The organism is Streptomyces sp. NPDC048516, assembly GCF_043199875.1.
Classification (GTDB): Bacteria; Actinomycetota; Actinomycetes; order Streptomycetales; family Streptomycetaceae; genus Streptomyces.
This window is the reverse complement of record NZ_JBICWS010000009.1, coordinates 321,269-372,882: the sequence shown is the minus strand read 5'-3', so window position 1 is coordinate 372,882 and position 51,614 is coordinate 321,269. Positions and strand designations below refer to the sequence as shown.

At 73.5% G+C, this 51,614-nt stretch carries 14 protein-coding genes and 3 pseudogenes (1 of these 17 cut by a window edge); 6 read left to right on the top strand and 11 right to left on the bottom strand.

Going from position 1 to position 51,614, the window contains the following annotated elements; genetic code table 11:
- The first annotated feature begins 311 nt into the window (after positions 1-311).
- Positions 312-1,763, top strand: coding sequence for an MFS transporter (locus ACGFR7_RS20605; protein WP_393321033.1), 1,452 nt, complete (start codon positions 312-314; stop codon positions 1,761-1,763).
- A 468-nt stretch (positions 1,764-2,231) separates the two neighbouring features.
- Positions 2,232-2,855, top strand: a complete 624-nt coding sequence (locus tag ACGFR7_RS20600; protein WP_393320990.1) for a DUF4142 domain-containing protein — start codon at positions 2,232-2,234, stop codon at positions 2,853-2,855.
- 423 nt (positions 2,856-3,278) lie between these two features.
- Here the strand turns inward: ACGFR7_RS20600 and ACGFR7_RS20595 are convergent.
- The 4 genes and pseudogenes from ACGFR7_RS20595 to ACGFR7_RS20580 form a co-directional block, all read right to left on the bottom strand.
- Positions 3,279-3,533, bottom strand: a pseudogene (locus ACGFR7_RS20595) (SDR family NAD(P)-dependent oxidoreductase); the annotation flags it as partial.
- Positions 3,530-4,408 (bottom strand): MFS transporter, encoded by an 879-nt coding sequence (locus tag ACGFR7_RS20590; protein ID WP_393320987.1) that lies wholly within the window; start codon positions 4,406-4,408, stop codon positions 3,530-3,532. The pseudogene ACGFR7_RS20595 and the gene ACGFR7_RS20590, both read right to left, overlap by 4 nt.
- Positions 4,409-4,567: 159 nt before the next feature.
- On the bottom strand, positions 4,568-5,266 hold the full coding sequence (locus ACGFR7_RS20585; protein ID WP_393320984.1) for a class I SAM-dependent methyltransferase: 699 nt from the start codon (positions 5,264-5,266) through the stop codon (positions 4,568-4,570).
- Between the two features lie 65 nt (positions 5,267-5,331).
- Positions 5,332-5,517, bottom strand: a pseudogene (locus tag ACGFR7_RS20580) (MarR family transcriptional regulator); the annotation flags it as partial.
- A 299-nt stretch (positions 5,518-5,816) separates the two neighbouring features.
- Here ACGFR7_RS20580 and ACGFR7_RS20575 point away from each other — a divergent pair.
- Entirely contained in the window at positions 5,817-6,608 is a 792-nt protein-coding gene (locus ACGFR7_RS20575) for an SDR family NAD(P)-dependent oxidoreductase (RefSeq protein WP_393321031.1), read from the top strand.
- 349 nt (positions 6,609-6,957) lie between these two features.
- Here ACGFR7_RS20575 and ACGFR7_RS20570 read toward each other — a convergent pair.
- Positions 6,958-7,290 (bottom strand): annotated as a pseudogene (locus tag ACGFR7_RS20570) (GNAT family N-acetyltransferase); the annotation flags it as partial.
- Positions 7,291-7,502: 212 nt separating this feature from the next.
- On the opposite strand from ACGFR7_RS20570, the gene ACGFR7_RS20565 reads away from it, so the two are divergent.
- Entirely contained in the window at positions 7,503-8,033 is a 531-nt protein-coding gene (locus tag ACGFR7_RS20565; protein ID WP_393320982.1) for a hypothetical protein, read from the top strand.
- An 88-nt stretch (positions 8,034-8,121) separates the two neighbouring features.
- Here the strand turns inward: ACGFR7_RS20565 and ACGFR7_RS20560 are convergent, their stop codons facing one another.
- The gene (locus ACGFR7_RS20560) at positions 8,122-9,087 is read right to left on the bottom strand and encodes a helix-turn-helix transcriptional regulator (RefSeq protein WP_393320980.1); all 966 of its coding nucleotides are present in this window, start codon (positions 9,085-9,087) and stop codon (positions 8,122-8,124) included.
- A gap of 63 nt (positions 9,088-9,150) precedes the next feature.
- On the opposite strand from ACGFR7_RS20560, the gene ACGFR7_RS20555 reads away from it, so the two are divergent.
- Complete coding sequence (locus tag ACGFR7_RS20555) at positions 9,151-9,537, top strand: VOC family protein (RefSeq protein ID WP_393320977.1); 387 nt, start codon at positions 9,151-9,153, stop codon at positions 9,535-9,537.
- Positions 9,538-9,623: 86 nt separating this feature from the next.
- Here ACGFR7_RS20555 and ACGFR7_RS20550 read toward each other — a convergent pair whose 3' ends face one another.
- Positions 9,624-10,058: a hypothetical protein gene (locus tag ACGFR7_RS20550; protein WP_393320973.1), complete on the bottom strand. Its 435-nt coding sequence runs from the start codon at positions 10,056-10,058 to the stop codon at positions 9,624-9,626.
- A 422-nt stretch (positions 10,059-10,480) separates the two neighbouring features.
- On the opposite strand from ACGFR7_RS20550, the gene ACGFR7_RS20545 reads away from it, so the two are divergent.
- On the top strand, positions 10,481-11,236 hold the full coding sequence (locus tag ACGFR7_RS20545; protein ID WP_393320970.1) for a dienelactone hydrolase family protein: 756 nt from the start codon (positions 10,481-10,483) through the stop codon (positions 11,234-11,236).
- 102 nt (positions 11,237-11,338) lie between these two features.
- On the opposite strand, the gene ACGFR7_RS20540 is transcribed toward ACGFR7_RS20545, so the two are convergent.
- The 4 genes from ACGFR7_RS20540 to ACGFR7_RS20525 form a co-directional block, all read right to left on the bottom strand.
- On the bottom strand, positions 11,339-11,893 hold the full coding sequence (locus ACGFR7_RS20540; RefSeq protein WP_393320967.1) for a GNAT family N-acetyltransferase: 555 nt from the start codon (positions 11,891-11,893) through the stop codon (positions 11,339-11,341).
- Between the two features lie 820 nt (positions 11,894-12,713).
- Positions 12,714-12,917, bottom strand: coding sequence for an MbtH family NRPS accessory protein (locus ACGFR7_RS20535; RefSeq protein WP_336051915.1), 204 nt, complete (start codon positions 12,915-12,917; stop codon positions 12,714-12,716).
- A 314-nt stretch (positions 12,918-13,231) separates the two neighbouring features.
- Positions 13,232-33,412 carry a non-ribosomal peptide synthase/polyketide synthase gene (locus ACGFR7_RS20530; RefSeq protein ID WP_393320963.1) on the bottom strand — a complete coding sequence of 6,727 codons (20,181 nt, stop codon included), beginning with the start codon at positions 33,410-33,412 and terminating at the stop codon, positions 13,232-13,234.
- Positions 33,413-33,423: 11 nt separating this feature from the next.
- Positions 33,424-51,614, bottom strand: the 3' portion of a protein-coding gene (locus tag ACGFR7_RS20525) for a non-ribosomal peptide synthase/polyketide synthase (protein WP_393320960.1). It continues 448 nt past the right edge of the window; the window shows 18,191 of its 18,639 coding nt (coding positions 449-18,639); its start codon lies beyond the right edge, outside the window — the gene reads right to left on this strand; its stop codon occupies positions 33,424-33,426.

The following is a 51,614-nucleotide window of genomic DNA, read 5'->3' as shown; positions in this document are numbered from 1 at the left end:
GCCGCCTCACCGGCGAGAACACCATCTCCTGGCGCGACCCCACAGCACAATAAAGACCGCATCACGGGATGAAACAACAGGATGAAACGACCTCTTAGAGGGCCGTCCATCCCCTCACCGCTCACGCGTCAGGCGGTCGCGGCCTCGTAGAGCGCCTTCGGCAGCGTGGCGAGCCGGCGACCGGACCCGCTCGGCCGCCCGTGTACCGGGCCGGAAACCGTCCGCGTCAGGTCGGATCCCGCAACAGGCGCCCCGCGCGCCTTACGGTTCATCTCGGGCAATTCCCCCTCAGGCGGGATGGAGTGGTCGACATGATGTGCGCGGCGGCAGCCGACGGCGGTGGGTCCGAGTCTGCCCCGGAGCGGCCCGCGGAGTCCGGGCGGCAGTCCTTGGCGCCGCTGCTGGCGGTGTGCGCCGGGTATTTCATGGTGATCCTGGACGTGACGATCATCAACGTCGCCGTGCCTGTGGTGGGCCGGGAGCTGTCGGCCTCACTCACCGGCATCCAGTGGATCACGGACGGATACACCCTGGTCTTCGCCGGGTTCCTGCTGACCGGCGGAGCGCTGGGCGACCGGCTGGGGAACCGACGGGTCTTCTGCACGGGCGTGGTCGTGTTCACCGCGTCCTCGGCCGCGTGCGCGCTCGCGCCGAGCGCCCCGTTCCTGATTGCCGCCCGGCTGGTGGAAGGACTCGGCGCGGCGCTGATCGTGCCCGGTTCCCTGGCTCTGCTCCAGCAGTCCTACCCGGCAGCCGCCACACGCTCACGGGCCTTCGGGCTGTGGGGGTCGATGGCGGGCATCGCGGCGTCCGCCGGGCCGTTGCTGGGTGGACTGCTGGTCTCCACCGCGGGCTGGCGATGGGTGTTCCTCATCAATCTGCCCGTCGGCCTGGCCTGCCTGGTGCTGACGCTGCGGCATGTGGCGGCCTCGCCCCGGCGCGCCGGGCGGGTTCTGGACTGGCCTGCGCAATGCCTGGTCGTGGCGACAGTGGCGCTGCTGACGGCCGCCCTCAACGAGGCCGGGCGTCGGGGCTGGTCCGATCCGGCCGTTCTCGCGGGGCTGGCCCTGTCCGCCACGGCGGTCGCGGCACTGGTGACGCGCGAGCGGCTGGCCCGGGCTCCCGCCCTGCCACCTCGCCTGCTGCGGTCACGTGCGATGAGCGGCGGAGCCCTGATCGGCCTGCTGTTCAACTTCGGCTTCTACGGCATGGTGTTCACCGCCAGCCTGGATTTCCAGCACCAGCGCGGCTACAGCGCCCTCGGCACCGGAGCGGCCCTCTTCCCCGCCGTGGCGATGACCATGTTCGCGTCCGTCCTGTCCGGGCGGCTGACCCGCACCACCGGCGACCGCCCGCTGGTGGTCTGCGGCATGCTCCTGGCTGCCCTGGGGCTGGCGGGCTGGGCCGCGGCCGGAGCCGCCCCGGCCTACCCCCTTCTGGTGCTCCCGATGATGGCCGCAGGCTTCGGCACCTCCTTCGCCCTCACCGGCTCGACCTCCACCGTGATGGGCGCCGCGCCCGAGGCGTACTCGGGGACCGCCTCCGCGTTGTTCAACACCACCCGCCAGATCGGCAGTGCCATCGGCGTAGCTCTCGGCGGCACCTTGCTCGCCACCGCCACCGACTACAACGCGGGAACACGCCTGAGCATGACCCTCGGCGCGCTCGCCTACCTGACCGCCGCGGGGTTCGCGTGGCGGTGCGTGCCTGCGAAGCCCGGAAGGGCCCAGAGGAGCAAGCGGCACGCCTGGATGCGTCGATAGTCGGTACTCGGTGGCCGGCACTTGGTGGTCGGCTCCCGGTGGCCGGCTCCCGGTGGTCGGCACTTGGTGGTCCGCACCCGGTGGTACGCACTTGATGGTCGGCACCCGGTGGTCCGCACTTGGTGGTACGCACTTGGTGGTCCGCACTTGGTGCTCGGTAGGACATGGCGCCCGGGGCCGGTCTGAAGACGTCGTAAGTGCCAGGCCCCACCGATTCGGCATCCTGCCGGCGGTACGCGGTTGACGAGCGGCGAGACGAAGGCGGGATCCTAGCCGATGGGTATCGGGCGTCAACCGCTTTTGCGCATCATCGCTGAATCGGTTCCTTTGCCTCGTGCAAAGATTAGCGTGGCTCATGCCCCAGCAGTCCGTTGCGCCACAGCGCTCGTAAGCGAATTGTCGCGCACTCCAGGAGGCATGATGAAGTCTCATGCGCGAAATCCCAGGCAGTCATCCAGCCGTGGCCGGGTGATCACCATCACCGTCGCCCTCATAGCGGTCATCGCCACCGTATCCGTGTGGCTCGCCCAGCGAAACAGCTCCGCCGACGAACCGGTCTCCGCCCACCTCCCGGCAGCAGAGGCGGGCCCGGCAGCCCCTCAGTCGGGAAATACTGGGGCGGTCACGGCGCTGGACAAGACGTTCCTCACCAAGGTCCGGCAGGCCGGGTTGTGGGAGATGCCGGCCGGACGGCTCGCGCAGACGCATGCCTCGAGCGAAGCCATCAAACGCGCCGGCATGCATCTGCTCGAAGGGCACAGCAAACTCGACCAGCTGGCCCGTGAGGACTCCGACGCCCTGAACGTGCCGATCCCCGACCAGGCCACCCCCGAACAGCAGGGCTGGCTCAATCAGCTCAAGGACGCCCAGGGCCGTGAATTCGACCAGCTTTTCGTAGACCTGTTGCGGGCCTCTCACGGCAAGATCTTCATCACCATCGGTGAGGTCCGGGCGGCCACCAAGAACACCCTGATACGGCGGCTGGCAACCCAGACCAACAACACCGTTCAGGACCACATGGACGTCTTGGAAGACACCGGTCTGGTCAAGGACTCCACCCTCGATGACGTCGCCTCGACCATTCCCAAGTGAGCAAGCCGCCAGGTGGCGCTCCATCGCGTCAGCGCTCCAGCGCTCCAGCCGTGATCCGTACGCTCCGCTGGAGCGGCCGTCAGTAGCGGCCTCGGTCGGATCAAGTTGGATCTCCGGGATCCGCACATGCGGTGGCCGGCTCAGAATCCACTCCACTGCCGCGGCCACATCGCGGGCCAGCAAAGGGTGATAGGGCCGATCGGCCACGTCGTGAACGCGGGGCGTGTCCGATCCAGACAGTACCGACGCGAACTCCGTGTTGGGCGAGCCGGGTGACAGCAGCGAGATCCGGCAGCCCCCGACGGCCCGCTGTTCTCGGGCCAGGGAACGGAGGAAGGCCGTCAGCTCTCCGTGCCCGCGGCCATGCCCAGCAGCCAGGATCGCCGCCCGGAGCGGCGGCTCGTCAGAACCTCCCGGCGCGCCGGAGAGGACCTCCTCGACCGCGGCACCCAGTTGGCAGGTGCGGGAAAGGTCCCACGGCAACGCCGTTGCATGGATGCCGTGACGGTCCGAGAGCTCACCGGCCAGCGACCGCAGGCGCTCGGCGCGGCGGGCGATGAGCACCAGATCATGTCCCCCTGCCGCGAGTTGGCGCGCGGTGGCCTGACCTATGCCGCTGCTGGCCCCGGTGATCAGGACCCTGCCCGGTCCTGAGGATGGGCTGTTGCGTTGGCTCACACCGACTCCTTCTCAGCGGCTGCCCGGTCGACGGAGGCGTGAAGATCTGGCGGGAACCACAGGCTCGGCGACGCCATGAGCGCCACCACCGCAACCCCGACCAGCACCGGCACGATCCCGAACCGTGCCGCCAGGCCTCCGCCCACCAATGCGCCGATCGGCATCGTGCCGGTGAGGACTGCCTGGAGGAAGGCGTTCACCCTGCCTCTCAGATGAGCTGGGGTGACCAGTTGCCGTCCGGTCGTCATGGCGATGCTCCATACGGTGGCCATCGAACCGAATGCGAGCTCATATGCGATGAGAACGGGAAAGGCGCAGCCCAGTGACGCGGCCGGGATCAGGAAGAGCGCAGCCGCCGCGCCCAGCGCACAGTACTGCGTGGCGCGGCCCAGCCCGATGGTCCTGGCCACCTGTGTGGCCAGGAGGACACCGGCACTGGTGGCCACCGTGAACGTGGCGTACACCGTTCCCAACTGCCAGGACGGCAGCCCGAGATCGCGGGTCGCACAGAGCACGAAGAGCGCGCCGCCTGCCCCACCCCCCAGGTTGAGCCCGGCGGCGGCCAACGCCTGACGGCGCAGCAGTCTCTCCCGGCGGATCACCGTCAGTCCCTCGCGGGTCGCGTCCAGACGGGAGCGTGAGGACGGGCCTGGTTGGTCAGCCGGGACATTGAGGGCCGTCGGAAGCGCGAACAGCAGCATCGCCTCCACCGCGTAGGCTGCACTGTCCACCAGGAGGGCGGGGGCGGCTCCGACGACGAGACCGACCAGCACGCCGCCGAGTGCGGGGCCGCTGATCTGACCGATGGTGCGGGCGCCGGTCAGTGCCGGCCATCGGCGTGATTGCCGCGCACCACGATGAACCGGATGTCTCAATCCTGTCGAGTTACGTGGGCAGTTCACGCTTCGTCGAGCGGCCGGCGCCCCTACAGGTTTCGGCGGGGCCGGGTCGGGGAGGTCGGGGCGGCGCTCATCGTGGCGTGGCCGGACGACGGGGCCCGCCCAGGGCATGCCCGTGCTCCGCCGGCCGGCACACTACGGTTGACCGGTGGATGGCAAGGCCCGCACCCAGGTGCGGTCGCCCGTCAGGTAGGCGTCGACGGCAAGCCCCGCCTCGGCCACCACACTTTCGAATGCGGCCGTGGTCAAAGGGCATGACAGGAACGTCTGGGTCCACTGGGCGTCCGGGAAGAGATAGTGGATGTGGACGGACCGCATGCCAGGGCTGACCGGCTGGGATCGCACAACCCGGACGCGGCCGCCGGCGAATTCCCTCTCCCGTGGCAGGTTCTCGTGTATGTGCTCGGCCTCTCGCTGGATCAGCACACAGCCGTCATCGGTGACATGGCGTCGACAGGTGCGCAACAGCCCCCGGCGCACATCTGGATCACCGGCGTGAACAAGGAATGACCCCAGCAACACCACATCGAAGCGCTCGTTGAGTTCCAGCTCCTCGATGGGACTGCAGACCGTCAGGGCGCCGTTGACCCGTTCCAGCATCTCGCGGGATTCGTCGACGGCCGTCACGGTGAAGCCTCGCTCCACCAGAGGATGCGTTACCCGGCCCACGCCGGAACCCAGTTCAAGAATGCGAGTCTTGGCGGGTACCGCTCGTTCGATGATGTCCGGCTCGTCACCTACGGGGAGCCGTGCGTACATCTCGACTGCGCACCCGTCCGGCGTGATTGCTCCCGGCCCGGTTCCCTGGTATCCCTCGCGCACCCGCCCACTCATGCCCTCATCGGAACACAGCGAGGGGAGCTGTGGAAGCCTCACTCGTCCTGGCCCCTTCGCGTGATCGCCATCGCCACGATGCGCGTGGAGAGAACCACCAGCATCCGGAACTGCGGCAGCGTCACCCGCTCCTCGACCTCCGCGAGTGAACGCGCAGACACTGCGACCAGCAGTCTCGACGCCGTGAGCACCGCACGGGTCACCGCGTCCACATCATCCACGTCCCTCGCAGGGGCCTCACGCTCGGTCATCCCCCCTTTCTATCGCCCTTCGAACGCCGCCCACTCAATCGGCCACCCTTGATGCCCCGCTTTGGCGGCACTTGCCGCCTTCTGTGGAGGAGCTGGTGACAGGCTCGGCTGGACGATCACGTTCGGTGTCGGCGCCGACTCGACGCAGGTTCGGGGTCGGCGCGAGTCGGCGCAGGTCGGTGCGGGTCGGCGCGGTCGGCGCGGGTCGGCGCGGGTCGGTTCGCCTGCCACACGGCCTCGCGGATTGCCCTACCCTCCAGTACTGTTCGTTCGAACGAACGATGACGGAGGACGACTTGCTGAACATCAAGGGCTCAACCGTTCTGCTGACCGGCGCCAGCGGAGGCATCGGCAACGCGCTGGCCCGGGCGTTCGCGGCCAGAGGTGCCCACCTTGTGGTCACCGGCCGGCGCGCCGATGCGCTCAAGCAACTCGAAACGTCCTTGGGTGCCCGGCCCCTGGTCGCGGATCTGAGCAACCGCGAGGCTGTCGAAGATCTCGCCGAACGGGCAGGCCCCGTCGACATCTTGGTCGCCAACGCCGCCCTGCCCTCCAGCGGCCCTCTGCTCGACTACACCCCCCGGCAGATCGACCGGTCGCTGGATGTGAACCTGCGCGCACCGCTTCTGCTGTCCCGGCTCCTGGCACCGCACATGGTGGCCGCCGGCCGCGGCCACCTGGTCATGATCGGCTCGATCTCGGGCCGGACGTCCTCCCCGTCCACCTCGCTCTACAGTGCCGCGAAGTTCGGTCTGCGCGGCTTCGCCCATGCCTTGCGCCAGGACCTGCACGGCACGGGGGTGGGCGTGTCCCTCGTACAACCCGGCTTCGTCCGTGATGCGGGGATGTTCGCCGACACCGGCGCCACGCCACCCGCCGGCATACGTACCGTCAGCCCCGAACAGGTCGCGGCCGGCGCCCTCAGGGCGATCGAACGCAACCGTGCCGAGGTCAATGTGGCACCCCTCGAACTCCGCCTGGGCAGCGCCATCGGCGGGCTCTTCCCCACCCTGGCCGCTGCCGCCCAGCGCGGGGCTTCGCCCGCCTCCCTCGTCCAGCAGATCGCCCAGGCCCAGCGCCACCAACGCTGAGCGGCACGGCGCACCGCCACGGCGCACCGCCAGGATCAGCCGCCGCGCCCGGGTGCTCCCGGGCGCGGCATGCCCTGCCCTCGTTGTGTTGATCGGACGGTGCCGGGAAGAACCGATGCCAGTGTCGTGCCCCCGAGGAAGGCCGCACCCAGTTCGGTTGAAAATGCGGGCCCACAAGAGGGCGAGCCTGAACGACGTCCATCAGCCGCACCATCCCGTGGCCGAAGTCCGTTCCAGGACGGAAGAACATGCCGCGCTTGTCGCACCGCAGCTGGTTGCCCTGCGTGGCGGGCCCGTAGCCGAAGCGGCCGTAGACCGCGGCCTCGGCGGGACGCAGCGCGGCGATCGGCTCCGCGCCGTGCTCGTGCAGATCGGTCAGTTGTCGCCGCATCATCGAGTTGAGGATCCCGCGGCGCCGATGAGTGGGAGTCACACCGACCGTGGCGACTCCTGCCACCGGCATGGTGGCCCCAGGAACCGTCAACAGCCGACTGTAGAGAGAGGCGCCACCCACCGCGGTGTCCCCGTCGAATGCGGCGATGGTGCGCTGCAATGCGGTCGCGGCGCGCTGGTTGGCGACCTCCTCATCGGACCGGTCGACGCCATAGGTATCGGCGATCGCTCTGGCCCAGTCGGAGAACTCGTCCTCGGTGACGGCACGGAGCGGATACGGATCGGACATCGGATCAGTCATCGCGCCTGTCTAACGGACATCGAGCTGCGGCGCGATCGGTTCGGGGCCTTCCCTGCCGGAAACTGACCTTGGAACCGGTGCTCCTGGGGCCGGTGCTCTGGGGGCCCGTGCTCTGGGACCCGTGATCTGGGACCCGTGACGGCGGTCGGGCGCCAGGACCGCCGGTGAGTGGCGGCGGGAGCGTCACATAGGGTCGTGGCATGGACTTGACCGGGAAGGTCTGGGGCGCCGCCTCTACGGAGCAGGAAGCGCGCTATCCCTGTGATCCTCTGGTGGCGGTGCCTGCCGAGGGGTGGGTCCGGGCCGTGGACGTGGCGGCGCCGCCCGGCCTCGTCTTCCGTTGGCTGCGGCAGCTGACCCTCGCGCCGTACAGCTACGACTGGATCGACTTCCGCGGACGGAAAAGTCCGCGCACACTGGTCCAGGACCTGCCGGAACTGGCCCTGGGACAGCCCTTCCTCGTGTTCGAGATCGCGGGCTTCGAGACCGGGAACCACATCACCGGCGTGCTGCCGGCCCCGCTCGCCGAACGGCACGGCCAGATGGCGGTGAGCTACACCCTGACCCCGCTCGGAGAGGGCTGCCGCCTGGTGGTGAAGGTCGCTGCCGAGGCCGGGGGGTCACTCGCCCGCAGACTGCGCCGCAGGCTTCTGGCCTGGGGCGATCTCATCATGATGCGCAAGCAGCTGCTGACCCTCAAGAAGCTGGCCGAACGGGATGCCGGTGTCTGAGGGATAGGCGGCGCCTCTTCGAGCAGGGCGCGTCCAGTAGCGCGTTGTTCCGGTCGCCGGGCTCGGTGCTCGATCTCGTGCCACATCGCTATCCGAGCTGACCGTTCGCATTGTGATCGAAGAGTTCCTGAATACGGCGGAGCAGGGCTTGCCGTACCGCGTCCGGCGACAGGATGTGCAGCGGCGTGGCCAGGCTGAGGAGGTACCCGGCGAGGCCTTCCGCGTCGGGCCCACCGATGTCGACGATCGTGGCGTCGGGGCCCTCGGGACGGTGGGTACCCACTGACGACGGGATCAGCCTCAGAGCCTGGTTCATGGGCAGGGGGAGGCGGATGGTCGCTTGGAGCGGGTAGGGGCCGGTCGCGACGGAACGGGAGACGAGCAGCGCCGGGTCCGGTGGGTCGATGAGTTCCACCGGTTGCCCGGTTGGCTGTAGTCGGTCGACCCTGTCGGCCCGGAAGGTCCGCCACTGGGCTTGTGCGACGTCCCGGGCGACGAAGTACCACCGGCGTTCGGCGTGGACGAGGCGGTACGGGTCGACGTCCCGGACCGTGGCCCTCCCTGCCCAGTCACGGTACGACAGCCGGGCACGCTCGCCCCGGCGGCATGCGGCCGCCAGTTCCAGCAGCATGCCGGCCGAGATCTGCGGCTCGTCGGGCCTGGGCGTGTGGACAAAGGTGGCGTCCATCTCGCCCAGCCGGTCCGCGATCCGCCGCGGCAGGACCTGACGCAGTTTCAGCAGAGCCGACAGCGCGGCCTGGTCGCCGCCGAGAGCGCCGCTCAACGCGGCCTCGCGCATCCCGACGGCCACGGCAAGTGCCTCTTCGTCATCGAGGATCAGCGGGGGAACCCGCGCTCCGGCCCGGAGGCGGTAGCCACCCCAGGGGCCGGGGTCGGACTCGACGGCGTAGCCGAGTTCCCTGAGTTTGGCGATGTCCCGCCGCACCGTGCGTTCGGTCACTGCCATCCGGCCGGCCAGTTCACCGCAGGTCCACGACGGCCGGGCGGCCAACAAGGAGACCAGTCGCAGCAGGCGGGCGGATGTGCTGATCACATGCTGGAGTGTTCCACATGACCAGGACGGAAGGTGTCCTGGTCATGCCATAGCGTCTGCTCCATGAGTACGGCACACGCCTCCGCGCCCCCCTTCCGCTATGCGGCCGTCACCTTCGACTGCCCGGACCCCGCCGAACTGGCCCGCTTCTACGGCGAGGCTCTTGGTCTGCCCCTCGTCTTCTCCACTGACCATTTCGTCCTGCTCGGCCAGGAGGGCGGGGCCGGACTGGGGTTCAACCGGCTGTCCGACTACCGCCCTCCCACCTGGCCGGACCCGTCCCAGGAAAAGCAGGCCCACATCGAACTGGGCGTCGACGACTTGGACGCCGCCCAGGCCCGGATGCTCGCCCTGGGGGCCGTTGAGCCCGCATTCCAGCCGGATCCCGACCGGTGGCGAGTCCTGCTGGACCCCGCAGGCCACCCGTTCTGCATCTCCACTCTGGTCTGAAAACGACCTGCACACCCATACCCCTACCCACGAGCATGAGAATGAGCATGACCGCGCACCCCGACTGGGCGGTGAGCTCGCCGCTGTCAGGGCAGTGAGTTCGCCGCCGTCGGGGCGGGCGGGTCTTCCCCTTCATAGGCCGCCAATGCCGCTTGGCGGCTCTCCAGGACCTCGGCGAGGTCGTCGGGGAGCACGCGGTCCTGTGCCAGCTTCATGCGGGCCCTGGCCTCCACGAGAGCCCATGCCTGCCGGGCGCGTTTGTTGGCCAGGCGTCTGCTGTCGCTCCGGAGGAAGCCGGCGCCCGCCGCGCACCCCGCCGCGGCCAGAGCAACCAACGCCGCAGGTACGCGGGCGTCCGCCGATGCCAGACCCGCGGCTCCGGAGACGCCGGCGAGGAGAGCCGCGGGAAAGCCCAGAGCGATATCGGCCTTGACCCAGAACTCAGCCCTGCGGTGTGCCAGGTCCTTCTGCCGCGTCGCCTCGTCACATAGCCGTTCGACCTCGGCTCGCGGCCGGCTCAAGGGCTCGTTCCGGGAAAGCGGCACGGGTCCGGGGGAGGTAGTGGCCATGCCTGGATTCCAACACACAGGAAACACAAGGGACTTGTACGGGCATGCACAGACTTGAGGGGCGCCCGTGGTGGGCTCCTGACAGATCGACCGCGGCGGGGCGGCGGCGCGGAAGCGAGTCTGTTGTCGCTTCCGGCGAAGGAGTGTCCCGTCGGGAGCGCGACATGAGGTCTCCTCAAGGAGCGTGACTGAGGTCTCCGCAAGCATCGCCCGCGGTCTGGGTGGCCTGCGGTCTCCTACGGCGTGGCCTGTGGCCTCCTCGGCGGACGCCTGCTCTCGTGGGTGGCTACTGTGGGAGTCTCCGCCGGCGCGCCGGCCGGCGGGCGGGCAGCGCCTCGCGGATCGTCGCCCGGAACCCGGTGAAAGGTGTGGACATGACGAGCGTGCACGGTGGCCCCCTGGACATCCCCACTCCGGACGGCATCGCCGATGCCTATCTGGCCCACCCCGACGACGGCGAGCCGCACCCTGGTGTCCTGCTGTACATGGACGCCTTCGGACTGCGGCCCGCGCTGGAGGAGATGGCCAGGCGCTTGGCCGGGCACGGCTACACGGTGCTGGTACCCAATGTCTTCTACCGCGCCGGACGCGCCCCGGTGGTGGAGCTGCCCGACTTCATCGATCCCTCCCAGCGGCCGGAGATCTTCGAGCAGCTCTTCCCGGTGATGCAGACCCTCACCCCGGACCTGGCGATGCGGGACGCCGGAGCCTACCTCGACTGGCTGGCCGCCTCCCCCCAGGTCACCGACGGCCCCATGGGCACCGCCGGTTACTGCATGGGCGGGGTCCTCGCCGTCCGCACCGCCGCGGCCCGTCCCGACCGTATCGGCGCCGCGGCAGCCTTCCACGCCGGCCGGCTGGTCACCGACGCCGAGGACAGTCCGCACCGGCTCGCCGACCGCATCACGGCGGAGCTGTACTTCGGCCACGCCGACCACGACCGCTCGATGCCGGCCGACCAGATCAAGAGCCTGGAGCAGACCCTGGACACCGCGGGTGTGCGCTACCGCAGCGAGCTGTACGAAGGCGCCGACCACGGCTACACCCAGGCCGACACCGCCGCGTACAACGCCGAGGCGGACGCACGCCACTGGAGCAGCATGCTGGAACTCTTCGGGCGCCGTCTCTGACACCACGAGCGAGCCGGCCGCCGGGCAACTGCCGGCCGGCCGACGCTCCGGCCTCCGTCTTGTCCGGTCCGTGTGCAGACCCTTCGCACCGGAGGGTGGCGCTCAGCCCACCGGGACGGCGGCCGGACTTGCGCCGGTGCCGGGGTTCTGGCTGATGCCGGTGGGCAGGACCAGCATCTTCGTCACCGTGCCGTCGTCCGCGACGACGTCGCGGACATGGGTGAATCCCAGCTTTTTGCCCAGCGCCAGGCTGGCGGCATTTTCGGCGCCCACCATTCCGTAGACCTCGCTGAGCTGCAGGGTGTCAGCGGCGTAGTGCAGCAGACCGCGTACCAACTCATTGCCCACGCCCCTTCCCCGGCTCTCCTTGACCAGTGCGGCGATCATCTCGTAGCCGTCGACGTTGCCTGTTTTCTTGATCTCCGCGTGGCCCACGTAGGCACCCTCGGTCCACACGGCCCATACATCGAACATGTTCTTGGCGTAGATCTCGTTGAGAATCGCTTGGAATACGGCCCGGATCTCTTCTTCGGGTACGCGGTCTTGGCCCATCCAGCGGCAGACCTCTTCGTCACCGAGCAGCCTGACGAAGACCTCCTCGTCCTCGGGCCGGTAGGGCGCAAGAATCAGTCGGTCGGTACGCAGGATCGGGGTCATTCCAAGGTCCCTTCTCATGGGAAAGCACAAGTGAGGTGGGTGAGGCGAAAGGCAATGCCGGGGCGGAACGGAGGGGCCGGCTTCCGGGGAATGCACCGGTCGTGAGGCGGGCTCGGCACAGGCCGTGTCCGGGCATGTGTGAAAGTGCGTGATCTCGTGCGAACTCCGCGCCGTGGAGCGGCAATTACTCCGTCACTTTGCCGACCGCCGCGGCCCGATGGCGGAATGGAGCGGTACCTGGCGCTCCGGCCGGGCACAACAGGTCCAGGTCACGGACCGGCCACTGAGAAAATCGCCCGCGATCCGCAGTTCCCTCACCCCGTAAAAGTCTTGAACTCCGCCCTCAGGCATCCGGCCTGTGCGGCGCATGTCACTGGTATAGCGTAATAACGCCCTATCGTCACTACCTGGCGCCAAATCCGATATGCCAGGTAATTAAGGCGTACCCTGCCATTTGCCGTGGACAACGGGAGGTATGCCGCAGGGCTTCGACCCGGGGAAAGGGGAAGCGGCCGCCGGGAAATCGTTTTCGTCGGCGGTGAGCAGCGAGGATCCTTCGGCGGCCGGACGATGCGGAAGGTCGCGGGGCGGCCCGGCAACTCGGAAGGCGGCGCGGCGGGCGGCGCGGCAGGCGGCGCAGTTCCCGGCGGCGGCCGGCGGGCACGGCGGCTCAACGCCCGGGAAAGGTGCGGCCGCAAGAGGACAGCGGTGAACGGGCCGTGCGGGCCGCGCCGGCCGGTGGCCGTGTCGCGGCCCGCACGGTGGTGGTGCGGGAGGGAGCAGGGCGCGGCGGTCGGCCGCGGCCCTGCGGGCCAATCGGTCAGGAGGCGGCGCGGTCCATGCGTTCGCGCAGGCTACGGGGGCGCATGTCGGTCCAGACCTCGTCGACGTAGGCGGAGCACTCGTCCTGGGTGCCCTCCTTGCCCACGGCGTGCCAGCCTTCGGGGACCTCCAGGTCGGCCAGCCACAGCGAGTACTGGTCCTCGTCGTTGCGCAGCACCTGGTAGCGGGCGTTCTCGTCCATGTCACGCTCTCCCATCATTGGTTGGGGGTTGTGTTCGGTTGGGTTGGACTGGGTTGGGATGGGTTGGGATGGTTGATCGGGCAGGTCTCGTGGAGCGGTCTCGTCCAGTGGCTTTTGCGGGCGGCAATCGGGGCCGCGGCGGGCAGTTGCGGCGGGCGGTCGAGTGGTGTGCGGTCACGTGGGGTCGTCAGCGGGCCCGGTCGGGCAGTTGATCTCGTTCAGGGTGCCGTCAACGGCCGGTGTACGGGAGGCCTTTCGGTAATCCGCATGCCGCGGTGCGGCGGGTGACGTCGGCAGCCCGGCCGGCCGGCCCCTCATGCGCTGTCCCGGGCGTGCTGGGCGATCCGGCGAAGGGCCTCGGCGAAGTCCTCGGCCACCACTCGTACGGTGGTCTCCTCGTGCACGTCGGGGCGGTAGTGCCAGGTGAAGGCGAGCCGGCCGTCCTGCACCGCGCCGACGGCCTCCAGCAGGTGGGAGCCGCCGTCGCGGGGGTCGTGGTCCTGGCCGAAGGAACCGTGCTCGGCGCGGACGAGTGCCCCACAGGAGCCGCCGGGCCGCGCGTCCCACTGGCCCAGGTAGTTGAACACGATCTGCCCGCGGCCGGTGCGGTCCAGCCGCTCTCGCACTTCGGCGGGGCCGTGGGTGCGCAGGGCACCGAAGCCGAGACCGTTGCCGGGGACGGCGCGCAGTTGGCGGCGGACCGATTTGACCAGGGCCCGCCAGTCCCGGGACGGGCCGAGGTCGGCGGGATCGGACACCTGGAGGCCGACCGGGTAGACGGTGGTGAACCAGCCGACCGTACGGGAGAGGTCGACCCCGTCCAGGACGTCCTCACGGCCGTGCCCCTCCAGGTCGATGCAGACCCGGTCGTGACCGGTCCAGCGGGCCAGCGCCAGGGCCAGGGCGGCCAGCAGGACGTCGTTGATGCGGGTGCGGTAGGCGGTGGGGGCCGCGCGCAGCAGCGCCGTGGTGTCCGGCTCGTCGAGCGTCACGGTCACCGTGCGCGACGCGCCGGCCGGTGTGTCGGCGTCGTGGTCCACCGGTAGCGGGGCGGGGGCCGCGGCCTCCTCCCAGTACGGGAGTTCGTGGTCCAGCCCGCCCTCGGCGACATGTGCGGCCAGGCCTCGTGCCCAGTCCCTGAAGGCGGTGGTGCGCTCGTCGAGCGCGATGGCCTGCCCCGCGGTGGCCTGGTGGTACGCGGTCTCCAGGTCGTCCAGCAGGATGCGCCAGGACACCGCGTCGACGACCAGGTGGTGGGCCACCAGGAGCAGGAAGGCGGGGCGGTCCGGGTCACCGGTGAACAGCGCCGCCCGGAGCAGCGGGCCCCGGCCGATGTCGAAGCCGGTGTGCAGGTCGTCGGCCGCCTTCTCCATGGCGGTGTCGGCCTCGCCGGCCGGCAGACCGGTCAGGTCGTGCCGGGCGAGGAGGCCGTGCGGCTCCGAGGGCGGCGGGTTGTGCTGGTGCCAGCGGCCGCCGTCCTCGGTGAACCGCATACGCAGCGCGTCGTGGTGCTCCAGCAGGGCGGTCAGCGCCGCGTGGAGGGCGGCCGGGTCGGGGGTGCCGTCGAGTTCGAGCAGCGCGGACTGGTTGAAGTGGTGGTGGTTGGCGCGGGGAGTGGCGAGGAACCACTGCTGGATGGGGGTGAGCGGCAGGTCGCCGGTCACCGGACCGCTGTCGGTCCGGTCCGCTCCGGTGGTGACGACGGTGGCCAGGGCGGCGACCGTCTGGTGGGTGAACAGGTCCTTGGTCGCCAGGTGCAGTCCGGCCCGGCGCAGCCGCGACACCACCTGCATGCTCAGGATCGAGTCGCCGCCGAGGTCGAAGAAGTTGTCCTCGGCGCCGACGGTGTCGAGGCCGAGCACATCGGCCCAGATCTGTGCGATCCGGCGTTCGGTGTCGTTGCGCAGCGCGATGTGCGGGCCGGTGGCGCCGGCGGACGGGTCGGGATCGGGCAGGGCGCGCCGGTCGGTCTTGCCGTTCGGGGTGAGCGGCAGCCGGGCCAGGGGGACGAACACCGACGGGACCATGTGCGGGGGCAGGAGGCGGGCCAGGTGCTCGCGCAGCTCCGTGACGGGCAGCGGCGCCGGGGTGCCGGCGGACGGGACGTGGGACAGGACGTCGGAGGGGACACCGGACGGGACCTCTGACGGGACACCGGACGGGACGACGTAGGCGACCAAGCGTGCGGGGGCGGTGGGGTGTTGGCCGGCCGCGGCCCGTACGGCGACCACCGCGTCCCGTACGTGGGGGCTGCGGCGCAGTGCGCTCTCGATCTCGCCGGGCTCGATGCGGAAGCCGCGCACCTTGACCTGGTCGTCGGCGCGTCCGGCATAGCGCAGGTCGCCGTCGGCGCCCCAGCGCGCCAGGTCGCCGGTGCGGTACATCCGTTCGCCCGGGGCGCCGAACGGGTCGGCGACGAATCGCGCGGCGGTCAGGCCCGGGCGTGCCAGGTAACCGCGGGCGAGTCCGGGCCCGGCGACGTACAGCTCACCGGTCACCCCGACCGGTACGGGCCGCAGGGCGGCGTCCAGGACGTACGCCCGGCTGGTGCCGAGGGGACGGCCGATGGACGGGGCGCCCGCATCCGGGGCCAGCGGGCCGGTCCAGGTGGACACCACCGTCGCCTCGGTCGGGCCATAGGAGTTGATCATGCGGCGGCCGGGGGCCCAGCGCGCCACCAGGTCGGCGGGGCAGGCCTCGGCGCCGACGATCAGGGTGCGCAGGCCGGGCAGGGTGCCGGCGGCCTCGGGCGGCACGGTGACCAGGGCTGCCGGCGGGATCAGGGCGTGGGTGATCCGCCGCTCGGTGAGCACCTGGGCCAGCCGGTCGCCGACCAGCGGTCCCTCCTCCCCCGCGACCAGCGTGGCGCCGGCCGGCAGTGCGAGGCACAGCTCCAGGACGGAGGCGTCGAAGCTGGGTGAGGCGAACTGGAGGACGCGGTCACCCTGGCGCACGTCGTACCGCTCGGCGGCGGCCGAGGCGAAGCCGGCGAGTCCGGTGTGTGTGACCACCACGGCCTTGGGGGTGCCGGTCGAGCCGGAGGTGTAGATGACGTAGGCGGGGTGTGCCTCGGTCAGCGGTGTGCGGCGGTCCGCGTCGGTGGGCACGGTGTCGGGGCCGTCGTTCCGCCAGACGGCGGCCGGGTCGTCGAGGACCACGGCAGCCGCCGCGTCGCGCACCATGAACTCGCGCCGCCCGGCCGGGTACACCGGGTCCACGGGCAGGAAGGCGCCGCCGGCCTTGGCCACGGCCAGCTGGGCCACCACGGTCTCCGCCGAGCGGGGCAGCGCCAGCGCCACCACGTCCTCGGGGCCGACCCCGCGGCCGATCAGATGGTGTGCCAGCCGGTTCGCCGCGCGCTCCAGCTCGGCGTACGTCAGCTCACGTGCGCCGTCGGCCAGCGCCACCGCGTCGGGTGTGCGGGCCGCCTGCCGCTGGAACAGCTCGGGCAGGGTGGCCGGGGGCACCGGGCGGGCGGTGCCGTGCCCGTGGGCCAGCAGGCGGCGCAGTGCGTCGTCCGGGGCCAGGGGCAGGGCGCCGAGGGGGCGGTGCGGGTTCTCGGCGATGCCGGTCAGCAGCGTGGTGAGCTGGTCGGCCATCCGCTCGGCGGTGGCGGCGTCGAACAGGTCGGTGTTGTAGGTGAGCAGCCCGTGCAGGGCGCCGGAGTCGGTTTCCGCGAACTCCAGGGTGATGTCGAAGCCGGCGTGGTGGGTGTCCGGCTCGATGTCGCTCACCTGGAGGCCCGGCAGGTCCAGTGCCGCGCCGGGCGCGTTCTGGAGCACCACCATGGCCTGGAAGAGCGGGGTACGGCTGGTGTCCCGGACGGGCTGGACCTCGTCCACCACCTGCTCGAACGGCACGTCCTGGTGCGCGAAGGCGTCGAGTACCGTCTCCCGCACCTGCGCCAGGAAGGCGGGGAAGGCCTCGTCGGGATCGACGGTCGAGCGCAGCACCAGCGTGTTGACGAAGAAGCCGATCAGGCGCTGGGTCTCGGCGCGGTCGCGGCCCGAGGTGACAGTTCCGACGGCGATGTCGTGCTGTCCGGACAGCCGCGCGAAGAGGGTCTGTGCGGCGGCGATCAGCGTGGTGAACAGGGTGGTCTGCCGGGCCCGGCCGAACTCCGCCAGTTTGCGGGCCGTTTCGGGCGGGAGGACGAGCGGGGCCGTCGCGCCGTTCCTGGTCTGCACGGCCGGGCGGGGCCGGTCGGTGGGCAGGTCCAGGGGTTCGACGCCGGTGAGGCGTTCCTGCCAGAAGCGCAGTTGCTCCTCGGCGGCCGTGCCGTGCGCGGTGCGCTGCCAGTGCGCGACATCGGCGTACTGCACGGGCAGCGGGGGCAGTTCGGCCGTGGTGGCGCCGAGTGCGGCCCGGTAGAGGTGCGCCAGGTCGCCGGTGAGGACCGCGGTGGACCAGCCGTCGGTGATGATGTGGTGCAGGGTCAGCGTCAGGACGTGGTCGTCGTCCGCGAGCCGGATCAGCTGGGCCCGTAGCAGGGGGCCCTGGCGCAGGTCGAAGGGGTGGGTGCGGTCCTCGGCCAGCAGCCTCTCGAGCTCCGCCGTGCGGTCGCCCGCGGGCAGCGCCGACAGGTCGTGCAGCGGCAGCGGCACGTCCTGGGGCGGATGGATGACCTGGATGCCCTGGCCGTCCTCGGAGTCGAAGGTGGTGCGCAGCGACTCGTGCCTGGCCGCCAGCGCGGTCAGGGCGTCCCCGAGCGCGGCGGTGTCGAGCCGGCCGCTCAGGCGCAGTGCCAGCGGGGTGATGTACTCGGTGCTGCCGGGCGCGAACGCGTCGAGGAACCACAGGCGTTGCTGGGCGAAGGACAGCGGCGGCGCGGTGTCCCGGGGCGCCGGAAGGATGGCACCGTGGCCCGCGGGGGCGCTCTCCCCTTGTGCCAGCAGCGCGGCGAGCGCGGCCGGGGTCGGGTGGGTGAACACCGCACGCGGGGTCACTTCGGCCTGGAAGGCCTCCGCCAGCCGGGAGGCCAGCCGGATGCTCAGGATCGAGTCGCCGCCGAGCGCGAAGAAGTCGTCCTCGACACCGACGTCCGCCACGCCGAGCACGTCGGCCCAGACCTCGGCCGTGCGGCGTTCGGCCTCGGTGCGCGGGGCGACCGGCTCCGGGCGGTCCGGGCCGGCGGCGGGTGCGGGCAGGGCCGCGCGGTCCACCTTGCCATTGGCGCTGAGTGGCAGGGCCGCCAGCGGCACGAATGCCGTGGGAACCAGGTAGTCGGGCAGCGTCTGCCGGGCGTGGGCGCGCAGCGCCTCGGTGTCGAGGCCGTCGAGGCCGTCGTGGCCCACCACGTAGGCGACCAGCCGCTTGGTTCCGGGCCGTTCCTCGCGGGCCACCACCGCCACGTCGGCGACACCGGGGTGGGCCGCCAGGGCGCCCTCCACCTCGCCGGGTTCGACGCGGAAGCCCCGGATCTTGACCTGGTCGTCGGCGCGGCCGAGGAATTCCACCGTGCCGTCGAGCCGTCGGCGGGCCAGGTCCCCGGTGCGGTACATCCGGCCGCCGGGCGGGCCGAAGGGGTCCGCGACGAACCGGTCCGCGGTCGCTCCGGGGCGGCCGAGGTAGCCGCGGGCCACGCCCTCGCCCGCCAGGAAGAGTTCACCCGCGGTGCCCGGTGGCACGGGCCGCATCCGTGCGTCGAGGACATGGACGCGCATGTCGTCCAGCGGGTGACCGATGGGGACGGTACCGGGGACCGCCGCGGCACCGGTCATGGCGAAGGAGGTCGCGAAGGTCGTGGTCTCGGTCGGCCCGTAGCCGTCCACCACGGTCAGTCCTGCGCAGGCGGCCAGCACCCGGCGCGCGGCGGCGGCCGGGACCACGTCGCCGCCGGTCCACACCTGGCGCAGCCCGTCGAAGCAGTCGGGCGCGTCCTGGGCCAGCAGCCGGAAGAGCCCGGCCGTCAGCCACAGGGCCGTCACCTCTCCCCCGGCGGCCAGCCGCCGCAGCAGGGCCGCGTCCACGGCGCCCGGCGGGGCCACCACGACGCGTCCGCCGTTCAGCAGCGGCGCCCAGACCTCGAAGGTGGCGGCGTCGAAGGCCACCGGCGAGTGCAGCAGCACCCGTGCGCAGCCGGGGCCGGTGAAGCGGCTGTCGGTGGCGAGCGCCGCCACGTCGCGGTGGCGCACGCCCACGGGCTTGGGGGTGCCGGTCGATCCGGAGGTGAACATCACGTAGGCCAGCCGGTCCGGGTCGGCGGGCGGCGCAGCGGGCGCGGCCGGTCCGGCGGTGCGTGCGGCGGCCACGTCCTCGGCGGTCAGCCCTAACGTCGCTCCCGCCTGGTCGAGCAGCATCCGCCGGCGCTCCTCGGGGGCGCGGCCGTCGACCGGCACATAGGCGCCGCCCGCCTTGAGCACCGCCAGCTGGGCCACCACCAGGGCGGCCGAGCGGTCCATGAGCAGCGCCACCCGGCCCTCGGGGGCCAGGCCGTCCGCCAGGAGCCGGGCGGCCACCCGGTCCGACCAGTCGCCGAGTTGACGGTACGTCACCACTGCGCCGTCCACTTCCGCGAGCGCGACCTCGTCCGGGGTGCGACGCGCCTGCTCGGCGAACAGGTCCACCGGCGAGTTGCCCGCGGCGGGACGTGCGGTGGCGTTCCACCGGTGCAGCAGCGTGCGGTCGGCGGCAGTGAGCAGGCCGAGGTCGTCCAGGCGTCGGTCCGTGCCGTCGGCGAGCGCGGTCAGCAGGGTCTCCAGCTGGGCCGCGGCCCGCTCCACCGTCGTACGGTCGAACAGCGCCCCGTCATAGGCGAGGTCGAAGCCGAGGCGGTCGGCGAGGTAGGCGCGCAGGCACAGCGGGAAGTTGGTGGCGTCCTCGGCGCGTACCTCTTGGATACGGATGCCCGCTCCGGCGGCGGCCGCCTCGTCGAAGGGGTAGTTCTCGAAGACCATCATGCTGTCGAACAGCGCCTCGCCCGGCGGGAGTTCACTGAGCGCCTGGATGCGGGCGAGTGAGACGAAGTCGAAGCGCCGCGATTCGCTCTGCCGGTCCTGGAGGTCGCGCAGCCAGGGCAGGACGCCCTGGTCGCCGACGGTCCGGGCGCGGGTCGGCACGGTGTTGATGAACATGCCGACCATGGACTCCACGCCCGGCAGTTCGGCCGGGCGGCCCGAGACCGTGGTGCCGAACACCACGTCCTGGCGGCCGCTGTAGCGCGCCAGCAGCAGTGCCCAGGCGCCCTGCACCACCGTGTTGACGGTCAGGCCGTTCCGCCCGGCCGTCTCGCGCAGCCGGTCGGAGATCTCGGCGGTGAGCTCCAGGTGCACCAGCGCGTCCGACCGGGCGCGGTGCGCCTCGACGGGCGGCCGGTCGTAGGGCAGCGGGGTGCGGGCGGTGAACCCGGTGAGGGTGCCGGTCCAGTGCCGCTCGGCCTCCTCCTCGTCCTGCTGTGCCAGCCACTGCAGGAAGTCGCGGAACGGGCGGCGGGCCGGCGGGCGGACGGCGCGTCCCCCGACCGCCGCCGCGTACTGCGCACACACGTCGGCGAAGAGCGCTCCGGTGCTCCAGCCGTCGAGCATCAGGTGGTGCGAGGACCACACCAGCAGGATCTCGTCGCCGGGCAGTGCGGCCACCGCGATGCGGCTCAGCGGTGCGGTGGTCACGTCCATCCCGGCCGCCCGGTCCTCGGCGAGCAGCCGGTCGAGCGCACGGTCGCGCTCGGCGGGGGTCAGGGCCCGCCAGTCGTGGTGGGTGAGGGGCAGGACGGCGCGGTGGTGCACGATCTGCACCGGCCCGGGCAGGCCCTGCCAGCGGACGCTGCTGCGCAGCGCCGGGGTGTGGTCGGCGACTTGCTGCCAGGCCGCGGCGAACGCCTGCGGGTCGGCGACCCCGGCGATCCGGACGGCCATCTGGTCGAAGTAGGCGCCCGCGGAGTCGACCAGGCCGTGGAAGAGCATGCCGGACTGCAGCGGGGTGAGCGGATGGATGTCCGCCACGTCCCGTCCGTCGCCCGCGATCAGGTCCACCTGGTGCTGGTCGAGCCGGGCGAGCGGGAAGTCGGAGGGGGTGCGGCCGCCGGTGTCCGGCCGGGCGCAGTGCGCGACGATCTCGGTCAGGGCCGCGACGGTGTCCTCGGCGAGGCGGCGCACGGTGGACTCGTCGTACACCGCGGGCGGGTAGGTCCAGCCGAGTTCGAGCCGGCCGTCCTGGACCACGCCGGTCACGTCGAGCAGGTAGGTGCGGGTCTCGTCGGGGTCGGTGTCCTGTCCCGCCGGCGGCAGGGCGGCGCGGTACAGCCCGTCGTTATCGGGGCGGCCGGCTGAAGCGATGTCCCACTGGCCGTGGTAGTTGAAGCCGATGCGCGGCCGCGGTGCGTCGGGCAGCGGGCTCTGCGGCAGGAGGTGGCGCAGCGCGCCGTAGCTCAGGCCCCGCAGCGGCACGGCGCGCAACTGCTCCTTGACGGAGCGGACGGTGTCGCGCCAGTCGGCGTCCGGGGCGACGGACAGGGCGAGCGGGAATTCGGCGGTGAACCAGCCGACGGTACGGGAGAGGTCCAGTTCGTCGAAAAGGTCCTCGCGTCCGTGGCCCTCCACGCCGATCAGCACCGCGTCCTGGCCGCTCCAGCGGGTCAGGGTGCGGCCGAGGGCGCTGAGCAGGACGTCGTTGACCTGGGTGCGGTAGACGTCGGGGACCTGGCGCAGCAGGGCGTCGGTCTCGGCCCGGCCCAGGCTGACGGTGAGGGTGGCGGCGGTGCCGTGGGTGTTGGTGCCAGGGCGGTCGGCGGGGAGGCCGGCCGGGGCCCGGCAGACCCGGGTCCAGTAGGCCAGGTCGCCGTCGAGGGCGCCGGAGCGGGCGTGCCGCTCCAGGCGGGCCGCCCAGTGCCCGTAGCCGCTGCTCGCCGAGGCGAGGGCGGGCTGCCGTCCGGCGGCGGCGTCGCGGTAGGCGGCCTCCAGGTCGCCGAGCAGGATGCGCCAGGAGACCCCGTCGACCGCCACATGGTGGACGGTGAGGACGAGTTGGGCGGGGCGGCCGGGTCCGCAGTCGAAGTACAGGGCCCGTACGACGCGGCCCTCGGTGATGTCGAGGGAGGACTGGGCGGCGGCGGTCGTGCGCTGGACGGCCTCCTCTTGTCCGGGAGCGTCGAGACCGGACAGGTCGTGGCGCGAGAAGACGTCGCCGGGGGCGGTCGGCAGCACCTCCTGCCGCCAGGTGCCGTCGGTGTGGCGGAAGCGGGTGCGCAGCGCCTCGTGGTGGGCCACCAGGGCGTTGGCCGCGCGCCGCAGCGCCGTCTCGTCGCTTTGCGGTGCCAGCTCCAGCCGGTTGGTCATGGTGAAGCGCAGCGCGTCCCCGGGCCGCCGGCCGTCGAGGTACCAGTGCTGGATGGGGGTGAGCGGCGCGGGGCCGGCCGGCGCCCCATTGGCGCCGTCGGGCCGCGGGTGCACGGAGGCGGTGCGCAGGGCGAGTTCGGCGACCGTCTGGTGGCGGAAGACGTCCTTGGAGGTGAGTTCGAGTCCGGCCCGCCGGGCCCGGGAGACGATCTGGATGCTGAGGATCGAGTCGCCGCCCAGGGCGAAGAAGTTGTCCTCGACGCCGACCCGGGGGACGCCCAGCACCTCCGCCCAGATGCCGGCGAGGCAGGTCTCGGTGCCGGTGCGCGGGGCCGTGTACGGGGTGGCGGTGCCGGGCTGGGCGGGGGGCTCGGGCAGGGCGCGCCGGTCGGTCTTGCCGCTGCTGGTACGGGGGATCCGGTCCAGGGGGACGAACACCGCGGGGACCATGTAGTCCGGCAGGGTGCGGCGCAGTCTGACCCGCAGCTCCTCGGCCGCGGGCGTCTGTGCCCCGGCGGGCACCACATAGGCCACCAGACGGGCCCGGCCCGCGTGTTCGGCGGCCACCACCACGGCGTCGGCCACCGCGGGGTCACCGAGCAGGGCGGCCTCGATCTCGCCGGGTTCGATCCGGAAGCCGCGGATCTTGACCTGGTCGTCGGTGCGCCCCAGGTACTCCAGCAGCCCCCGCCGGTCCCAGCGCGCGCGGTCGCCGGTGCGGTACATCCGGGTGCCGGGCGGGCCGAACGGGTCGGCGAGGAAGCGCCCGGCGGTGAGCCCGGGACGTCCCAGGTAGCCGCGGGTGACCTGGGCGCCGGCGAGGTACAGCTCGCCGGGCACCCCGACCGGGGCCGGCCGCAGGGCGTCGTCGAGCACATAGGCGCGCAGGTTACGGCCCGGGCGGCCGATCAGGGGACGCTCGGCGCGGTCTGCGTGACCGGCCTCATCGGCGCGGCCGGCGAAGGGGCCGTACACGGCGTCGACGGTGCACTCGGTGGGGCCGTAGACGTTGTACGCGGTGACTCCCGCGGTCTCCCGCAGCTCGCGCCACAGCGGGGTGCCGATGGCTTCGCCGCCGACCATGACGATCCGGGGGTGGTGGTGGCCGCCGGTGAGCAGCCCGGCGGCCAGCAGCTCGTGCAGGAAGGACGGTGTCACATTGACGCAGTCCAGGCGGCTTTCGGCGACCTGGCGGACGAAGGCGGCCGGGTCCAGGCGTACGTCCTCGTCGACGAGGTGGACCTCCTGGCCCAGTGCCAGCAGCAGCGGGCCTTCCCACGAGGTGTCGAAGGAGAAGGCGGCGCTCAGCGCGAAGCGCAGCGGCCGTCCGTCGGTGGTGTGCGGGGTGACGAGCCCGGCCAGGTGGTCGTGGCAGAGGTTGACCAGCTGGCGGTGTTCGACGGCGACGCCCTTGGGCCGCCCGGTGGAGCCGGAGGTGTAGTTGAGGTAGGCGGTGTGGGCGCCGCACAGGGGCGCTGTCCGGTCGGCGTCGGTGGGGTTGTGGCCGGGCCGGCGGTCCAGGGGGGCGTCGCGCAGCGTGCCGGCGGTCAGCACGGTCTGCGGTGCGGCGTCCGAGAGCAGGAACGCGCGGCGTTCGGCGGGCAGTTCGGGGTCCAGGGACAGCTGGGTGCCGCCCGCCTTGAGGACGGCGAGGAGGGCCACCAGCATGTCCGAGGTGCGCGGCAGTTGCACGGCGACCACCCGCTCCGGGCCGACGCCGAGCGAGATGAGGTGGTGGGCCAGCCGGTTGGCGCGGTCGTTCAGGGCGGTGAAGTCCAGGGTGGCGTCCCGTGCCACCAGGGCCGTGGCGTGCGGGGTGCGGGCCGCCTGTGCCTCGAAGAGGTCCACGAACGTCCGGTCCGGGACGGGCAGGCTCTCGCCCTGCCACTCCGCCAGCACCTGGTGCCGCTCGGCGCCGGACAGCAGCGGCAGGTCGCCCACCGCCCGGCCGGGGTCGTCCGCGACCGCTTCCAGCAGCAGGCGCAGCCGGGCGGTGGCCCGCTCGACGGTGTCCGCGTCGAACAGGTCGGTGTTGTACTCGACGTAGCCGGTGAGGCCGCCGTCGCGCTCCACGAAGTCGAAGCCGAGGTCGAAGGCGGCGTGCCTGCCGGGCGGCTGGACGGTCTCGACGTCGAGGCCCGGCAGGCGCGGTGCCTCGCCGCCCAGGTTGTGCAGGGCCACCATGACCTGGAAGAGGGGGGTGCGGCTGGTGTCCCGTTCCGGCTGGAGCACATCGACAAGCCGCTCGAAGGGCACGTCCTGGTGGGCGAACGCGTCCAGGACGGTGGCGCGCACCTCGGACAGCAGCGCGGTGAAAGGCAGGTCGTCGCGCACCCGGCTGCGCAGCACCAGGGTGTTGACGAACATCCCGACCAGGTGCTCCAGTTCGGGGCGTTCGCGCCCGGAGGCCACCGTGCCGACCGCGATGTCGTCCTGGCCTGCCCAGCGGGCGAGCAGCACCTTGCAGGCCGCGAGCAGGGTCATGTAGAGGGTGGCGTCGGCGCGGCGGCCGGTCGCCCGCAGCCGGTCGGTCAGCGCGGCGGGCAGGGAGAACTCCAGCAGGGCGCCGTTCTCGGTGCGGACGGCGGGACGCGGCCGGTCGGTGGGCAGCTCCAGTGGCGCCACGTCGGACAACTTATCTTGCCAGTAGGCGAGTTGGGCATCATCGGCGTCGGCGGCGCGGGCCCGTTGCCAGGCCGCGTAGTCGGCGTACTGGAGCGGCAGTGCGGGCAGGTCCGGGCGGCGGTCCTGGAGGGCCGCCGCGTACAGCTCGCCCAGGTCCCGGCCGAGCACGGCGGTGGACCAGCCGTCGGTGACGATGTGGTGCATGGCCAGGGTCAGGACGTGTTCGCCGGCGGTGAGCCGGATCAGCCGGGTCCGCAGCAGCGGCCCGTTGCCCAGGTCGAACGGGACGGCTCCCTCGCGTGCCAGCAGCGCGTCGAGTGCGCCGTCACGGTCGTGGGCCGGGGTGGCCGACAGGTCGTCCAGCGGCAGGTCGACCGAGCGGGGGGCGTGGACGTGCTGGCGGGCGTGGCCGTCGTGTTCGGCGAAGGTGGTGCGCAGCGGTTCGTGCCGGTCCACCAGGGCGTCCAGGGCGGTGCGCAGGGCCGCTGCGTCGAGGGGGCCGCGCAGGCGCAGCACGAAGAAGGTGACGTAGGCGGTGCTGTCCGGCTCGAAGGTGTCCAGGAACCACAGGCGTTGCTGGGGGAACGACAGGGGCAGCGCGGCGGTGCGGTCGGCCGCGGGGATCGGGTCGTCCGTTGCCCGGCCGGGCGCGGCCGGATCGGGCAGGGCGGCGGCCAGGGCGGCGACGGTGGGGTGGGTGAACAGCAGCCGGGGCGAGACCTCGGCGCCGAGGGCGGCGCGGAGCCGGGAGGTGACGCGGATGGCGAGGATCGAGTCGCCGCCCAGGGCGAAGAAGCTGTCCTCCACGCCCATGTCCCCGGTGTCCAGGACTTCCGCCCACACCCGGGCGACCAGGCGCTCCGCCTCGGTGCGCGGTGCGGTGCGGTCCTCGCCGGCGGCGAAGCCGTCCGGGCCGGGGGCGGGCAGCGCCCGGTGGTCGAGCTTGCCGTTGACGGTCAGCGGCAGTGCGTCCAGGGGAACATAGGCGGCGGGCACCATGTGCGCGGGCAGGGTCCCGGCCAGGTGGGCGCGCAGCGCGGCGGCGGACGGCGGGGCGTCCTGGCCGGCGCCCACGACGTGGGCCACCAGCCGCCGGACCCCGGGGGTGTCCTCGCGCACCGCGACCACGGCCTCGGCGACGTCCGGGTGGGCGGTCAGGGCGGCCTCGATCTCGCCGGGTTCGATCCGGAAGCCGCGGATCTTGACCTGCTGGTCGGCCCGGCCCAGGTACTCCAGGGTGCCCTCGGGCCGCCAGCGGGCCCGGTCGCCGGTCCGGTACATCCGGGTGCCGGGCGGCCCGAACGGGTCCGCCACGAACCGCGCCGCGGTCAGGCCCGGCCGGTTCAGATAGCCGCGGGCCAGGCCCTCGCCGGCCACGTACATCTCGCCGGCGGCGCCGGGCGGCACCGGGGCGAGGCGGCCGTCGAGCACCCGGACCCGCAGGTCGGGGAGGCCGCGGCCGATGGTGCTGCCGGTGGCCGCGGTCACCGTGGCGCGGTCCAGGGGCGCGTAGGAGACGTGCACGGTGGTTTCGGTGATCCCGTACATGTTGACCAGGACGGGCGCGGTCTCCGGGTGCCGTTCGTACCAGTCGGCGAGCCGTCCCAGGTCCAGCGCCTCCCCGCCGAAGACCACCCGCCGCAGGGCCAGCCGCGCCCCGAGTTCGGGGTGTTCGGCGTCGGCGCGCATCAGGGGGTAGAACGCCGAGGGCGTCTGGTTGAGCACCGTGACCCGCTCGTCCGCCAGCAGGCGCAGGAACTCCTCGGGGGAACGGGTCACCTCGTGCGGGACGACGACGAGCCGGCCGCCGTGCAGCAGCGCGCCCCAGATCTCCCAGACGGAGAAGTCGAAGGCGTAGGAGTGGAACAGCGTCCATACGTCGTGCTCGTCGAAGGCGAACCATTCCTGGGTGCGGGAGAACAGCCGCACCACGTTGGCGTGCGGGACGACCACGCCCTTGGGCAGGCCGGTGGAGCCCGAGGTGTAGATGACGTAGGCGGGGTGCTCCGGCAGCGGGCGGCGGGCGGATACCGGGCCGGTGGCGGGGCGCCGTTCGAGGTCGGCGCGGACCTCGGGGGCGTCCAGGAGCAGCCGGGGGCAGGTGGCGTCCCCGAGCCGTCCGGCGACGGCGGCGGTGGTCACCAGCAGGGCCGGGGCGGCGTCGGTGAGCAGGTGGGCGATGCGGCCCGGGGGCAGCTCCGGGTCGACGGGCAGGTAGGCGGCGCCGGTCTTGAGCACCGCGACGATCGCCACGATCATCTCCGGGGAGCGGGGCAGCGCGAGGGCCACGAAGCGCTCGGGGCCCGCTCCCGTCCCGGCCAGCCGGTGGGCCAGTTGGCCTGCCCTCGCGTCGAGTTCGGCGTAGGACAGCGTGCTGCCCGCGCAGGTCACGGCGGGGGCGTCGGGTGTGCGGGCCGCCCGGTCCTCGAACAGGTCGATCAGGGTCTGCCCGGGCCGCCCCTGCTCCGTGCCGTTCCAGTCCACCAGCATCCGCCGGCGTTCCTCGGCGGTGGTCCACGCCAGCTCGCGCAGCGGCCGGTCCGGACCGGCGGCGATCTCGGTGAGCAGCAGGCAGAGCCGGTCGGCGAGCGCGCGGACGGTGGCGGAGTCGAAGAGGTCCGGGTCGTGGGCGAGGTCGAAGCCGAGGCGGTCGCTGTGGTGGGCGCGCAGGACCAGCGGGAAGTTGGTCGCGTCCCGCGAGGCGACGTCGAGGATGCGGACGCCGGCGCCGGACGTCCGGGCGTCGTCGAACGGGTAGTTCTCGAAGGCGACCATGCTGTCGAACAGCGCGGTGCCCGCCGGGACGTCGCTGAGCGAGGTCAGCTGGGCCAGCGAGACGGCCTCGAAGCGCCGGGATTCGGACTGGGCGTCCTGGAGGTCCCGCAGCCAGTCGGCCGTGGTGCGGCCTTCGTCGACCCGCACGCGGGTGGGCAGAGTGTTGATGAACATCCCCACCATGGACTCGACGCCGTGGAGCGCATCCGGGCGGCCGGAGACGGTGGTGCCGAACACCACGTCCTGCTCTCCGCTGTAGCGCGCCAGCAGCAGCGCCCAGGCGCCCTGGACGACCGTGTTGAGGGTCAGTCCGCTGCGCCGGGCGGTGTGCAGCAGCTCGCGGGAGAGCTCGACGGGCAGGCTCGCCGTGTGCACCGCGGCGGAGCGGGCCCGGTGCGCCTCACGGGCCGGGCGGTCGCAGGGCAGTGGTGTCGGGGTGGCGAAGCCCGTGAGGACGGTGCGCCAGTGCTCCTCGGCCGCGCGGCCGTCCCGGCCGGACAGCCAGCGCACATAGTCGCCGAACGGGCGGCGCACGGGTGGCGTCGGCGCGCGGTCCGCGACGAGGGCGGCGTACTCCTCGCACACCTCGGTCAGGACCTGCGCCAGGCTCCAGCCGTCCAGGATCAGGTGGTGCGAGGTCCACAGCAGCCGCAGCCTTCCGCCGGGCAGCTGGATCAGGGTGAGCCGCATCAGGGGCGGTGTGCCGAGGTCCAGGCCCAGGGCCAGGTCCTCGGCCTGGATCCGGGCGAGTTCGGCCGTCTGCCGGTCATCGGCCTGCTCGCGCCAGTCGACGTGGACGGTGGGCACGGTCACCCGCCGGTGCACGATCTGGAGGGGGACGGGCACGTCCTCCCAGACGACCGAGGTGCGCAGCACCGGCGTCCGGTCGGCGACCCGCTGCCACGCCCGGGCGAAGGCGCGCGGGTCCGCGACGCCGTCCAGCAGCAGGCTCGCCTGGTCGAGGTAGACGTCGTCGGCCCCGCCCATCAGGCGGTGGAAGAGCATGCCTTCCTGGAGCGGGGTGAGCGGGAGGATGTCCTCGACCGCGCGCCCGTCCCCGGCCAGGCGGTCCACCCCGGCCTGGTCCAGCCGGGTGAGGGGGAAGTCGGAGGGGGTGCGGCCACCCTCTTCCGGCCGTGCGCAGTGGGCAGCGATCGCGGCCAGCGCCCGGGCCGTGCCGTCCGCCAGCTCCCGTACCGTGCTCTCGTCGTGCACCTGGTCGCTGTAGTGCCAGGTCAGCTCCAGCACGCCGTCGGCCACGACGGCCGAGACGTCCAGCAGGTGGTCGAGCGCTTCGTCGGCGGCCAGGTCGCGGCCGGGGACTTCGCCGGCGGGCGCGAAGTCCTGGCCGGGCGCGCTCTCCCACTGGCCGTGGTAGTTGAAGCAGACCTGTGGCAGGGGCAGTTCGCGCAGGGCGCGGGCGGCCGGGTCCGGTGAGCCCAGACGGGCCAGCGCCTCGTAGCCGAGGCCGCGGCGGGGGACGGCCCGCAGCTGTTCCTTCACGGCCTTGAGGGTCGCGCCCCAGTCCGGCTCCCGCGACGGGCCGTCCAGGGTGAGGGTGACCGGGTACTGGGTGGTGAACCAGCCGACGGTGCGGGAGAGGTCGGCGGCACCGGGGCCGGGCGGGTCCTGGTCGCCGTGGGTGTCGATGTCCTCCCGGCCGTGCCCCTCCAGGGCCACCGTCACCCGGTCCGTGCCCGCCCAGTCGGCGAGCACCCGGCCCAGCGCGCTCAGCAGCACGTCGTTGACCTGGGTGCGGTAGACGCCGGGCACCCGGCGCAGCAGCGCCTCGGTGGTGTCGCGGTCGAGGCGTGCGCGGACGGTGCGGACCGAGCCGGCGTGTGCGGTGCCGGGGCGGTCCACCGGCAGCGGGGTACGCGCCACCGCGGCCTCGGCCGTCCAGTACGCCAGGTCGCCGTCGAGTCCGCCGCCTTGTACGTGCCGGGCCAACTGCCCCGCCCAGGTGGTGAACGGCGTGGTGGCGGGCTCCAGTTGCACCGCCTCACCGGAGACCGTCCGCCGGTAGGCGCTCTCCAGGTCGGCGAGCAGGATGCGCCAGGAGACGCTGTCGACGGCGAGGTGATGGGCCGTCAGGAAGAGTTGCGGGCGGCTGCCCTGCTCCGCGCGGAGCAGGACGGCGCGCAGCAGGGTGCCGGTGGCGGGGTCGAGGTCCGCGCGGGCGGCGTCGGCCGCTGCGGTGCGCGCGGCCTCGCGGGCGGCGCCGGTGGCCCGGGACAGGTCGTGGGTGGTCAGGAGCCCGGGCGCCACGACGTCGACGGGGTGCTGGCGCCAGGTGTCGCCGGCCCGGACGAACCGGGTGCGCAACGCCGGGTGGTGGGCGGCCACGAGGTACAGGGCCCGCTCCAAGGCGTCCGGGTCGAGGGCGTGCGGCAGGTCGAGCAGCATCGACATGGTGAAGTGCCGCAGCGGTCCGTGGGTGGCGAAGAACCACTCCTGAATGGGGGTGAGCGGGGCCGGTCCGGCGTCGTGCGGCTGCCGCGCCGCGGGTACCGGGGCGGTGCGCAGGACCACGGCGGCGGCCAGCTCGGCGACCGTCTGGTGCACGAAGACGTCCCGGGAGGTCAGGCTCAGTCCGGCGGCGCGGGCCCGGGAGACGGCCTGGATGCTGAGGATGGAGTCGCCGCCGAGCTCGAAGAAGTTGTCGGTGACCCCCACCTGTGCGAGGCCGAGCACGGCGGACCAGATCCCGGCGAGCTCCCGCTCGGCCGGGGTGCGCGGTGCCACGAACTCCCGCTCGCGCGGGGCCGCGTCGAGGTCGGGGGCGGGCAGCGCGCGGCGGTCCAGCTTGCCGCTGGTGGTGAGCGGCAGGGCGTCCAGGACGACGAAGGCGGCGGGCATCATGTGGGCCGGCAGGGTGCGCCCCAGGGCCGTCCGCAGCTCGGAGACGGCCAGCGGCCCGCTCCCGGCGGCAGGCACCAGGTAGGCGGCGAGGCGGGCGTGGCCGCGCTCGTCGTCGGCGGCGACGACGGCCGCCCCGGCGACGGCGGCGGGCAGGGCCAGCAGTGCCGCCTCGATCTCGCCGGGCTCGATGCGGTGACCGCGGATCTTGACCTGGTCGTCGGCGCGGCCCAGGTAGTCGAGCTGCCCTTCGGCGGTCCAGCGGGCCAGGTCGCCGGTGCGGTACAGACGGCTGCCCGGCGGCCCGAACGGGTCCGCCACGAACCGCGCGGCGGTCAGGCCGGGCCGGTTCAGATAGCCACGGGCGAGCTGGTCACCCGCGAGATAGAGCTCGCCACCGACGCCGGGCGGCACCGGCTGGAGACGGTCATCGAGGACATGGGCGCGCACATTGGCCAGCGGCCGGCCCACCACAGGCCGGGCGGTGCCGTCGATCCGGCAGGCCAGCGCGTCGACGGTGCACTCGGTGGGGCCGTAGAAGTTGTAGGCGGCGACATCGTCCAGCCCGGCGAGCTCCCGCCACAGCGCGGGGCCGACGGCCTCGCCGCCCAGCATCAGCAGCCGGGGGCGGTGGCGGGGGTCGGTGAGCAGCCCCGCGGGCAGGAGCTGGCGCAGGTAGGAGGGGGTCAGGTCGAGGAAGTCGATGCGGTGCTCGACGACGTACTCGACCAGGGCGGCCGGATCGAGCCGGGTGGTCTCGTCGACCAGGTGCAGCCGGTGGCCGTCGGCCATCAGCAGCACGCCCTCCAGAGAGGTGTCGAAGGAGAACGAGGCGGTCAGCGCGGTCCGCAGGGGGCCGCCTCCCGCCTCGGCGACGAAGCCGTTGCGGTGGCCGGCCAGCAGGTTCATCAGCGCACGGTGTTCCACGGACACGCCCTTGGGGCGGCCGGTGGACCCGGAGGTGTAGATGACGTAGGCGGTGTGGGCGGGGTGCAGCGGCGCGCGGCGGTCGGCGTCGGTGGGGTTGGCGTCGGTGGGGTCGGCGCCGGTGGGGTCGGCGCCGGTGGAATCGCCCCTATCGGACGGTGCCGGCAGGTCGCCCAGCGCCGTCTCGTCGAGCACCAGCATCGGCCGGGCGTCCGCCAAGAGGAACTGCAGCCGCTCTGCGGGCAGTTCGGGGTCGACCGGCAGGTATCCGGCACCGGTCTTGAGGACGGCGAGGATCGCCACGATCATGTCGGCCGTGCGCGGCAGCCGCAGCGCGACGAGCCGTTCGGGGCCGGCTCCCCGGTCGATGAGGTGGTGGGCGAGCCGGTTGGCGCGGGCGTTGAGGGTGGCGTAGTCCAGCGTGGTGTCCCCGGCCACCAGTGCCGTCGCGTGCGGGGTGCGGGCCGTCTGCGCCTCGAAGGCGGCGGGGTAGGTGGTGGGGGCGACGGGCAGCGCGGTGTCGTTCCACTCGGTGGTCAGCCGGCGCCGTTCACGCTCCGACAGCAGGGGCAGTTCGCCCAGCGGACGGTCCGGTTCGGCCGCGACCTTGCCGAGCAGCAGGACCAGCTGCTCGGCCATCCGTTCGGCGGTGGCGGCGTCGAAGAGGTCGGTGCGGTACTCCAGCAGCCCGGTCAGCCCATCCCCGTCGGGGACGAACTCGACGCTCAGGTCGAAGGTGGCCGCGCGGCGGGGCACGGTGACGGCCTCGGCCGTGATGTCCCGCAGGCCGGGAGCCGCGGGCGGGGCGGGGTGGAGCAGGACCATGACGTCGAAGAGCGGGTTGCGGCCCGCTTCCCGTACCGCTCCCGCGGCCTCCACCAGCCGCTCGAAGGGGGTGTCGCCGTGGGCGAAGGCGTCGAGGACGGCGGTGGCGGAGGCGTCCAGCAGCTCGCGGTAGGAGCGCGCGGTGTCGACGGGGGCGCGCAGCACGACCGTATTGACGAAGAGGCCGACCGCGCGCTCGAGTTCGGTGCGTCCGCGCCCGGGGGTGAGCGAGCCGACGGCGATGTCGTCCTGGCCCGACCAGCGGGCGAACAGCGCCTGGCAGGCCGCGACCAGGGCCGCGAACAGGGTGGTGTGCTGCTGCGCCGCCACCTCCCGCAGCCGGGCCGTCGCGGCCGCCGGGACGCGGAAGGCGTGGACCGCGCCGTCGCCCGCCTCCTCGCCGCTGCGGGGACGGTCGAGCGGCAGCTCCAGCGGCACGGTGCCGTCGAGCTGTTTGGTCCAGTAGGAGAGCTGTTCCTCCAGCAGGGCGCCGGACAGCCGTTCGCGCTGCCATACGGCGAAGTCCGGGTACTGCGTCGCGACGGGGGCGAGCGCGGGCGTCTCCCCGTGGGCCAGGGCGTCGTACAGCGTGCACAGCTCGTCCAGCAGCACGCCCATGGACCAGCCGTCGGTGACGATGTGGTGCGCGGTGAGCAGCAGGACGTGCGCGTCGTCGGCCAGGCGGATCAGCAGGGCCCGCAGCAGCGGCCCGGTGCGCAGGTCGAACGGGCGGGAGTACTCGGCCAGCAGCACCTCGTCCAGCGCCTCGGGGCCCGGTGCGGTCCGGTCCCCCGGGCCGGCGGGGGCGCTCCCCTCCCCCAGGTCGCGCAGCGGCAGCGGCACGGGGGCGGCCGGGTGCACGGTCTGCACGGGACGGCCGTCGATGTCGTCGAACGTGGTCCGCAGGGACTCGTGGCGCTCCAGTACGGCGTCCAGCGCCCGGGACAGCGCGGCCCGGTCCAGCGGGCCGGCCAGCCGCAGGGCGACCGCGCTGTTGTAGCGGGCATCGCCGGGCCGGAGCTGGTCCAGGAACCACAACTGCTGCTGGCCGAAGGCGAGCGGCAGGGGCTGCGACCGGTCCGCGCGCGGGATCTGCTGCCGGGCCTTGGCGGCGGCCGGCGGGGCCTGGCCCGCCAGGCGGCGGCGCAGCGCCTCCTGCAACTCCGGGGGCAGGGCCGCGGCACGGTCCTTCTTCGAATGCGAAGACGTCATGTCGTCGTTCCTCACCGTTCGTTGTGGTCGCTGGTGCCGCGAGCGGCGTCTTCGAGTTCGCGCAGGACGTGTTCCTCCACCAGGTCCGCGAGGGCGGCGACCGTGCGGGCGGTCAGCACGTCCCGGGGGGTGAGCTCCACGCCGAAGGTCTCGTTGACCCGGGAGGCGATGTGCAGGCTGCGCAGCGAGTCGCCGCCGAGGGCGAAGAAGTCGTCCTCGGCACCCACGGCCGTCTCCAGTGCCTCGGACCAGACGTCCGCGAGGAATTGCTCGGTGGGGGTGCGCGGGGCGACCTGTGCGGTGGGCTCGTGCAGGTCGGGCCCGGGTGCGGGCAGGGCCGCGCGGTCGGTCTTGCCGTTCTCGGTGAGCGGGAAGCGCTCCAGGACGACGAAGGCCGAGGGGACCATGTGGCCGGGCAGCGTCCGCGCGGCGAAGGCGCGCAGCTCCGCGCCCGCCGGGATCTCGGCGTCCGGTGCGACGAGCAGGTGGGCCACCAGGCGCGGCGTTCCGGGCTCGTCCTCCCGTACGGCCACCACGGCGTCCCGGACGGCCGGATGGCCCGCCAGGGCGGCCTCGACCTCTCCTGCCTCGATCCGGTGCCCGCGCAGCTTCATCTGGTGGTCGGTACGGCCGAGGTAGTGCAGCTCGCCGCGGGCGTCGCGGCGGACCAGGTCGCCGGTGCGGTACATCCTGCCGCCCGGTGCGCCGTACGGGTCGGCGAGGAACCGGGTGGCGGTCAGGCCGGGACGGTGGAGGTAGCCGCGGGCCAGCGAGGGTCCGCTGACCCACAGCTCGCCGGGGACGCCGTCGGCGACCGGTCGCAGCCGCTCGTCGAGCACATAGCTGCGGCTGCCCGCGCGGGAGCGCCCGATAGGGGGCGCGGCGCCGTCGGGCACCAGCGGACCGGACCAGGTGGCGACCACTGTGGTCTCGGTGGGGCCGTAGGAGTTGATCATCCGGTGGTGCGGTGCCCAGCGGGCGACCAGGTCGGCGCCGCAGGCGTCCGCGCCGACGATGAGGGTGCGCAGGTCCGGCAGGGTTCCCGCGGTGGCGGGCGGCACCGTGGCGAGCGCGGCGGGCGGCAGCAGGGTGTGGCTGATGCGTTCCGTGCGCAGCACCTCGGCCAGTTGCCCGCCGAGCAGCGGTCCGGGCGGCGGCACCACGAGAGCGGCGCCGGCCGGCAGCGCCATGCACAGCTCCAGTACGGACGCGTCGAAGCTGGGGGTGGCGAAGGCCAGCACCCGGTCCCCCGGCCGCACGCGGTAGTGATCGGCCTCGGCGGCGGCGAAGGCGGCCAGGCCGCGGTGGGTGACGACCACGCCCTTGGGGGTGCCGGTGGAGCCGGAGGTGTAGATCACGTAGGCCGGGTCGTCGAGGTCGAGCGGGCGGACGCGGTCCCGGTCGGTGGGCCGGGGGGCGGGTGCGGCGTCGTCCCCGGCGGCCAGGAGGTCGTGGACCTCGGCGGCCTCCAGGGTGACGGCCGGGGCGGCGTCGCGCAGCATCAGCGCGATCCGCTCGGCCGGGTACCCGGGATCCACCGGCAGGTAGGCGGCGCCCGTCTTGACGGTGGCGAGCTGGGCGACGACCATGTCGGCCGATCTCGGCAGGACCAGGGCGACGAGGTCGCCGGGGCCGGTCCCCCGGGTGAGGAGGTGGTGTGCGAGGCGGTTGGCCCGCGCCTCCAACTGCGCGAAGGAGAGCCGGAGTTCCGGTGCGCTCACGGCGGGGGCGTCCGGCCGGCGGTCGACCGCCGCCTCGACGAGTGCGGCGAGGGTGGCGGCCGGGACCGGGTCACCGGCCGTCGGGGCACCGCGCCCGGTCAGCCGCTCCCGCTCCTCCGGCGGCAGGATGTCGATCCCGTCCACGGTCGTCGCGCCGCCGGGTTCCGCCAGGGCGCCGAGGGTGTGCACGAGCTGCGCGGCCAGGGAGCGGGCGGTGGACTCCTCGAAGTACCGCGGGTCGTAGCCGAGTTCGACACTCAGCCGGGTGTCGGGCGAGATCACCACGGTGAGCGGGTAGTTGGTGGCTTCCAGGGCGTGCAGATCGCGGACGCTCAGGCCGTGTGCGGTAGCCGCGGTGTCGTTGATCGGGTAGTTCTCGAAGACCACCAGGCTCTCGAACAGCGGCGCCCCGGCGGGCAGTTCGCTCCAGTTGCGCAGGTCGGACAGCGGGACGTGGTCAAAGCCGCGGGCGTCGGCCTGTGCGGACTGCAGAGAGCCCAGCCAGTCCGCCGGGGCCGCGCCGCCGTCCACGTCGCACCGCACCGGCAGGGTGTTGATGAACAGGCCGGTGATGGCGTCGGCGCCGGGCAGGTCGGCGGGCCGGCCGGAGACCGTCGTACCGAAGCACACCTCGCGCTCTCCGCTCCAGCGCGCCAGCAGCAGGCCCCAGACCCCTTGGACGACGGTGTTGAGGGTGAGGTGGTGGCGCCGGGCGAAGTCCTGGAGCGCGGCGCTCTCCCGCTCACCGAGCCGCCGGGAGAGCCAGGTGCCGGCGCGGGTGGGGGCGCCGGGCGCCGGTCGCCGGTCGTAGGGCAGCGGGGTGGGTGCGGTCAGGCCTGCCAGGGCACCGCGCCAGTGCTGTTCGGCCGGGGCGGTGTCGTGGGCGGCGAGCCAGGCGGCGTAGTCCGCGAACGGCCTGCGGTCGGGCAGGTGCGGGGCGGTGCCCCGGGCGAGCGCCGCATGGCAGGAGAAGACGTCCGAGAGGACCTGGAAGACGCTCCAGCCGTCGAGCAGCACATGGTGGAAGGTCCACACGACCCGCACCTCGGCCGGGGAGAGCCGGATGAGGGTGAGCCGCAGCAGCGGTGCCCGGTCGAGGGCGAGCCCGCGGTCCCGGTCCTCGGCGAGCAGCCGCGCCAGTCCGGCGTCGCGCCGCTCCTGCGTCAGCGCGCTCCAGTCGAGCTCGGTGACGGGCAGGGCGACGGAGCGGTGGACGGTCTGCAGGGGCAGCGGCGCCTCGTTCAGGACCACCGCGCTGCGCAGCACGGGGGTGCGGTCGACGACCTGCTGCCAGGCCGCGGCCAGCAGCCGGGGGTCGGTGACGCCGTCCAGGACGAAGGTGGCCTGTTCGACGTAGAGACCCTGGTCGGGTTCGTCGAGCCCGTGGAAGACCATTCCGGTCTGGGTGGGGGTCAGCGGGTAGACATCCGTGACGTCCCGGCCGTCGCCGACGAGCCGGTCGACGGTTTCCTGGTCGAGGCGGACCAGCGGGAAGTCGGAAGGCGTGCGCCCGCCGGCGTCCGGCTCCGCGCAGTGCCGCACGATCTCCCGCAGCTCGGCGGTCATCTCCTCGGCCAGCGCGGCCACGGTGGACCGCAGGTGCAGGTTCGTCGAGTACGACCAGGTGAACTCCAGGCGCTTGTCCGCCACCATGCCGACGATGTCGATCAGTTGCGGCCGGTCGGCCGCCCGGTCCATGTCGCCCTCCAGCGCGCCGTACGGTGCGTGCAGCAGCCCGTCGCCGCCGGACGCGCTCCAGTCCTGCTGGCCCAGGTAGTTGAAGGCGATCTGCGGATCGGCCGGCAGCCCCGGGGCCTTGGGGGTGCGCAGATGGCGCAGCGCGCCGTGTCCCAGGCCGTGCCCGGGCAGCGCCCGCAGGCCCTCCTTGGCGGACTTCAGCGCCGTGGCGATGTCCGCGTGCGGCGGAAGGTCCAGCGCGACCGGGAACATGGTGGTGAACCAGCCGACGGTGCGGGAGAGGTCGATGTCATCGAAGATCTCTTCGCGGCCGTGGCCCTCCAGCCCGATCCGTACCCGGTCGTGCCCGGTCCAGCGGGCCAGCACCCGGCCCAGGGCGCACAGCAGGACGTCGTTGACCCGGGTCCGGTAGACGTCCGGGACGTCCTGGAGCAGCCGGCGGGTCTCCTCGGCCTCCAGGCGGACGGTCACGGTGTCCTCGGAGTCCGCGGAATTGCGGCCCGAGCGGTCGGTGGGCAGCTCCGTGTGCCCCTCCGCACCGCCCCAATAGGCGAGTTCGCCGTCGAAGCCGCCGGCCGCGGTGTGGTCGTGCAGCCGCTGCGCCCAGGCCCGGAAGGAGGTGGTCTTGGGGCCGAGCGCGGCCCGTTCCCCGCAACGCACCCGGCGGTAGGCGGTGTCGAGGTCTTCCAGGATGATGCGCCAGGACACCGCGTCGACGACCAGGTGGTGGGCGGCCAGCACCAGGACCGGGCGGTCCTGGTCGCCCAGGTGGCACAGCGCGGTCTTCAGCAGTGGCCCGCCGGCGAGGTCGAAGCCCGCGCACAGGTCCGCCGTCAGCGCGCGCAGCTCCGCGGCGCGGTCCTGCGGCTCCAGGCGGGCGAGGTCGTGGACCTCCAGGGCGGGGGCCGCACCGGGCGCCGCGGTGTACTGGCGCCGGTGGCCGCCGCCGGTCGTCTCGTACACCGTGCGCAGGGCGTCGTGGTGCTCCAGCACCGCGGCCAGGGCGGCGCGCAGCGCGCCCTCGTCGACCTCGGCGGCCAGTTGGAACGAGAGCGACTGGGTGAAGTGCCCGGGGTTCTCCGGGACGTTGTCGAACAGCCAGTGCTGGACGGGGGTGAGCGGCACCTCGCCCACCACCGGGCCCTGTTCGGCGGTGGACGCCGTGACCGGCAGTTCCGCCGCGGCCGCGGCCAGGGCGGCGACGGTCTGGTGGACGAACAGGTGGCGCGGGGTCAGCGCGAGGCCGGCGCGGCGGGCCGCGGAGACGATCTGGATGCTGAGGATCGAGTCGCCGCCGAGTGCGAAGTAGTTGTCCTCGGCGCCCACCCGGTCCACGCCCAGCACCTCGGCCCAGATACCGGCGAGCGTCTGCTCGGCGTCCGTGCGCGGCGGGACGTAACCGGCGGCCGGGGCGGCCCAGTCGGGCGCCGGCAGGGCACGCCGGTCGAGCTTGCCGGTGGCTCCCAGCGGCAGCCGCTCCAGGGGGACGACGACCGCGGGGACGAGATGGTCGGGCAGGCTCCGGGCCAGGAAGGCACGCACCTCGGCGGGGTCGGCGTCCGCCGCGCCCCGGGTGACCACGTACCCCACCAGGCGTTTGTGGCCGTCGGTCTCGACGACCCGCGCGGCGGCCTCGGCCACCTCGGGGTGCCGGGCCAGCGCGGCCTCGACCTCGCCGAGTTCGATGCGGAAGCCGCGCACCTTGACCTGGTCGTCGCCGCGGCCCAGGTACTCCAACTGTCCGTCGGCATCCCAGCGCACGAGGTCGCCGGTGCGGTACATCCGCTCGCCCGCGGGGCCGAACGGGTCGGCCAGGAAGCGCCTGGCGGTCAGCCCGGGCCGCGCGAAGTAGCCGCGCGCCACACCGGTCCCGGCGAGGTAGAGCTCGCCGGGTACCCCGACGGGGACGGGCCGCAGGTGCGGATCGAGGACATAGGCCCGGGCTCCGGCGACCGGGCTGCCGATCGGCGGCGTGCGGTCGGGATCGGCCGGGTCGCAGTACCAGGCCGTGGCGTAGACGGTGGCCTCGGTGGGGCCGTAGATGTTCGCGACCCGGCAGCCGGGTACGGCGGCGCGGACCTCCCGCACGGTACGGGCCGCAAGACCCTCACCGGCCAGCACCACGGTGTCCGCCGTGACGTGCACGGTGTCCTCGGCGAGCAGCTGGCCCAGGGCGGAGGGGACGGCGCTGAGCAGGCTCGCGGTCCAGGGGGCCGGGCGTTCGGCGAGGGCCAGCAGGTCGCTGACGATCTCGACGCAGCCGCCGGACAGCAGCGGGCTGAAGATCTCGAAGACCGACACATCGAAGTTGAGCGAGGTGGACGCCACGACGTGGGACAGGCCCCGGCCGCCGAACTCGCCGGCCGCCCAGTCGGCCAGTGCGACGACCGACCCGTGGGTGGCCACCACGCCCTTGGGCAGGCCGGTGGAGCCCGAGGTGTGGATGACGTAGGCGGGGTGGGCGGGCAGCAGCGCGCCGGTCCGCTCGCCGTCGCCGATATCGGCGCCGAACTGCCCGGCGAGCCGGTCCGCGGTCCCGGGATCATCGAGCGCGATCCGGGTGGCGGGCCCTTCGGGCAGCCGTCCTGCCAGGGCGGCGGTGGTGAGCACGATGTCCGGCCCGATGTCGTCGAACAGGAAGGAGACCCGCTCGGCCGGGTACTTGGGGTCGACCGGAAGGTAGCCGGCGCCGCTCTTGAGCACGGCCAGCAGGGCCACGATCAGGTCGGCCGTGCGCGGCAGCGCGAGGGCGACGAACCGCTCCGGGCCGGCGCCCGAGGCGATCAGCAGCCGGGCCAGCCGGTTGGCGCGTTCGTTCAGCTCCCGGTAGGTGAGCCGGTCGTCGCCGGCCAGTACGGCGGTGGCGTGCGGGGTGCGGCCCGCCTGCTCCTCGAACACCTGGGGCAGGACGCGCCGCGGCTGTGCGACGGCAGCTCCGCCGAACTCCCGCAGGATGCGCCCGCGTTCGTCCGCGGTGACCAGCGGCAGGTCGCCCAGGCGGCGGTCCGGGTCGGCCGCCATCTCCGTCAGCAGGACCCGCAGGCAGGTGCCCAGCCGCTCGACCGTCGCCGCGTCGAAGGCCGCCGGGTCGTAGTCCAGGGCCACGGTGAGGCGTTCGCCGGGGGCGACGATCACGCTGAGCGGGTAGTTGGTGGGCTCCAGATCGCGTTCCTGCTGGATGCCCAGGCCGTGCCGGGCGAGGGCGTCGCCGTCGAAGGGGTAGTTCTCGAAGACCACGATGCTGTCGAACAGGCCGCTCCCGCGCGGGACTTCGCTCCAGGTCTGGAGCTCGGTCAGGGAGACGAAGTCGTAGCGCCGCGACTCCGACTGGGCGGTCTGCAGGTCGCGCAGCCAGTCCAGCAGCGCGCGGTGCCCATCGACCCGCACCCGGGTGGGGAGGGTGTTGATGAACAGGCCGACCATGGACTCCACCCCGGGCAGCGCGGCGGGCCGGCCGGAGACGGTGGTGCCGAAGACCACGTCGTCGCTGTTGCCGTAGCGGGAGAGCAGCAGGCCCCAGGCGCCCTGCAGCACGGTGTTCATGGTGAGGCCGGCGTGCTGCGCGGTCTCCCGCATACGGGCGGAGTTGGCCTCGTCCAGGGTGACGTGGACCGAGCCCGACGATGAGGCGCGGTGGGCCTCCAGGGGCTTGCGGTCCCGCGGGAGTTCGGTCGGTGAGGTGAATCCGGCCAGCGCGGTACGCCAGTGCCGCTCGGCCTGGGTGCTGTCCTGCTCCGCCAGCCAGCGCAGGTAGCTGCCGAACGGCGGGCGGGCGGGGACCTCGGGCCGGCGGCCCGCGGTGAGCGCCGCGTACCGTTCGCAGATCTCGTCGAAGACCTGGGCCGCGCTCCAGCCGTCGAGCAGGATGTGGTGGAACGTCCACACCAGCCGGACCCGGTCGTCGGACAGCTTGATCAGGGCCAGCCGCATCAGCGGGGCGGCGGCGAGGTCGAGACCGGCCGCCCGGTCCTCGGCGAGCAGGGTGGTCAGCGCCTGCTCGCACGCCTCGGGGGTCCACCCGCACCAGTCGTGGTGGGTGACGGGCACGGTGGCCCGCGTCTGGACGATCTGGAGCGGTTCGGCGGTCTCGGCCCACACCAGGCGGGTGCGCAGCATCGGGTTGGCGTCGGCCGTCTGCTGCCAGGCCGTGGCGAGCGCGGCGGGGTCGGTGACGCCGGAGAGCACCAGCTGGACCTGGTTGAAGTAGGTGTGGGAGTCGGGGTCCATCAGGCTGTGGAACAGCATGCCCGCCTGCATCGGCGTCAGCGGGTAGATGTCCTCCACCGCGCGGCCGTCCGCCGCGACCCGGTCCACGGCCGCCTGGTCGAGGCGGGCGAGCGGGTAGTCGGAGGGGGTGCGGCCGCCGGCGTCCGGTCCTGCGCAGTGCGCGACGATGTCCTCCAGCGCCGTGAGCATGCCGGTGGCCAGCATGGTCACCGTCTCCTCGTGGTGGACCCGGCCGCTGTAGTACCAGGTGAGTTCGAGGCACCGGTCCTCGACCCGGCCCACCACGTCCAGCAGGTGCGGCCGGACGGTCCCGGGCGCGGCGGCGCCGTCCAGTCCGCCGCGTACGGCGCGGATCAGCTCGCCGTCGCCGGACCAGTCGAACCGGCCGAGGTAGTTGAAGCTGATGAGGGGCTGGGGCGTGCCGGTGAGTTCCGCGGCGCCCGCCAGGTGGCGCAGCGCTCCGTGGCCGAGACCCCGGCCGGGTACCGCGCGCAGTTGTTCCTTGACGGACTTGAGCGCCGCGGCCCAGTCGCCGTCCTGGACGTCCAGGGCGACGGGGAACAGGGAGGTGAACCAGCCGACCGTACGGGACAGATCGACGCCCTCGAAGAGGTGGTCCTCGCGGCCGTGTCCCTCCAGGCCGACGGCGACGGTGCGTTCGCCGGTCCAGTCGGCCAGCACCCGGCCGAGCGCGGTGAGCAGCACGTCGTTGATCTGTGTGCGGTAGACGCCGGGCACCTTCTGCAGCAGGTCGCCGGTCCGCCCGCGGTCCAGGCGGACGGTGACCGAGCGCAGGTCGGCGATCGTGTTGGTGCCGTCGGCATCGACGGGCAGCGGGGCAGCGCACTGCTGGGCCACCGCGCTCCAGTGCGCCCGCTCGCCGTCGAAGCCGCCGGACTCGGTGCGGTCGTGCAGCCGGCGGGCCCACTCCTGTACGGAGGTGGTCCGGGCGGGCGGGGCCACCGGGTCACCGTTGCGGGCCTGCCGGTAGGTGCTCTCCAGGTCCTCCAGCAGCACCCGCCAGGAGACCCCGTCGACCGCCAGGTGGTGGACGGTCAGGAACAGCCGCGGCGGCAGGTCGCGGGCGCCGGTGAACAGGCGGGCGGCGAGCAGGGGGCCGGTGTCCAGCCGGAAGCCGGCGTGCGCCTCGGCCATGGCGTCCTCGACCGCGGCGGCGCATTCCGCCTCGTCCCGTCCGGCCAGGTCGTGCACCTGCAGCAGCTGCGGTGCGGTGGCGTCCGGGGCGGGGCAGTGCTGGTGCCAGGTGCCGTCCGCCCGCTGCGCGAAGCGGGCCCGCAGGGCGTCGTGGTGGGCCCACAGGGCGTGCAGCGCCTCGTGCAGCGCCCGCGGGTCGGGCTCCTCGGCCAGTTCGATGACGAGGGACTGGTTGAAGTACCCGGGGCGCTCCGGCCGGGCGTCGAGGAACCAGTGCTGGATCGGGGTGAGGGCGATGTCCCCGGTCACCGGGCCGGTGCCGCTCAGGGGTGCGGCGGCGCCGGTGGCGGCGGCCAGGGCGGCGATGGTGGGGTGGCGGAACAGGTCCCTGGGGGTCAGGGTCAGGCCCGCCCGGCGGGCGCGCGAGACGACCTGGATGCTGAGGATCGAATCGCCGCCCAGCATGAAGAAGTTGTCCTCGACGCCCACCCGGTCGACGCCCAGCAGGGCGCACCAGATCTCCGCGAGGATCCGCTCGGCCTCGGTGCGCGGCGCGCGGTGCTCACCAGCAGTGGCGGCCGACCAGTCGGGGGCGGGCAGCCGGCGCCGGTCCACCTTTCCGTTGCCGGTCAGGGGCAGCGCGTCCAGGGTCACGAACGCGGCGGGGACCAGGTAGTCGGGCAGCTCGGCGGCGAGGTGGGCGCGCAGCTCCCGGGCCTGCGGCACCGTCGCCTCCGGGGCGGGGACGAGGTAGGCGACCAGGCGCTTGCGGCCGCCGTCCTCGGGGACGGCCACCACCGCTTCGGCGACGGCGGCATGGCGGGTGAGCTGGGCCTCGATCTCGGCCGGTTCGACGCGGAAGCCGCGGATCTTGATCTGGTCGTCGGCGCGCCCCACGAAGTGGAGTTCACCGTCGGCGCTCCAGCGCACGATGTCGCCGGTGCGGTACATCCGGCTGCCGGCCGGGCCGAACGGGTCGGCCAGATAGCGTTCGGCGGTCGCGCCGGGGCGGCCGGCGTAGCCGCGGGCGAGCCCGGCGCCGGCGACGTAGAGCTCTCCCGGGATGCCCGGCGGCTGGGGCTGCAGCGCGTCGTCCAGGACGTAGACGCGGGTGTTGTCCAGCGGGCGTCCGATGGGCAGGGCGGCGGGCAGCGGGTCGCCGGAGCAAAAGGCCCGGCGGGTCGCGAAGGTGGTGGTCTCGGTGGGGCCGTAGCCGTCGACCACGGTCAGGTCCGGGCAGGCGTCCAGGACCCGGCGGACCGCGGCGCCCGGCACGGCCTCGCCGCCGGTCCACACCTCCCGGGCGCCCCGCAGGCACGCGGGGTCCTCCTGGGACAGCAGGCGGAACAGCCCGGCGGTCAGCCACAGGCAGGTGACGCCCTGTTCACGGATCGCCCGGCGCACCGTGGTGGCGTCCACGTCGGCCGGCGGGGCGAGGACGGCCCGGCCGCCGCGCAGCAGGGGCACCCACAGTTCGTAGGTGGCCGCGTCGAAGGCCTGCGGGGAGTGCACCAGGACCCGGTCGTGTCCGCCGAAGGCGCGGTCGAAGGCGAGCGCCACGACGTCCCGGTGGCGCACCGCGACCCCCTTGGGGCGGCCGGTGGAGCCGGAGGTGAACATCAGGTAGAGCGCGTTGTCGGGGTGGAGGGCGGGCAGCGGCGCGTCCTGCGGAGCGCGGGTCCCGGCCGGTGCGGCCTCGTCCGTCACCAGCAGGGTGCGCCCGCCGGGTGCCGCCTCGCGGGCGGCCTCCTCCCAGGCGGCGTCGGTGAGCACCAGCTCCGCCGTGGTCTCCGCCAGCACCTGCCGCAGCCGCTCCCGTGGCGCGCGGCCGTCCAGCGGGACGTACACCCCGCCCGCCTTGGCGAGGGCCAGCTGCGCGATGACCAGGGCGGCCGACCGGTCCATGAGGACCCCGACCGGGGACTCCGGACGCACGCCGAGCCCGGTCAGCCGGCGGGCCAACGCGTCGGTACGGGCGTCGAGTTCGCGGTAGGTGAGCCGGGTGTCCCCGGCGTCCAGCGCCATGGCGTCGGGGGTGCGCCGGGCCTGGGCGGCGAACAGCTCGGCGACCGTGCCCCCGGGCAGCGGGGCGGCGGTGTCGTTCCACTCCTCGACCACCTGGCGGCGGCGTGCCGCGCCGAGCACCGGCAGCCGGGCGGGCGGGCGCCCGGCGTCCGCGGCCAGGCCCTCCAGCAGCACGGTGAGGTACTCCCCCATCCGCTCCACGGTGGCCGCGTCGAACAGTTCCGGGTCGTAGCCGAGCCGCAGGGCCAGCTCCTGGCCCGGGTAGGCGACCAGGCTCAGCGGGTAGTTGGTGGTCTCGATGCCGTCGAGGCCGCTCAGCCGCAGTCCGTGCGCGGCGGCGAGGTCGCCGCCGACCGGGTAGTTCTCGAACACCACGATGCTGTCGAAGAGCGGGACCCGCTCGGGCAGGTCACTGAACGCCTTCAGCCGGGCGAGCGGGACGAAGTCGAAGCGCCGGTCCTCGGTCTGGATCTCCTGCACCCGGCGCAGCCAGGCCGTCAGGGTGCCGTCGGCGGGGACCGTCAGCCGGGTCGGTACGGTCGCGATGAACAGGCCGTTCATGGCCTCGACGCCGGGCAGCTCCGGCGGCCGTCCCGACACCGTGGTGCCGAAGACGACCTCCCGGCGCCCCGTCTGACGGGCCAGCAGCAGCGCCCAGGCGCCCTGGACCAGCGTGTTCATGGTCAGGCCCGCGTCCTTGGCCAGGCGGTCCAGGCGCCGGGTGGTGGCGGCGGGCAGCGCGATCCGTACCGCCTCGGTGGACTCCGCGCGGTGGGTCTCGCGGGGCTCACGGTCGTAGGGCAGGGCGGTGGGCTCGCTCCAGCCGTCGAGCCGCATCCGCCAGTGCCGTTCGGCTTCCGCCCAGTCGCGGCCCTGCAGCCAGGCCACATAGTCGCGGAACGGCCGGCGGCTGGGCAGGCCCGCCGCCACGGGCGCGGCACCGTCCGCTGACGCGGTGCCGCGCAGCGCGGCGTGGCAGCAAAAGACATCGGAGAGCACCTGGAACAGGCTCCAGCCGTCGAGCACCAGGTGGTGGAAGGACCACACCACCCGGACCTCGGTGTCGGAGAGCCGGGCCAAGGCCAGGCGCAGCAGCGGGGCACGGTCGAGGTCGATCCCGCGCCGCCGGTCGCGGTCGAGCAGTTCTCGCAGTGCCGTCCGGCGCTCGTCGTCCGGCAGGGCCCGCCAGTCCAGCCGGCTGACCGGCACGGTGACGCCGCGCTCCACCACCAGCAGCGGTTCGGGCACGTCCTGCCAGACGACACGTCCGCGCAGCACCGGGGTGCGGTCCGTGACCTGTTGCCAGGCCGCGGCGAGGGCCTGCGGGTCGGGCACGCCGTCCAGGACGAAGGTGAGCTGCTGGAAGTAGACGCTCTGGTCGTCCTGGGAGAGCCGGTGGAAGAGCATGCCGGCCTGGGTGGGGGTGAGCGGGTGGATGTCCTCGACGGTGCTGCCGTCGCCCACCAGCCGGTCCACGGTGGGCTGGTCGAGCGCGGCCAGCGGGAAGTCGGAGGGGGTGCGGCCGCCGGCTCCGGGCCGGCTGGCGTCCCGGGCGATGTCGCCCAGCTCCCCGGCGAAGTGTCCGGCGAGGCGCGTGACGGTCTCCTCGTGGTGGAGGTTCGCCGAGTAGAACCAGGTGAACTCCAGGGCGTCGCCGTCCAGTCGGCCGACGACCTCCAGGGCGTGCGGGCGCGGCGCGGCGGGGTCGGCGTCCAGCGCCAGTTCGCGGTAGGGGCCGCGGTAGAGGCTGCCGCCACCGCCCGGCGTGCCGAACTGGCCGAGGTAGTTGAAGCTGATGTCCGCGGTCGGGGTGGCGGGCAGGCCTTCCGGCCGGAGCAGGTGCCGCTGGACGCCGTAGCCGAGGCCGCGGCGGGGCACGGCGCGCAACTGCTCCTTGACCGACTTCAGCACGGTGCACCGGTCGGCGTCCCGCGCCACGGTGAGGGCGACCGGGTAGCGGGTGGTGAACCAGCCGACGGTACGGCTCAGGTCCACATCGGGGAACAGCTCCTCCCGGCCGTGGCCCTCCAGGTCGACCGGGACCCGGTCGCGTCCGGTCCACTCCTGCAGCACCCGGCCCAGCGCGCTCAGCAGCACGTCGTTGACCTGGGTACGGAAGGCCCCCGGCAGGGTGTGCAGCACGGCGGCGGTGTCCGCCGGGGTGAGGCGCACGGTCACCGAGCGGGCCGACGCATAGGTGTTGGCGCCGGCGAGGTCGGCCGGCAGCGCCGGGTCACAGGTGCGGGCGAGCGCCGTCCAGTAGTCCGTCTCGTCCTCGAAGCCGCCGGTTCCGGCGTGCCCGGTCAGCCGCTTCGCCCAGTGGCGCAGCGGGGAGGACTTCGGCGGCAGCGCGGCGTCCGCTCCCGCGCACCGTGCGCGGTAGGCCCGGTCCAGGTCCTCCAGCAGCAGCCGCCAGGAGACGCCGTCGACCACCAGGTGGTGGACGGCCAGGTGCAGGACGGGAGGCAGACCGGTGCCCCGGTCGTGGAGCACGGCGCGCAGCAGGGGGCCGCGGCTCAGGTCGAACGGCCCGTGGTGCGGGGCGTCGTCGCCGGGGCCGCTGTGGCGGCGCAGCGCGAATCCGGGTGCGTCGCGGTCGATGTGCTGGTGCCACCGGCCGTCGCCGTCCCGCTCGAAGCGCGAGCGCAGGGCGTCGTGGTGGGCGACCACGTCGTGCAGGGCGGCTTCCAGCGCCGTGGCGTCGAGGCCGTCGGCCAGCTCGACGGACATCGTCTGGGCGAAGTGACCGGCCCGCTCGGGGTCGCTCTCGAACAGCCAGTGCTGAATGGGCGTCAGCGGCGCCGGGCCGGTGGCCTCCGCCTCGGGGTCCGGGCCCGGGGCCGGCTGCCCGGCGGCGTCCACGCACTGCGCGAGGGCGGCGACCGTCTGGTGCCGGTACACGTCGCGCGAGGTGACGGCCAGGCCTGCCTGCCGCGCCTGGGCGACCACCTGGATGCTGAGGATCGAATCGCCGCCCAGCGAGAAGAAGTTGTCGTCGACGCCGACGCGCTCGACCCGCAGCACGTCGGCCCACACGGTGGCGAGCGCCCGTTCGGTGGCGGTGCGCGGCGCGGCGTGGTCCGCCGTACCGGCAGTGGTCCAGTCCGGGTCGGGCAGCCGGCCGCGGTCCAGCTTGCCGTTGGGGTTGAGCGGCATCGCGTCCAGGACGACGACCGTGGCGGGCACCATGTAGTCGGGCACGCTGCGGCCGAGCAGCCGGCGTATCGCGTTCGGGGCGGGCTCTGCCCCGGGGGCCGGGACGACATAGCCGATCAGCCGCTTGTGGCCGCCGCTCTCCCGGGTGGCGGCGGCCGCCTGGGCCACCCCCGCACAGCGCAGCAGCGCCTCCTCGACCTCACCCAGCTCGATACGGAAGCCCCGCACCTTGACCTGCTGGTCGGCCCGGCCCAGGTACTCCAGCTCACCGTCGGTGGTCCAGCGCACCAGGTCGCCGGTGCGGTACATCCGGCTGCCGGGGGCGGTGAAGGGGTCGGCGAGGAACCGGGTGGCGGTCAGGCCGGGACGCCTGAGGTACCCCCGGGCCAGGCCCCCTCCCCCGAGGTACAACTCGCCTGTGACGCCCGGTGGTTGCGGGCGCAGCATGCTGTCCAGGACGTAACAGCGGGTCCGGGCGACGGGCCGGCCGATGGGCGGGGCCTGCTCGGGCGTGTCGTCGTCGGCGAACCATGCCGTGGCGTACACCGTCGCCTCGGTCGGGCCGTAGATGTTGGCGACCTGGGAGGACGGCATCGTCTCGCGGATCTCCCGTACGGTCTGCGCCGGCAGCGCCTCGCCCGCCAGGACCACCGTGTCGGCCGTGACCGTGCCGGTGTCCCGGGTGAGCAGCCGGGAGATCACCGACGGCACCCCGCTGAGGAGACCCGCCTGCCGCGGCGCGGTGCCCGGCCGGTCGGCGAGGGCCGGGAGGTCGGCCACCACTTCGATGCTGCCGCCGGACAGCAGGGGGCAGAGCAGTTCGAAGACGGAGACGTCGAAATTGAGCGAGGTGGAGGCCACCACATGCGTCAGCCGTTCCGGGCCGAACTGTGCTCCCGCCCAGGCCGCCAGATCCGCCACGCTGCGATGCGTGACCACGACGCCTTTGGGACGGCCGGTCGAGCCGGACGTGTAGATGACGTACGCGGGGTGGCAGGGGTCGAGCGGCCGGACCCGTTCGGCGTCGGTGAGATCGTCCTCCGTATGCCCGGCCCACTCGGCCGCGGTCTCCGGGTCGTCCAGCACCAGCCGCTCGGCGCCCCCGGGCAGCGCGCCGGCCGTGTCCCGGGTGGTCAGCACGAGGGCCGGCTCGGCGTCGCTGAGCATGAAGCGGATGCGCTCGGCCGGATAGCCGGGGTCCACCGGCAGGTAGCCCGCACCCGCCTTGAGTACCGCCCACAGGGCGGGGACCAGGTCGGCCGAGCGCGGCAGGGCCAGCGCCACCAGGGTCTCGGGGCCCGCCCCGCGGCGGACCAGCAGCCGGGCCAGGCGGTTGGCGCGCCGGTTCACCTCGTCGTAAGTGAGCTGGGTGTCCCCGCAGAGCACGGCGGTCCGGCCGGGAGTGCGCAGGGTCTGCGCCTCCAGGAGCTCGGGCAGGGTGGTGTCCGGGCCGGCCTGCTGCGGGGCGTTCCAGGCGTCGAGCATGGTGCGCCGCTCGTCGTCGGTCAGCAGCGGCAGTTCGGCGACGGTCCGCTGCGGGCCGTCCGCCATCCCCTCCAGCAGGAGGTGCAGCTGACGGCTCATCCGGGCCACGGTGCCGGCGTCGAACAGGTCGGTGTTGTACTCGACGGTCAGCCCGAAGGACCCGTCGCTGCGCGGCAGGAACTCCAGGACCAGGTCGAAGCGTGCGGCCGGGCGCGGCAGCGGGTGCTCCTCGATCCGTACGCCGCCGGCTTCCTGCGGGTGCACCATGGCGGTCTGCTGGACTACCAGGACCTGCACCAGCGGGGTGCGGCTGGGGTCGCGCCGCGGTGCCAGCTCCTCGACCACCCGGTCGAACGGGACGCCGTCGTGGCTGAAGGCGTCCAGCAGCGTCGCCCGCACGGTGTCCAGGAAGTGGTCGACGGTGGCGGCGGGATCGACGTCGCTGCGCAGCACCAGGGTGTTGACGAAGAAGCCGGTGACCTCCTCCAGTTCCCGGTGGGTGCGCCCGTTGGTGACGGTGCCGAACACGACGTCGCGCTGGCCGGTGTAGCGGGAGAACAGCACCGAGGCCGCCCCGGCGAACAGGGTGAAGAGCGTCGTGCCCTTGGACCGGGCGAGCGCGCCGAGGCGTTCGGCCAGGTCGGCCGGCAGGTCGTGGCGGTGGGCCGCGCCCGCCGTGGTGCGCACCGGCGGGCGGGGGCGGTCCGTGGGCAGGTCCAGCTGCGGCAGACCGGTGAGGTGCCGCTTCCAGTACGCGAGGTCGGCGGCGTCCCGGTCCGGGGCGGGGTGCGCGCGCTCCCACACGGCGAAGTCGGGGTACTGGAGGACCGGTTCTGCCAGGCCGTCCGGGCCGCCGGCCGCCTCGGCGGCGTACAGCGCGGCCAGTTCACGGACCAGCACGCCGACCGACCAGCCGTCGGTGACGATGTGGTGCTGCGCCAGGAGCAGCAGCCGCTCCTCGTCGGCGAGCCGGACCAGCAGGGCCCGGGTGAGGGGGCCCTCGCGCAGGTCGTAGGGGGTCTCCAGCTCCTCGACGAGCAGCCGCTCGGCCGCCGCGTCCCGGCGCTCGGCGGGGAGGGCGCCGAGGTCGGCGGTGCGCAACGGCAGGGAGGCGGTGGTGTCGACGCGTTGCACACCACGGCCGTCCACCGTGGTGAAGGTGGTGCGCAGGGAGTCGTGGCGCGCGGCGAGCCGGTCCAGGGCGCGGCGCAGCGCGGCGGCGTCCAGCGGACCGCCCAGGCGCACCCCGACGCCGGTGTTGTACTCGGTGTCGCCGGCCGTCAGGTCGTCGAGGAACCACAGCCGTTGCTGGGCGCCGGACAGCGGCAGCGGACGGTCGCGCGGGACCGGGGTGATCGGTGTCGCCGGGCCCGTGGTGGCCGGGTCGCCGAGGAGCGGCACCAGTGCGGCGATCGTCCGGGCGGTGAACAGGTCACGCACGGACAGCCGGTCGCCGAACTCTTCACGGATCCGGGACAGCACCCGCACGGCGAGGACGGAGTCCCCGCCGAGTGCGAAGAAGTCGTCCCCGGTGCCGATGGTGGACACCGACAGCACCTTTGACCAGATACCGGCCAGGGTCCGCTCGGTGGGTGTCCGGGGGGCGATGTGGCCGTGTTCCGGGGCGCGGGCCGGTTCGGGTGCGGGGAGCGCCCGGCGGTCGATCTTGTGGTGTGCGGTCAGCGGGAACGCGTCGAGGACGACGACGGCGGAGGGCACCATATGGGCCGGCAGGCTGCGGGAGACCAGGGAGCGCAACTCCGCGGGCTGCGGGGGCCGGACGGGGCCGGCCGGGGTGACGTAGGCGACGAGCCGCTGCCGCCCCGGCTCGTCCTCGCGCACGATGACCACCGCTTCACCGACGCGGGGGTGCCGGGTCAACACCGCCTCGATTTCCCCGGGTTCGATGCGGAAGCCGCGCACCTTGACCTGCCGGTCGGCCCGCCCGAGGAATTCCAGTTCGCCGTCGGCGTGCCGGCGCACCAGGTCCCCGGTGCGGTAGAGCCTGGTGCCGGGCGGTCCGTACGGGTCGGCGACGAAGCGCGCGGCCGTCAGCCCCGGGCGGCCGAGGTAGCCGCGTGCCACCCCGGCGCCGCCCACGTACAGCTCTCCGCCGGCTCCCGCCGGCACCGGCCGCATCGCCGCGTCCAGCACCTGGACCCGGGTGTGCGGCAGCGGCCTGCCGATGGACGGCGTGCCGCCGCCCACGGCCAGCGGCCCGGTCCAGGACGCGACCACCGTGGCCTCGGTGGGGCCGTAGGAGTTGATCAGCCGGCGCCCCGCCGCCCAGCGGTCGGCCAGCTCGGCCGGGCAGGCTTCGGCGCCCACGATCAGGGTCCGCAGGTCGGGCAGGCCGTGGCCGTCCGTCGGGGCGGGCACGGTCGCGAGCGCGGCCGGCGGGATGAGCGCGTGGGTGATGCGGTGGTCCGCCAGGACGTCCGCGAGTTCTTCGCCCAGCCACGGCCCCTCGGGTGGTACGACGAGGGTCGCGCCCGCCAGCAGGGAGATGCACAGCTCCAGGACGGAGGCGTCGAAGCTCGGGGAGGAGAACTGCAGGACGCGGGCGCCCGGCATGACGTCGTACCGGGCGGCGGCCGCCGCGGCGAAGGGGCCCAGACCCGCGTGGGTCACCGTCACCCCCTTGGGGGTGCCGGTGGATCCCGAGGTGTAGATGACGTAGGCGGGGTGCTCCGCGCACAATGGCGCGAGCCGGTCGCCGTCCTGCGGCGCACGGT

What these genes read in the sequence shown, in the direction of transcription:
- ACGFR7_RS20585 (WP_393320984.1), bottom strand. Translation starts at nt 5,266, where the DNA reads ATGAGTGGGCGGGTGCGCGAGGGATACCAGGGAACCGGGCCGGGAGCA.
- ACGFR7_RS20535 (WP_336051915.1), bottom strand. Translation starts at nt 12,917, where the DNA reads ATGGACGAGAACGCCCGCTACCAGGTGCTGCGCAACGACGAGGACCAG.
- ACGFR7_RS20555 (WP_393320977.1), top strand. Translation starts at nt 9,151, where the DNA reads ATGAGTACGGCACACGCCTCCGCGCCCCCCTTCCGCTATGCGGCCGTC.
- ACGFR7_RS20530 (WP_393320963.1), bottom strand. Translation starts at nt 33,412, where the DNA reads ATGACGTCTTCGCATTCGAAGAAGGACCGTGCCGCGGCCCTGCCCCCG.
- ACGFR7_RS20605 (WP_393321033.1), top strand. Translation starts at nt 312, where the DNA reads ATGATGTGCGCGGCGGCAGCCGACGGCGGTGGGTCCGAGTCTGCCCCG.
- ACGFR7_RS20545 (WP_393320970.1), top strand. Translation starts at nt 10,481, where the DNA reads ATGACGAGCGTGCACGGTGGCCCCCTGGACATCCCCACTCCGGACGGC.
- ACGFR7_RS20565 (WP_393320982.1), top strand. Translation starts at nt 7,503, where the DNA reads ATGGACTTGACCGGGAAGGTCTGGGGCGCCGCCTCTACGGAGCAGGAA.
- ACGFR7_RS20540 (WP_393320967.1), bottom strand. Translation starts at nt 11,893, where the DNA reads ATGACCCCGATCCTGCGTACCGACCGACTGATTCTTGCGCCCTACCGG.